The 57,671-nt window shown below is 68.3% G+C and carries 43 protein-coding genes and 2 pseudogenes (1 of these 45 running past the window's edge); 27 read left to right on the forward strand and 18 right to left on the reverse strand.

Annotated elements, in window-relative coordinates:
• Nucleotides 1–141: 141 nt before the first annotated feature.
• The 5 genes from AB0E63_RS28530 to AB0E63_RS28550 form a co-directional block, all read right to left on the reverse strand.
• Nucleotides 142–1,077, reverse strand: coding sequence for a sugar ABC transporter permease (locus AB0E63_RS28530; protein WP_360372800.1), 936 nt, complete (start codon nucleotides 1,075–1,077; stop codon nucleotides 142–144).
• Complete coding sequence (locus AB0E63_RS28535; RefSeq protein ID WP_360372803.1) at nucleotides 1,077–2,504, reverse strand: extracellular solute-binding protein; 1,428 nt, start codon at nucleotides 2,502–2,504, stop codon at nucleotides 1,077–1,079. Before AB0E63_RS28535 ends, AB0E63_RS28530 begins: the two co-directional genes overlap by 1 nt.
• A gap of 604 nt (nucleotides 2,505–3,108) precedes the next feature.
• Nucleotides 3,109–3,876, reverse strand: a complete 768-nt coding sequence (locus tag AB0E63_RS28540; protein WP_360372806.1) for a hypothetical protein — start codon at nucleotides 3,874–3,876, stop codon at nucleotides 3,109–3,111.
• 416 nt (nucleotides 3,877–4,292) lie between these two features.
• On the reverse strand, nucleotides 4,293–4,703 hold the full coding sequence (locus AB0E63_RS28545; protein WP_360372808.1) for a hypothetical protein: 411 nt from the start codon (nucleotides 4,701–4,703) through the stop codon (nucleotides 4,293–4,295).
• A gap of 38 nt (nucleotides 4,704–4,741) precedes the next feature.
• A complete protein-coding gene (locus tag AB0E63_RS28550) occupies nucleotides 4,742–7,051 on the reverse strand; it encodes a DEAD/DEAH box helicase (RefSeq protein ID WP_360372810.1) in 2,310 nt (769 codons plus the stop codon).
• A 190-nt stretch (nucleotides 7,052–7,241) separates the two neighbouring features.
• Between AB0E63_RS28550 and AB0E63_RS28555 the strand changes: the two genes are divergently transcribed.
• The 8 genes from AB0E63_RS28555 (at nucleotide 7,242) to AB0E63_RS28590 (ending at nucleotide 18,445) form a co-directional block, all read left to right on the forward strand.
• On the forward strand, nucleotides 7,242–7,571 hold the full coding sequence (locus AB0E63_RS28555; protein ID WP_360372966.1) for an STAS domain-containing protein: 330 nt from the start codon (nucleotides 7,242–7,244) through the stop codon (nucleotides 7,569–7,571).
• A 238-nt stretch (nucleotides 7,572–7,809) separates the two neighbouring features.
• The gene (locus AB0E63_RS28560) at nucleotides 7,810–10,113 is read left to right on the forward strand and encodes a sodium-translocating pyrophosphatase (protein ID WP_360372813.1); all 2,304 of its coding nucleotides are present in this window, start codon (nucleotides 7,810–7,812) and stop codon (nucleotides 10,111–10,113) included.
• A 318-nt stretch (nucleotides 10,114–10,431) separates the two neighbouring features.
• The gene (locus tag AB0E63_RS28565) at nucleotides 10,432–11,424 is read left to right on the forward strand and encodes an ATP-binding cassette domain-containing protein (protein WP_360372816.1); all 993 of its coding nucleotides are present in this window, start codon (nucleotides 10,432–10,434) and stop codon (nucleotides 11,422–11,424) included.
• 1 nt (nucleotide 11,425) lies between these two features.
• Entirely contained in the window at nucleotides 11,426–12,190 is a 765-nt protein-coding gene (locus AB0E63_RS28570) for an ABC transporter permease (RefSeq protein WP_360372819.1), read from the forward strand.
• Nucleotides 12,191–12,372: 182 nt separating this feature from the next.
• A complete protein-coding gene (locus AB0E63_RS28575) occupies nucleotides 12,373–13,170 on the forward strand; it encodes a DUF2785 domain-containing protein (protein WP_360372822.1) in 798 nt (265 codons plus the stop codon).
• 365 nt (nucleotides 13,171–13,535) lie between these two features.
• Nucleotides 13,536–14,840 (forward strand): cytochrome P450, encoded by a 1,305-nt coding sequence (locus tag AB0E63_RS28580; RefSeq protein WP_360372969.1) that lies wholly within the window; start codon nucleotides 13,536–13,538, stop codon nucleotides 14,838–14,840.
• 447 nt (nucleotides 14,841–15,287) lie between these two features.
• On the forward strand, nucleotides 15,288–16,844 hold the full coding sequence (locus AB0E63_RS28585) for a GGDEF domain-containing protein (RefSeq protein ID WP_360372825.1): 1,557 nt from the start codon (nucleotides 15,288–15,290) through the stop codon (nucleotides 16,842–16,844).
• Nucleotides 16,845–16,879: 35 nt separating this feature from the next.
• Nucleotides 16,880–18,445 (forward strand): GGDEF domain-containing protein, encoded by a 1,566-nt coding sequence (locus AB0E63_RS28590; protein WP_360372828.1) that lies wholly within the window; start codon nucleotides 16,880–16,882, stop codon nucleotides 18,443–18,445.
• On the opposite strand, the gene AB0E63_RS28595 is transcribed toward AB0E63_RS28590, so the two are convergent.
• Nucleotides 18,439–19,881, reverse strand: a complete 1,443-nt coding sequence (locus AB0E63_RS28595) for a class I SAM-dependent methyltransferase (RefSeq protein ID WP_360372831.1) — start codon at nucleotides 19,879–19,881, stop codon at nucleotides 18,439–18,441. The two genes, AB0E63_RS28590 and AB0E63_RS28595, sit on opposite strands and share 7 nt — an antisense overlap.
• Before the next feature lie 151 nt (nucleotides 19,882–20,032).
• Complete coding sequence (locus AB0E63_RS28600) at nucleotides 20,033–23,686, reverse strand: NPCBM/NEW2 domain-containing protein (protein WP_360372834.1); 3,654 nt, start codon at nucleotides 23,684–23,686, stop codon at nucleotides 20,033–20,035.
• A gap of 211 nt (nucleotides 23,687–23,897) precedes the next feature.
• Here AB0E63_RS28600 and AB0E63_RS28605 point away from each other — a divergent pair, with 211 nt between their 5' ends.
• The 5 genes from AB0E63_RS28605 (at nucleotide 23,898) to AB0E63_RS28625 (ending at nucleotide 33,408) form a co-directional block, all read left to right on the forward strand.
• Nucleotides 23,898–25,163, forward strand: a complete 1,266-nt coding sequence (locus AB0E63_RS28605; RefSeq protein WP_360372836.1) for a hypothetical protein — start codon at nucleotides 23,898–23,900, stop codon at nucleotides 25,161–25,163.
• 257 nt (nucleotides 25,164–25,420) lie between these two features.
• The gene (gene topA, locus AB0E63_RS28610) at nucleotides 25,421–28,168 is read left to right on the forward strand and encodes a type I DNA topoisomerase (protein ID WP_360372839.1); all 2,748 of its coding nucleotides are present in this window, start codon (nucleotides 25,421–25,423) and stop codon (nucleotides 28,166–28,168) included.
• A gap of 14 nt (nucleotides 28,169–28,182) precedes the next feature.
• Complete coding sequence (locus AB0E63_RS28615; protein ID WP_360372842.1) at nucleotides 28,183–28,620, forward strand: Fur family transcriptional regulator; 438 nt, start codon at nucleotides 28,183–28,185, stop codon at nucleotides 28,618–28,620.
• 226 nt (nucleotides 28,621–28,846) lie between these two features.
• On the forward strand, nucleotides 28,847–30,529 hold the full coding sequence (locus AB0E63_RS28620) for a sialidase family protein (RefSeq protein ID WP_360372845.1): 1,683 nt from the start codon (nucleotides 28,847–28,849) through the stop codon (nucleotides 30,527–30,529).
• A gap of 92 nt (nucleotides 30,530–30,621) precedes the next feature.
• The gene (locus AB0E63_RS28625; protein ID WP_360372847.1) at nucleotides 30,622–33,408 is read left to right on the forward strand and encodes a glycoside hydrolase family 2 TIM barrel-domain containing protein; all 2,787 of its coding nucleotides are present in this window, start codon (nucleotides 30,622–30,624) and stop codon (nucleotides 33,406–33,408) included.
• Between the two features lie 51 nt (nucleotides 33,409–33,459).
• Here AB0E63_RS28625 and AB0E63_RS28630 read toward each other — a convergent pair whose 3' ends face one another.
• The 3 genes from AB0E63_RS28630 to AB0E63_RS28640 are packed head-to-tail and all read right to left on the reverse strand — an operon-like array spanning nucleotide 33,460 to nucleotide 35,606.
• Nucleotides 33,460–33,867, reverse strand: a complete 408-nt coding sequence (locus AB0E63_RS28630; protein ID WP_360372850.1) for a type II toxin-antitoxin system VapC family toxin — start codon at nucleotides 33,865–33,867, stop codon at nucleotides 33,460–33,462.
• Nucleotides 33,864–34,139 (reverse strand): type II toxin-antitoxin system prevent-host-death family antitoxin, encoded by a 276-nt coding sequence (locus AB0E63_RS28635; RefSeq protein ID WP_360372852.1) that lies wholly within the window; start codon nucleotides 34,137–34,139, stop codon nucleotides 33,864–33,866. Before AB0E63_RS28635 ends, AB0E63_RS28630 begins: the two co-directional genes overlap by 4 nt.
• Before the next feature lie 42 nt (nucleotides 34,140–34,181).
• Complete coding sequence (locus AB0E63_RS28640) at nucleotides 34,182–35,606, reverse strand: PLP-dependent aminotransferase family protein (protein ID WP_360372855.1); 1,425 nt, start codon at nucleotides 35,604–35,606, stop codon at nucleotides 34,182–34,184.
• Between the two features lie 63 nt (nucleotides 35,607–35,669).
• Here AB0E63_RS28640 and AB0E63_RS28645 point away from each other — a divergent pair, with 63 nt between their 5' ends.
• The 8 genes and pseudogenes from AB0E63_RS28645 to AB0E63_RS28680 all read left to right on the forward strand — a co-directional run bounded on the left by AB0E63_RS28645 (nucleotide 35,670) and on the right by AB0E63_RS28680 (nucleotide 45,390).
• Nucleotides 35,670–36,770, forward strand: a complete 1,101-nt coding sequence (locus tag AB0E63_RS28645) for a pyridoxal phosphate-dependent aminotransferase (protein WP_360372858.1) — start codon at nucleotides 35,670–35,672, stop codon at nucleotides 36,768–36,770.
• A gap of 9 nt (nucleotides 36,771–36,779) precedes the next feature.
• Nucleotides 36,780–38,762 (forward strand): dTMP kinase, encoded by a 1,983-nt coding sequence (gene tmk / locus AB0E63_RS28650; RefSeq protein WP_360372861.1) that lies wholly within the window; start codon nucleotides 36,780–36,782, stop codon nucleotides 38,760–38,762.
• On the forward strand, nucleotides 38,762–39,970 hold the full coding sequence (locus AB0E63_RS28655) for a DNA polymerase III subunit delta' (RefSeq protein WP_360372864.1): 1,209 nt from the start codon (nucleotides 38,762–38,764) through the stop codon (nucleotides 39,968–39,970). The genes tmk and AB0E63_RS28655 overlap by 1 nt, the downstream gene beginning before the upstream one ends.
• 128 nt (nucleotides 39,971–40,098) lie before the next feature.
• Complete coding sequence (locus tag AB0E63_RS28660; protein ID WP_360372867.1) at nucleotides 40,099–40,767, forward strand: DUF4190 domain-containing protein; 669 nt, start codon at nucleotides 40,099–40,101, stop codon at nucleotides 40,765–40,767.
• Between the two features lie 16 nt (nucleotides 40,768–40,783).
• Nucleotides 40,784–41,749 (forward strand): DUF4190 domain-containing protein, encoded by a 966-nt coding sequence (locus AB0E63_RS28665; protein WP_360372870.1) that lies wholly within the window; start codon nucleotides 40,784–40,786, stop codon nucleotides 41,747–41,749.
• Nucleotides 41,750–42,129, forward strand: a pseudogene (locus tag AB0E63_RS28670) (RidA family protein).
• 658 nt (nucleotides 42,130–42,787) lie between these two features.
• Nucleotides 42,788–43,852 carry a regulatory iron-sulfur-containing complex subunit RicT gene (ricT, locus tag AB0E63_RS28675; RefSeq protein ID WP_360372972.1) on the forward strand — a complete coding sequence of 355 codons (1,065 nt, stop codon included), beginning with the start codon at nucleotides 42,788–42,790 and terminating at the stop codon, nucleotides 43,850–43,852.
• The gene (locus AB0E63_RS28680) at nucleotides 43,849–45,390 is read left to right on the forward strand and encodes an alpha/beta hydrolase (protein WP_360372873.1); all 1,542 of its coding nucleotides are present in this window, start codon (nucleotides 43,849–43,851) and stop codon (nucleotides 45,388–45,390) included. Before ricT ends, AB0E63_RS28680 begins: the two co-directional genes overlap by 4 nt.
• On the opposite strand, the gene AB0E63_RS28685 is transcribed toward AB0E63_RS28680, so the two are convergent.
• Nucleotides 45,391–46,020 (reverse strand): hypothetical protein, encoded by a 630-nt coding sequence (locus AB0E63_RS28685; RefSeq protein WP_360372876.1) that lies wholly within the window; start codon nucleotides 46,018–46,020, stop codon nucleotides 45,391–45,393. It abuts the gene before it with no gap.
• An 84-nt stretch (nucleotides 46,021–46,104) separates the two neighbouring features.
• Here AB0E63_RS28685 and AB0E63_RS28690 point away from each other — a divergent pair, with 84 nt between their 5' ends.
• From AB0E63_RS28690 to AB0E63_RS28700, 3 genes are all read left to right on the forward strand, one after another.
• Nucleotides 46,105–46,449: a sterol carrier family protein gene (locus AB0E63_RS28690; protein ID WP_360372879.1), complete on the forward strand. Its 345-nt coding sequence runs from the start codon at nucleotides 46,105–46,107 to the stop codon at nucleotides 46,447–46,449.
• A 270-nt stretch (nucleotides 46,450–46,719) separates the two neighbouring features.
• Complete coding sequence (locus tag AB0E63_RS28695) at nucleotides 46,720–48,006, forward strand: MFS transporter (protein WP_360372882.1); 1,287 nt, start codon at nucleotides 46,720–46,722, stop codon at nucleotides 48,004–48,006.
• An 11-nt stretch (nucleotides 48,007–48,017) separates the two neighbouring features.
• A complete protein-coding gene (locus AB0E63_RS28700; RefSeq protein WP_360372884.1) occupies nucleotides 48,018–48,989 on the forward strand; it encodes a hypothetical protein in 972 nt (323 codons plus the stop codon).
• 15 nt (nucleotides 48,990–49,004) lie between these two features.
• Here AB0E63_RS28700 and AB0E63_RS28705 read toward each other — a convergent pair whose 3' ends face one another.
• Nucleotides 49,005–49,823, reverse strand: a complete 819-nt coding sequence (locus AB0E63_RS28705) for a PLP-dependent aminotransferase family protein (RefSeq protein ID WP_360372887.1) — start codon at nucleotides 49,821–49,823, stop codon at nucleotides 49,005–49,007.
• Nucleotides 49,824–50,275: 452 nt separating this feature from the next.
• Nucleotides 50,276–50,506 (reverse strand): annotated as a pseudogene (locus AB0E63_RS28710) (GntR family transcriptional regulator); the annotation flags it as partial.
• A 28-nt stretch (nucleotides 50,507–50,534) separates the two neighbouring features.
• Here AB0E63_RS28710 and AB0E63_RS28715 point away from each other — a divergent pair.
• From AB0E63_RS28715 to AB0E63_RS28725, 3 genes are read left to right on the forward strand one after another with little or no spacing between them, the layout of a single operon-like run.
• Nucleotides 50,535–51,335 (forward strand): methyltransferase, encoded by an 801-nt coding sequence (locus AB0E63_RS28715; RefSeq protein ID WP_360372889.1) that lies wholly within the window; start codon nucleotides 50,535–50,537, stop codon nucleotides 51,333–51,335.
• Nucleotides 51,332–51,475, forward strand: coding sequence for a hypothetical protein (locus AB0E63_RS28720; protein ID WP_360372892.1), 144 nt, complete (start codon nucleotides 51,332–51,334; stop codon nucleotides 51,473–51,475). The genes AB0E63_RS28715 and AB0E63_RS28720 overlap by 4 nt, the downstream gene beginning before the upstream one ends.
• A gap of 30 nt (nucleotides 51,476–51,505) precedes the next feature.
• Nucleotides 51,506–52,993: a CYTH and CHAD domain-containing protein gene (locus tag AB0E63_RS28725; protein ID WP_360372895.1), complete on the forward strand. Its 1,488-nt coding sequence runs from the start codon at nucleotides 51,506–51,508 to the stop codon at nucleotides 52,991–52,993.
• A 98-nt stretch (nucleotides 52,994–53,091) separates the two neighbouring features.
• On the opposite strand, the gene AB0E63_RS28730 is transcribed toward AB0E63_RS28725, so the two are convergent.
• From AB0E63_RS28730 to AB0E63_RS28750, 5 genes are all read right to left on the reverse strand, one after another.
• Nucleotides 53,092–54,723: a cation acetate symporter gene (locus tag AB0E63_RS28730; RefSeq protein WP_360372975.1), complete on the reverse strand. Its 1,632-nt coding sequence runs from the start codon at nucleotides 54,721–54,723 to the stop codon at nucleotides 53,092–53,094.
• Between the two features lie 11 nt (nucleotides 54,724–54,734).
• Nucleotides 54,735–55,067, reverse strand: coding sequence for a DUF485 domain-containing protein (locus AB0E63_RS28735; RefSeq protein WP_360372898.1), 333 nt, complete (start codon nucleotides 55,065–55,067; stop codon nucleotides 54,735–54,737).
• A gap of 187 nt (nucleotides 55,068–55,254) precedes the next feature.
• Nucleotides 55,255–56,781, reverse strand: coding sequence for a cation acetate symporter (locus AB0E63_RS28740; protein ID WP_360372901.1), 1,527 nt, complete (start codon nucleotides 56,779–56,781; stop codon nucleotides 55,255–55,257).
• A gap of 12 nt (nucleotides 56,782–56,793) precedes the next feature.
• Nucleotides 56,794–57,174, reverse strand: coding sequence for a hypothetical protein (locus tag AB0E63_RS28745; RefSeq protein ID WP_360372904.1), 381 nt, complete (start codon nucleotides 57,172–57,174; stop codon nucleotides 56,794–56,796).
• A gap of 1 nt (nucleotide 57,175) precedes the next feature.
• Nucleotides 57,176–57,671 carry the 3' portion of a LytTR family DNA-binding domain-containing protein gene (locus AB0E63_RS28750; RefSeq protein ID WP_360372907.1) on the reverse strand. Its footprint extends 251 nt past the window's final position, so 496 of the gene's 747 nt are visible here — the last part of the coding sequence; its start codon lies beyond the right edge, outside the window; its stop codon occupies nucleotides 57,176–57,178.

Genomic DNA, 57,671 nt, shown 5'->3' on the forward strand with positions numbered 1-57,671 from the left:
ACGACGAAGGCCGGCGTCATGGGGCCTCCCGGCCTGGACTGAGGAGTGGAGGGAGCGAAGCGACTGGAGCGACGAGGGAAGGCCGGGAGTTAAAGCCCCATGACCCCGCCGGCGCCGGAGGCCCGGCCAAAAGCACTGTCCTCATGCGCGCCTCCGGAGCAGCCGCAGGTAGATCAGTGAGACCAGCAGGTTCGCGATCAGCAGCAGGAACGAGATGGCCGAGGAGTACCCGAGCTCACCGCCCTGCAGAGCCACGTTGTAGATGTAGACCGGCACCGTCTCGGACTCGTGGTTGGGGCCGCCCTTGGTGAGCAGGAACGGCGAGAAGTCGTTCGCCGTCCACAGCGAGATCAGCAGCGTGTTCGTGAGCACGTGACCGCGGATGTGCGGGAACACCACGTCCCGCAGCGTCTGCCAGCCCGACGCCCCGACCATCCGCGCCGACTCGAGCTGCGACGGTGGCACGGCCTGCAACGCGGACGAGTACAACATCATCGAGAACGCCGTACCGCGCCAGGTGTTGAACACCACCAGGCAGATCATCGGGTAGTCGATCAGCCACGCGGTCCCCGGTGTACCCAGAATGCTGTTGAGCGTCCCACCGTCCCGGTCGTAGAACGCGACCCACAGGTACGCGACCACGGTCGACGGCAGGATCCACGCCAGCAGTACGAACGCTTCGACGGTCCGGCGTACGGCGGGACGCGTACGGCGCATCACCCACGCGAGTGTGAAGCCGAGGATGTTCTGGCCGATGATCGCCGAGCCGAGGACGAACAGCATCGTCAGCCACAGCGCGTTGTGGAAGACGGCGTCATTGAGCGCCTTGGTGTAGTTGGACAGCCCCACGATCGACGGCGAGACGGCCTCGACACCGGTCAACCGGTAGTTGGTGATCCCGATGTAGATCGTCCAGACCGCCGGGAAGATCAGGAACGCGCCGATCAGCAGCATGGCCGGGGCGACGAAGCCGAACGCCCGGGAGACGCCGAGCCCGGCGACGTCCAGGGCCGGCCCACGGGCCTGCCGCGCCGGCTCAGGTGCCTGAGCCGGCGCGGGTGCGGAAGCGGAAGTCATCAGTTGCCGGCGACCTTGTCCTTGCCGCCGGCCGCGGCCTCGACCGCCTTCTGGTAGGCCTGCGCGGCAGCGTCGGTGCTCTTGCCGCCGACCACGTCCGCGGTCGCCTGCTGCAGTGCGGCCGAGATCTTCGGGTACTCCGCCAGTCCGGGGCGGTACTGCGTGAGCGGCAGGACCTTCTCGGCGATGAAGCTCAGCATCGGGTCACTGGCGAGCACCTCGCTGTTCACGTCGCTGCGCTGGGTGATCTTGGCGGCGCCGTCCAGCGAGGCCTTCACCATGTCCGCGGAGTTCATGAACTGCAGCAGCTCCCAGGCCTGCTGCGGGAACTTGGTGTTCGGGTTGATCACCGTCGCGCCGCCGCCCGACATCGAGACGAAGTCCTGGCCCTTCACGCCTGCGCCCGGCAGGGCGGCCGGGATCAGCGCGTAGCCGACGGCCGAGTCGCGGTCGGCCATCTTGGCGACGCCCGCCTTCGGCTCCACCACGCTGCGCCAGAAGTAGTCGCTCTCCAGCAGGATGCCGATCTTGTTCGCGGCGAACTCGGCGAAGGACTTGTCCCGGCCCTTGGCCTCGCGCTGCAGCACCGGGTCACCGAGTCCGGTGCTGTAGATCTTGTGGTAGAAGTCCAGCACCTGGCGCAGCTTCGGGGTGTCGCCCAGCCACTTGCCGTCGGTGTTGACGGTGGCGCCGGTGCCGACCAGCAGCGGCAGCACACCCTGCATCGTGGTCGCCTCGCCCATCGCCGTACCGGCGTTGATCTGGATCGGGGTGACGCCGGACAGCTTCTTCAGCGCCTGGCCGGCGGTGATGATGTCGTCCCAGGACTTCGGCTGCCAGTCGGCGGGCAGGCCGGCCTGCTGGAACAGCTTCTTGTTGAAGTACAGCACCCGGCCGTCGGTCCCACCGGGGACGCCGTACCGCTTGCCCTCGAAGCTGCCGAGCTGCTGGACCGACTCCGGGATCTGCTTCCAGCCGTCCCAGTCGTTCACCTTGGCCTCGTCGCCGACGGTGTCGGTGAGCGGCTTGATGTAGCCGGCCTGGGCGAACTCGCCGACCCAGATGCCGTCGATCTGGAACAGGTCCGGTCCGGACTTGTTCGACAGGTCGAGCGACAGCTTCTGCTTGTAGACCTCGTCGTCGGAGCCGTCACCCTGGAACTTGACGGTGACGTCGACGCCCTTGCCCTTCTGCTCGGCGACGAACTTCGGGATCAGGACGTCCTCGAGGAAGGTGGCGCCGGCGCTGCTCTTGCCGCCCTTGACCGAGTTCGAGCCGATCGTCAGCTCGACCTTCTTGGCGTCGGAGTTGCGGTTGGCGTCCTGGTCGCCGCTGCCGGAGTCGGACGAGCCGAGGCAGCCGGTGAGCAGGGCGAGCGCCGCCGCGCCGAGAACGCCGGCGGTGGACGGCCGGGTGAGAGATCGCATCAAGGCTCCTTGCGAAAAGTGGTCCAGCGAGAGTGCCGGTCAAACATTGGCACTCCTGAGCGACTATGTGAAGACTTTTTTCCAACCCTGGGACGAACGTTTGTCCGGGGCTATAGGCAACCAACGACGGAGTGTCAAGCCCGGGCCAGGCGGGATGCATTGCGGAAGAGTTAAAGGATGCTCAAGGTTGTGTGGCAACAGGTAGTTGAGTAGATACATACCGTGACCAGCGGCGGTACGGTCTTGCCGACCGGTTCAGTGGATCGGAGGTGAACGACATGGGACTGCTGTACGGAGTTTCTTGCCTGGTGGATGACCTGCTCAGCCACTGCCACCACTGGTGGCACCACTGCTGGTGGTGACCCGACTGGCCGGCTGGTGACGGCCGCGACCGGGCTGGTGGGCCGGTGACGATCCCACCGGGCTCCCGCTGACGCGCAAGCAGCGGGGATTCCGGAATCTCCCCGAGCGCCGCTCCACCCACCCACCGAGGATCACCAGGACAACTGAACGAGAAGTGTCGATCCGAAGGAGTGAGAACAACGGCCGGCCCCGACATCGTCGGGGCCGGCCGTCCTCTGTCCGGCTGAGGATCCTCCAGGACTCAGCGTTGGGCCAACTGCATCATCTGCTTCGGCAGCGCCGTCATCTGTGCCGGGATGGGCAGCTGCGGCCGAACCAGCTGGAGCAGGCTGGAGGCCGCGTTCGCGATCGGCAGCGGCAGGGCCAGGCCCAGCGATGCCAGCAGCGCGTTCACGAGCGCCAGAACCGCGCCCAGGATGTCCAGGCCCGGCAGCGGCAGTGCGCTCCAGCCCTGGACCGGTGTACCGGCTGTCGACATGCTGCCGGTCGGTTGTGCCTGCTTGGCCTTCCCCTTGCCGAGCAGGGACGTCAGGGCGAGACCGCTGGCGGCGTTCACGAACGTGCCGGCGCCCTCGTCGTAGGTCCACTTCTGGCCGTCGCCGCTACGGCAGGGCAGCACCAGCAGTGGCGCGGAGGCCGGAACCTTCGCCAGGTCCGCACCGCTGTCCAGGCACGCGCCGGTCTTGGCAAGGGCGCCACCGACGCTCTTGCTCATCGCGACCTGCAGCTGGCCGGACTCGGTGTAGATCCACTCCTGGGTCTTGCCCTCCTTGCCCGGTGCACACGCCATCATGAGCGCCATCGGGACCTTGGCGGCCGCGACGAAGGTGAGGCAGTACCGCGTGTCGGCGCGGGTGGCGATCTGTTTCGCCACGCCCACCTCGACGCCGGGGGCGGTCGAACCGCCGGCGACCGGGTTCGCGGCCTGAGCCGGTACGGCGGTGGCCAGCGCGACGCTGACCGCGAGTACTGCCACGCCGGTGCGGCTGAACAGTTTACGGATGATCAAGACAACCTCCAGAGGTCGTGCCATCTCGAAGCGTCAGGTCGTCGGGACCCCGTGACGTGAGCCGATCCGGGTTCCGGGAACCGCGACGGACACCCCAAGCGCTGTGGGGTGGGCTGCGGGTCGATCCCCCGTGAGGAGGCGGTGTGGCCCGGAAAGCCGAAAGTGACTCAACGCGACGTTGACGCCACAACCAGTAAGGCACAGGTGTGTCGGCGGTGGTGATGGCGAGACCCCGGAACTTGATGCCAATGGCAACTAACTGCCAGGCAACAGTCGTTGCGCAGGGCATCGAAATCCGGCTGAAGACCGGCCGTGTGGCCGCCGAGTGGAGGCTGTGTTTCGATCGAGATCTTACAGCGATCTCGGGATATTCCAGTAGCTCTCTGGGTTAGTTGATGCCTTCGGCAACAGAGTTGTCAGTGCGGCTGTTTGGTGTCCTTGGGGTCCGGAGCGAGCTCCTGCTCGACCGCGAGCCGCTCGTCGGCCGGGGCTTCCCGGGTGCTTTCCAGGGCTGCGGGAGTGTCGGCGGTGGCGCCACTTTCCGTGATCTCGCCTCCGACGGTGTCACTGGGCGCGGTCGAGGCTTGGGCGCGGAGCTCGCGCATCTCCTTGCGGCGGCGGTAGCCGCGGCCGAGTCCCTTCTTCGTCAGCCAGAGACCGGCCAGCAGGGCCACCCCGGTCACCGCGCCGAGGAAGAACACGGTCGGTACGGCGACGCCGAAGTCGACGCCGAAAACCTCCAGCTTGGTCGAGGCGGTGGAGGACACCGAGACCCCTAGCCCGAACAACACGGCCAACGCGATCAGAACGATTCCGAGGACGACCATGGCAAGCTGCCTCTCCGTCCGGAGACTGCCGGACTCTTTCAGGCCTCACTGCTCAGTAGTGCGGTGAGCAGCGCGACCGCGCCGCTCTTGTCGAGTGGGTTGTTCTGGTTCCCACACTTGGGCGACTGTACGCACGACGGGCATCCATCCGTACATTCACAGTGTGCAATCGCCTCGCGTGTCGCAGTCAACCATTCGCGCGCCGAGGCGTACCCGTGTTCGGCGAATCCGGCTCCGCCCGGGTGGCCGTCGTACACGAAAACGGTGAGGCAGCCGGTGTCGGCGTGGCGCGCGGTGGAGACGCCACCGATGTCCCACCGGTCGCAGGTGGCGAAGAGTGGAAGCAGGCCGATCGACGCGTGCTCGGCCGCATGCGCCGCCCCGGGGACGTCGGCCAGCCCGAGTCCCTCGATGACGGCGTCCGGCACGGTCCACCAGACCGCCTTGGTCCGCAGCGTGCGCTCCGGCAGGTCGAGCGGCTGCTCATCGAGTACGTCGCCAGTCGCGAGCAGCTTGCGCTGGTACGAGACCACCTGGCTCTTCACCTGGACCCAGCCGCGCGACAACTCCGCCGTACCCCAGGTGCAGGTCTCCTCGGTCGCCAGGATGCTGATCTCGGTCAGATCCCGGGCGAAGGTGGTGTAGTCGGGTGAGGCCGGCTCGACGACGGCTGCGTGCTCCTCGAGGTCCAGGGTCCGGACCAGGTACGACTCACCCGCATGCACGTAGACCGCGCCCTCGTGAACCGAGGCATGCGCCGAGCCGCCGTCGACTGTGCCGAGCAGACGACCGGTCTGGTCTTCCACGATCTGCACTGTCTTCCCACCGGCTGACCTGATGTCGATGGCGTCCACAGCCCGCTCGCGGCGGGTCCAGAACCAGCCATGCGGCCGCTCGCGCAGGAGCCCTTGCCGAACCAGCTGAGCGATCACGGTTGGCGTCGTACTGCCGAAGATCTCGTTGTCGGCGGTGGTGAGAGGTAACTCCTGTGCTGCGGCGCAGAGCTGCGGACCCAGGACATACGGGTTCTCCGGGTTGAAGACTGTCGCTTCGACCGGGCGTCCGAAGATGGCGGCCGGGTGACGGACCAGATAGGTGTCCAGCGGATCATCGCGTGCGACCAGTAGGGCCAGAGCGTCGCCCCCGGCCCGGCCGGCGCGTCCGGCCTGTTGCCAGAGGGATGCGCGCGTACCAGGCCAGCCGGAGAGCAGTACGGCGTCCAGTCCGGCAATGTCGATGCCCAACTCGAGCGCATTGGTCGCAGCGACCCCGGTCAGCTCACCGCTCTGCAGCATGCTCTCGAGTCGTCGACGTTCTTCGGGCAGATAGCCCGCCCGGTACGCCGATACCTGGTCTGACAACGAAGGATCGACCTCGACGAGGTTCTCCCGCGCTGTCATCGCGACTGTCTCCGCACCACGCCGAGATCGGACGAACGCCACGGTCCGCACGCCTGACACGACCAGATCGGTCAGGAGGTCGGCCACCTCGGCTGTGGCGGAACGCCGTACCGGAGCGCCGTTCTCGCCGCGCAGTGAGGTCAGCGGCGGCTCCCACAGGCCGAAGGAGATGCCACCGCGAGGAGAGCCGTCCTCCACCACCTCCGCCATCGGCAGACCGGTCAGTCGCTCGCCGGACACCGCCGGCTCGGCCACCGTCGCCGAAGCGCAGATGAAGATCGGATGGGCGCCGTACTGCGCACAGACCCGACGCAATCGGCGCAGTACGCCCGCAACGTGCGCACCGAAGACACCGCGATAGTGGTGACACTCGTCGACCACGACGTACTGCAGGCAGCCCAGGAAGCGTGCCCAGCGCTGGTGGTTCGGCAGGACCGAGCGGTGCAGCATGTCGGGATTGCTGAGCACGTACGTCGCGTGGTCGCGAGCCCAGTCGCGTTCGGTGCGCTCCGAGTCGCCGTCCAGCGTCGTCGCCCGCAGACCAGGCACCGTGTACGACGAGACCGCCCGGAGTTGGTCATGCGCCAGAGCCTTGGTGGGGGACAAGTACAGAACAGAGGCGATCCGGCGATGCGGCGACGCGGCCTGCGCGATGCTCAAGGTGGCGAACGCGGGCAGGAGATAGCCGAGCGACTTGCCCGATGCAGTGCCGGTCGCGACCACGACATGCTTCCCGCTGTACGCCGCTTCCGCGGTGGCGACCTGATGAGTCCACGGTGCGGTGATCCCGGCATCGGCGAGCTGGCCGAGCACGTCGTCCGGGACCCAGCGCGGCCAAGCACACGTTTGTCCCAGCCGCGGCGGCACGGACTCGACATGCGTGAGCCGATCGTCGCGGCCGTTCGCCAACCGCTTGAGCACAGCCGCCGCCTCACCTCCCGCACGCATACCGCGAGCCTAGTCCTGACTGCGGACAGTTGCTTCAGGCGTGCACGGGCGTGTGCACGCGCCGGATGCACGGCTCATTTCGCCGACAAGAATCGACTTCGGACGGGCGAGATGAAAGAGTTTTGAGCAACGGCCCTACTCACGGTCCGTACATGGTTGAATGCAGCAGTTCACGGGATCGGAGGCCGAAGTGGATCTGTCGCTGACCGCGCGCGCCGAGGGCGGGCGCACCGTCATCGAGGTGGCGGGGGAGATCGACGTCTACACCGCACCGAAGCTCCGGGAGAAGATCGCGACCCTCGTCGACGACGGTGAACACCACCTGGTGATCGACCTGGAACGCGTGGACTTCCTGGACTCCACCGGCCTCGGTGTGCTCGTCGGCGGACTGAAACGCGTCCGCACTCACGACGGATCCCTGTCCCTGGTCTGCACCCAGGAACGGCTGCTCAAGATCTTCCGGATCACCGGCCTGACCAAGGTCTTCGACATCCACCCGGACGTCGCCTCGGCGATCTGACCGAAGCGAAAAGGTGTCCACAGCACTACGAAGCGTGAGGAGGCGAGCGGGGGCGAGGGGGAGATCTTGCCCCGCCGCTCGGGTATGGCGTAGACCACCCTGTCGTCAGGTCTGGTCGGATACCCGTTAGAGTGACCCACCGCGCCAGTTCCTTGGTGCTGTGTCGTATTTTCCCAACCCTTCGGTTGCGGCAGACGGGGGCCGTCAAGCCTGCATGGGTTGCCTACAAGGAGGACGGATGTCCGCGCTGCTTGCTCCACAAGCGGTGGATCTTTCGTCGAGCAACACCACACTGGTGATCGTCGTCGGAGTGATCGCGATCCTCGCGGTCGCCATTGCGATGGTCTTCCGGGGCCAGGTGCTTGCCGCGAACGATGGCACCGAGAACATGAAGACGATCGCCGCAGCGGTCCAGGAAGGCGCATCGGCCTTTCTGAGCCGGCAGTTCCGGACGTTGTCGATCTTCGCCGTGGTCGCGTTTCTGTTGCTGTTCCTGTTGCCCGCGCACACTGACGGCGACAACGAGACGACGCTGAAGATCTTCCGATCCGTCTTCTTCCTGGTCGGTGCGGGCTTCTCCGCCCTGATCGGCTACCTGGGCATGTGGCTCGCGACGCGCGCCAACGTCCGGGTCGCCGCGGCCGCCCGGGACGAGGGCCGCGAGCCCGCCATGCGGGTGGCCTTCCGCACCGGTGGCACCGTCGGCATGGCGACTGTGGGCTTCGGCCTGTTCGGCGCCGCGCTCGTCGTACTGCTGTTCAAGGGTGACGCCCCGACCGTGCTCGAGGGCTTCGGTTTCGGTGCCGCGATGCTGGCCATGTTCATGCGGGTCGGCGGCGGTATCTTCACCAAGGCCGCCGACGTCGGCGCCGACCTGGTCGGCAAGGTCGAGCAGAACATCCCGGAGGACGACCCCCGCAACGCGGCGACCATCGCCGACAACGTGGGCGACAACGTCGGTGACTGCGCCGGTATGGCGGCCGACCTGTTCGAGTCGTACGCCGTGATGCTGGTGGCCTCGCTGATCCTGGGCAAGGCCGCGTTCGGCGAGCAGGGCCTGATCTTCCCGCTGATCGTGCCGGCCATCGGTGCCGTCACCGCGGTCATCGGTGTCTTCCTGACCCGCCCGCGGACCGGCGAGAACGGCCTGCGCACGATCAACCGCGCGTTCTACATCTCCGCGCTGGTCTCCGCGATCCTCTGTACGGTGGCCGCGTTCGTCTACCTGCCGAGCAGCTTCAAGGACCTGACCGGGGCGACCGATGTAATCGCCGCCCACGACGGCGACCCGCGGCTGATCGCCACCGTCTCCGTCATCATCGGCATCGTGCTGGCGGCCATCATCCTGGCCCTGACCGGTTACTTCACCGGCACCGAGGACAAGCCGGTCCAGGACGTCGGCAAGACGTCGCTGACCGGTGCCGCCACCGTGATCCTGTCCGGTATCTCGGTCGGCTTCGAGTCCGCCGTCTACACCGCCGTGGTGATCGCGGCGGCCGTGTACGGCGCCTTCCTGGTCGGCGGCTCGGGTGTGGTCGCGCTGTTCGCGATCGCGCTGGCCGGTTGTGGTCTGCTCACCACCGTCGGCGTCATCGTCGCGATGGACACCTTCGGCCCGGTCTCCGACAACGCGCAGGGCATCGCCGAGATGTCCGGTGACGTGGACGGCGAGGCGGCCCAGATCCTGACCGAGCTGGACGCCGTCGGCAACACCACCAAGGCCATCACCAAGGGCATCGCGATCGCGACCGCCGTACTGGCCGCGACCGCCCTGTTCGGTTCCTACACCGACTCGATCCGGTCCTCGCTGGGCGAGAACTACGCGAAGTTCGAGGCGGACGCACTGGTGTTCAACCCGGCCACTCTGGTCGGCCTGATCCTCGGCGCCGCAGTGGTGTTCATGTTCTCCGGTCTGGCCATCAACGCCGTCGGCCGCGCCGCCGGCGCGGTGGTCTACGAAGTCCGTCGCCAGTTCCGCGACATCCCCGGGATCATGGATGGCACCGGTAAGCCGGAGTACGGCAAGGTCGTGGACATCTGCACCCGCGACTCGCTGCGGGAGCTGGCGACCCCGGGTCTGCTCGCGCTGACCGCGCCGATCGCCGTCGGCTTCGGCCTCGGCGCCGCACCGCTGGCCGGCTACCTGGCCGGTGCGATCGGTGCCGGCACCCTGATGGCGGTCTTCCTGGCCAACTCCGGTGGTGCCTGGGACAACGCCAAGAAGCTGGTCGAGGACGGCAATCACGGCGGCAAGGGTTCGCCCGCGCACGAGGCCACCGTCATCGGTGACACCGTCGGTGACCCGTTCAAGGACACCGCCGGCCCGGCCATCAACCCGCTGATCAAGGTGATGAACCTGGTCTCGGTGCTGATCGCCCCGGCCGTCGTCGGCCTGTCGTCGATCGGTGACGACACCAATACCGGCCTGCGGATCGGCATCGCCCTGGTCGCAGTGGCGATCCTGGTCGCGGCCGTGATTGTCTCCAAGCGTCGCGAGTCGGTCATCTCCGAGACTCCGGCCGAGGTGAACGCAGCCGCGTAAAGCAGCAGGAGAACGGCCCGTCGTTTGTCTACGACGGGCCGTTCTTTTTTTGGCAGTGTCTTCCAGCTTCGCTCCCTGACAGACCGAAGTACGTCGTTCGTCGACTTTCGGCTGATGCGCGCCGGTGCGTGGATAGGGGATCGTCGGGGTCGTGGTCAGGGCTTTAACCGATGGCAGCCCGATCCGGACGGACGGCAGAATCAACCCACGGGTGGACACACCGGCTCCGCCCCGGGTCCGATGATCTGGACCGGTCAGACCTCGATACTGAGATACGACACAGGACTACCGACGCGCCACCGAACGAGGAGTACGGCGATGATCGAGGCAAAGGGCCTCACCAAGCGATACGGCGCAACCGTTGCCGTTGACAACCTGTCTTTCGAGGTGAAACCCGGCAAGGTGACCGGCTTCCTCGGCCCGAACGGGGCCGGCAAGTCGACCACCATGCGGATGATCCTCGGTCTGGACACCCCGACCGGTGGCACCGTCACGATCGACGGCCAGCGCTACCGGGACCTGCATCGGCCGCTGACCAAGGTCGGCGCGCTGCTGGACGCCAAGTGGGTGCACCCGAACCGATCGGCTAGGTCCCACCTGGCCTGGATGGCGGCGTCCAACAAGCTGCCGAAGGATTCCGTCGACAAGGTGCTGGAAATGGTCGGCCTGACCACGGTCGCGAACAAGCGGGCCGGCGCCTACTCGCTGGGTATGTCGCAGCGGCTCGGCATTGCCGGCGCCCTGCTCGGCGACCCGGAGGTGCTGCTGTTCGACGAGCCGGTGAACGGCCTCGACCCCGAGGGCATCGTCTGGATCCGTACCTTCATGCACCGGCTGGCCGGCGAGGGCCGGACCGTGCTGGTGTCCAGCCACCTGCTGTCCGAGATGGCGCTCACCGCCGAGGAACTGATCGTCATCGGCCGCGGCAAGCTGATCGCGCAGAGCACCACCCAGGAGTTCGTCGACCGCGCCAGCGGTACGACGGTCAAGGTGCGGACCCCGCAGCTCGACCAACTGGCCGGCGTACTGCACGGGCAGCAGCTGGTGACCCGGATCGAGGACGTCGAGGACCAGGGCAAGGTCCTGTTCGTCGAGGGTGACCTGACCACCGACGAGGTCGGTGAGACAGCCGCCGCGCATGGCATCGTGCTGCACGAGCTGACGCTGCAGCGCGGCTCGCTGGAGCAGGCGTTCATGCAGATGACCGGCGACTCGGTCCAGTACCACGCGCACGACGAGGTCGCCGCGGTGACCCAGCTCGACGCGCCCACCGACGCTGAGGTGGCCGCGGGTCCGAAGGAGGACAACTGACATGTCGGTGATCACAGTCGAGCGGATCAAGCTCTTCTCCACCCGCTCGCCGTGGTGGTGCATGGTCATCGCGGCCTTCCTGACCGTCGGGTTCGCGGCGCTGACGACCGGCTTCCTCAAGGGCGACGAGGAACAGCAGGCGACGATCTTCATCACCCAGCCGGGCGCCCAGCTCAGCCAGATGGTGATGATGGTGATGGCCGCGCTGGCCGTCACGACGGAGTACCGGTTCGGCACCATCCGGACCAGCTTCCAGGCCGTTCCGCAGCGTGCCGCGCTGCTGCTCGGCAAGACCGCGGTGGTCGCGTTCCTGGCCGCGGTGGTCGGTCTGATCGCGTCCTTCGGCGCCTGGGGCATCGGCAGCCTGTTCGCGAGCAACGCGGACCTGTCGATCAACACCGGTGCCGAGTGGCGGCTGCTGGCCGGGCAGGGCCTGGTCTTCGCGATCTCCGCGGTGATCGCGGTGGCGGTCGGCATCCTGATCCGGCAGAGCGCCGGTGCGATCGCGATCCTGATCCTCTGGCCGCTGCTGGTCGAGAACCTGGTCAACCTGATCCCGAAGGTCGGCGACGACCTGGCCAAGTGGGCGCCGTTCGCGAACGGCAGCTCGTTCCTCAACCAGGGGCAGGACTTCGGTCTGGCCGGACAGGGCGCGGGCGGCAGCGACTTCGCGCTCAGCCCCTGGTGGGCCCTGCTGTACTTCGCCGGCTGGGCGGCCGCGCTGATGCTCATCGCGCTGTTCACGGCGAGCAAGCGGGACGCCTGACACACCAAGACGACCCCGGCCGAGTTGAGGGGCCCGGCCGGGGGCGCGTGGCCCGGCCGGGCTGAGGGGTCCTGGCCGCTGCGGCCCGTGGAACATCTGGGAGACCGGATGTGCCACGGGCCGTTCCTTTGTCGGCGGCCAGGGGTGGCGAGGTGGACTGCGGAGCGTCTAGCGTGCCGCGCATGACCGACTGGGCGCGGCTGCGCGATGACGGGTACGTGGTTCCGGAAGATCGTTCGGTGGACGAGCTGGTCGCGGAACTGGCCGGAATGCTGCGGTCACCGGATCCGACGGTGCGGGACCGGCAGGCGTACGCGATCCTCGCCACCTGGATCGGCCGCGGTGTGTTCTCGGACCACCAGCTGCGCGCCCTCGGCGACGCGATGGTCCCGCGGTTCGGCGACAGCGAGGTCCAGGTCCGTACGTTCGCTCCGTTGATCCTGGACGCGATCGTCTCCGCCGGTGTCTTCGAGGCGAGCTGGGTGCCGCCGTTCGAACGCTGGTACGTCGCTGAGGAGGACCTGCGCGGGTACGACGCCAAGCTCGGCTGGCTGCACGCCGTCGCCCACGGTGCGGACCTGCTCGGCACCCTGGGGCTGCACTCCGCGGTCGAGCCCGTCCAGATGCTCCGCCTGGGGATTGGCCGCCTGCTGACGCCGACCGGGCACGTCCTGCGCGACATGGAAGACGATCGCCTCGGGTATGCCCTGGCGGCCACCCTCACCCGCACCGAGCTCACCGACGCCGACGCCACCGAGTGGCTCGATCCGGCGTTGCGTGCGTTCTCCAACCCACCCGCGGAAGGCATTGCGCCGGAGGTCACCAACACCATCCGGACTCTGCGAGCGCTCTACGTTCTCGTCGACCACGGCATCCGGGTGCCGACCGGCGCGGGGATCCTCACGCGCATTCCCCAACGCGACGCGGTGAAAGCCAAGATCACCGAGGTCATTCGCGTGGTTACGCCGTACTACCTGTGAGATCGAGCTCTCGTCCGGCGTGCGCTCGGGGTAAGGCTACCCTGAATTAGTGTGTGCACGGTTCGCTGTTCATAGCAGCAGACCGCGGGTGGGCGGCGCATCCTACTTTCGGCTGTGATTTCCCTGAAGTACCCCTGAGGTAGGGCGCGCCGCACGCCCGGGCGAGGTACAGGTGGATACCGGTGGAAGCTTGGATCTCGTCTGTGACAAGGTCTGTGCTGGCACGACCATGGACCCCTCCCATGGTGGTGCCAACGCCACTACCCGAGTAGTGCCAACACCATCAGATCTGGTCCTTGGCGACGCTAGTTTTTAGGTGACAAAGCCGTTGGGGGCAAGCGGTTCAGAGAGGGCGCGTGGAAGTCATGGTTGTGACATACCTGAAGAAATGGGTGGGCAACCGCATTCTCAGTAGGACCACCCGAAAGGGTGGTCTCGACCTGTCGAAGATGCGGATGATCCCGAGTTCGGTCTCGATGCCGCTGCGCCGTACCGGCGTTGACCCGGTGCCGGCGCTGGCCGAGGTGCGCGAGACCGAGCCGGTGCACAAACTGGCCCACCTGTTCGGGATGAACGTGTGGGTGGTGAGCGGCCACGCCGAGGCGAAGGCCGTGCTCGCCGACACCACGAACTTCAGCAACGACATCCGGCCGCTGGTCGGCTCGGACCCGAACAAGCCGTCGGAGGGGATCGGCGGTCTCGGATTCACGGACCCGCCGGACCACACCCGGCTGCGCAAGCTGCTGACACCCGAGTTCACCAAGCGCCGGCTGGCCCGGCTGGAGCCGGCGATCGAGAAGATCGTCAACGACCAGCTGGACCTGATGGAGGCCAAGGGACCGGTCGCCGACATCGTCTCGGACTTCGCCTTCAACGTGCCGTTCCTGCTGATCGCGGACCTGCTCGGGGTCGAGGAGTCCGACCGCGATCGGTTCCGCGCGCTCGGACCGGCCCGGTTCGACCTGTCCGGTGGCGGGATCGGGGTGTTCGGGTCGGCTTCGGAGTCGCGGGACTTCCTGTTCGAGATCGTGCGCAAGCAGCGGGCGAACCCCGGTGACGGGCTGATCGGGTCGATCATCCGCGAGCAGGGTGACGACATCGACGACATCGAGCTCGGTGGGCTCGCGGACGGGGTGTTCCTCGGCGGGTACGAGACGTCGGCGAGCATGCTCGCGCTCGGCACGCTGGTGCTGCTGCGCGACCCGGAGAACTTCGAACGGATCCGGAACGAGCCCGGCGCGGTCGACGGGATCGTCGAGGAGCTGCTGCGCTACCTGACCGTCGTCCAGGTCGCGTTCCCGCGGTTCGCACGGCACGACCAGGAGCTGTTCGGCCAGCAGGTCAAGAAGGGCGACCTGGTCGCGGTGTCGCTGTCCGGCGCCGACCGGGACAAGCAGGTTTTCGGCGACGACGCCGAGGACTTCTACCCACGCCGTACGGTGTCGTCCGCGCACCTGGCCTTCGGCCACGGCATGCACCGCTGCGTCGGCGCCGAACTCGCCCGGATGGAACTCCGCGCCGCCTTCACGGCGCTCGCCCACCGCTTCCCCGACCTCTCCCTCGCCGTCCCCGAAGAACAACTCCGCTTCCGCGACTTCTCCATCGTCTACGGCGTAGAAACCCTCCCCGTCCAACTCCACGCCACCACCACCCAACAAGCCGCCGGCTAACACCCCAACCACCGCTAACCCAACCACCGCAACCCCAGCCGCCGCGAAGCAGACCGCTCCGCGGCGGCTGTTCCGTTGGCCGGTTCGCGGGGCTGGGGACACCTGCTGGTGGGCTTAGACAAGCAATAACCTGTCCAAGCCCACCGCCAGGTGTCCCCACCTACCGGTACCTGTTCCAGCCCACCACCAGGTGTGTCACCCCACCGGTGCCTGTCCCACCCCACCAGTGCCTGTCTGACGCCCCACGTGCCTGTCCCAACCCCCTCCAGGGCCGGTTCTTACGGAACTGGGGGTTCTTGTGGGTAGTGAATTGATGGCACTAGGTGGTCGGTGGCCGGTTCGGGTCGTGACAGGAGTGGGGGTGGGTGGTCACAATGGGCGGTCCGGCCCGAGGTGCGGGTGGGGGAGACAGGGAAGGCCGTCGGCGGGGTTATGGGTAGTGGCGAGATGGCGACGGATGACGCGCTGACCGCCCGGATCGCCGCCGCGATGACATCGGCCCAGTCGGGTGGGCATGCGATCGCGGCAGTCGAGATCCAGGTGATCCGGGCCGAGCTCGGTGGTGTGCCGAGCTACCACCTCGCGGCCGCGGAGTACGTGCGTGGCGTCACGGCGCACCACGCGAGCGATGCCGACGAGGCACTCCGGGCGGTCGACGACTGCATCGCGGTCGGGAAGGCGATCGACGAGCCGGGCTGGGAAGCGAACGCGCTGCCGATCCGGATCATCAACCTGGCCCGCAGCGGCCGTGGCGGCGACACGGTCAACGACCTGGTCACGGCCGAGCACGCCCTCAGCCGGACCAAGGACGCCGGACTGACCGCGTGGGCGCACACCGGCCTCGGCTACGCGTACGACGTCCTGAGACTTTTCGAACTGTGCATCCCGCATTACGAGCGGGCCACTCAGCTCGACGACGACGTGTTCGACCTGGCCGAGTCCGAGGCGATCGACCGGCTGAACCTGGCCGAGACGTACCTGCGATGGGCCCACGAACTCGAGCGGCTCGGCGACCCGTCGTACGGCCAGGAGATCCAGGAGCGCCTCGCCTCGGCGGCGTACTGGTCGCGCGAGGCGCAGCGGGTGATCGTCGAGGACGAGAGCCAGGAGTTCTGGCGGCTGTCGGCCCAACTGTGGCTCGCGGCGGCCGCCACCCGAGCCGATCCGGCCGACGCGGTCACCGAATTGACCGCGTGCCGCGACGAGATCAGCAAGCTGGGTGAGACCGAGCGGCTTTCGATCGCCGGCGCGTACCTGGCCAGAGCGTTGCAGGCCGATGGCAAACCGGACGAAGCCAGGGCGGCGGCGGATCGGGCCGCGGACGACCTGATTCCGTTGGCCGACCCATCGACTCACCTGCTCGTGCTGCACACCAGGGCGGAGATCGCCGCGGCCGGCGGTGAGCCGGGAGCCGTGATCGGCTTGGAGTACGCGCGCTCGGAGGCCCGGGGCTGGTGGGAGGAGCGGCAGCGGGCGCTGAACGCCGTACGGCATGCGCTTGCCACCCGCGACCTGTCCGCACGGCACGACGCCGAGTGGCACGCGGCGCGGCATGATCCGCTGACCGGCGTGGGGAATCGGCGCGCCCTCGACGAGCGGCTGACCGCCGCGCGGGACTCGGGCCGCGCGGTGACGTTGCTGGCCCTCGATGTCGACGATCTCAAGCTGGTGAACGACACTTACGGGCACGCCTGCGGGGACGAATTGCTGCAGGTTGTTGCAAATCTCCTGGTAGAACAAGCGCGAGCGACCGATGCCGTGATTCGATCGGGGGGCGACGAGTTCTTCGTAGTGCTCGACCAGCCCGATGCCAAGGGTGGTGCGCAGTTGGCTGAGCGGATCCGGACTGCGGTCGCCGCGATCGCGGCCACGACGGGCAAGCCCTGGCTGGGGCGGCTCGGACTGAGCATCGGGTACGCCGCGACCGCGGAAGGCGCCGGTGTGGATCAGTTGGTCGCCACGGCGGATCGGCGTCTGTACGGCGACAAGCGCCGCAAGAGGTGAGGCCGGAGGAGTTCGGGGCACGCAGGGGAGGTGTGGTGCGCGAGACGTCGGGGGTGACGGCACGAATCGCTGAGGCGATGACGCGAGCCCAGTCGGGCCATCCGGCCGAGGCCGGGCTGGAGATCAGCGCGCTGCTGGCCGAGCTCGGCCCGGAGCCGAGCCACGAGCGGGCCGCGGCCGAGTACGTGCGGGCTGTCGCGGCCCATCACGCCACTGACGCGATTGAGGCGCTGGACGCGGTCGATGGCTGCATCCGGGTCGCCCGCGCGATCGACGAGCCGGGCTGGGAGGCGAACGCGATCGCGATCCGGATCGTCACGCTGATCCGCACCGGTGAGGGTGGTGACTCGGTCGCCGACCTGGTCGCCGCGGAGAACGCGCTGTCGCGGACCCGCGATCTCGGACTGGCCGGCTGGGCCCACACCGGCCTCGGTTACGCCTACGACCTGCTCCGGCTGTACGAGTTGTGCATCCCACACTTCGAGCTCGCCGCAGAAGGCGATCACGATCCGCTCGGACTGGCCGAGGCGCCGGCGATCAACCGGCTCAATCTGGCCGAGTCCAATCTCCGTTGGGCGCACGAGCTCGAGCGCCTCGGCGACACGACGTACGACGAGGAGATCAGGGAGCGGAAGCGGTCCGCGCACCGGTGGGCCGGTGAGGCGATCGACGTGATCGTGCGCGACGACCTGCTCGGTTACTGGCCGATCGCCGGGCGGATGTGGCTGGCCGCCAGCAATGACGAGACCGATGCCGCCGAGGCGGCGGTGATCCTCAAGGACTGCAGGGACCAGCTGGCCAAGCTGGGTGACCTGGAGCTGGCTGCGATCGCGGGAGCCTACCTGGCCAAGGCGTACGCCGCTACTGGGCGGCTGGACGACGCTATAGAGGCCGCGGCGCGGGCTGGGAGCGATCTGCCACCGACATCCGATCCGCCGGCGGAGGCACTGGTCCGCCACACGGCCGTGCAGATCGTGGCGCAGTCAGGTGATGCCGGAGCGTTGACCGGGCTGCAGTACGCGCGTGCGATCACCAGGGGTTGGTGGGCGGAGCGGTTACGCGGGCTGTACGCCGTACGCAGCGCACTGGCCAACCATGAGCTGTCGATCCGGCATGACGCGGAGTGGCGCGCCGCACGGGAGGATCCGCTCACCGGTGTGGGCAATCGCCGGGCCCTGGACGAGCGGATGTCCGTCGCGCACGACGCCGGCCGTTCGGTGGCAGTGGTCGCGATCGACGTGGACAACCTCAAGGTGATCAACGACAGCTACGGACATGCGTGCGGTGACGACGTACTCCGGCGGGTCGGCCACCTGTTGTCGGAGCAGTGCCGGGCCGAGGACGTGGTCGCGCGGGCCGGTGGGGACGAGTTCGTCGTCGTACTGGACAAGCCGGACGAGCGCGGTGCGCGGGAGATGGTGGAGCGGATCAAGGCCGCCGCGGAGCGGGAGGCTGCGCGGGCCGTCGAGCCGTGGTTCGCGCTGCTGCGGCTCAGCATCGGGCAGGCGAGCAGCACCGACGGTACGCCGGTGGCCGACTTGCTGACCGAGGCCGACCGGCGGATGTACGCCGAGAAGCGCCGGCGCCGGCGTACTCAGTAGTCCAGAAAGCCTTCTACGACAAGGCGTCCGACCTCCGGGAGGTAGTCCCGGTATACATCCTGCAATGGACGATCGAGCAGGTCGGCCAGCGCACCGAGGATCTGGCCAACGCTCAGATCGCCGTCACAGGCACCCACGAAGCCGGCCAGTACTGTGTCCGCCTGCTCGGCCCGCCGCATCCCGCGTTGCCTGCGCAGCACGATCGTCGCGGGGTCCTCGGCACCTGGCTGTCCACTGGTCTCCTGGACGACGTCGTCCGCCAGCACCAGGTGCAGCCCGGTCAGGTCCTTCGGGAGCCCTTCGGTTCGCTCGAATCGCCTGAGCACATGCGGTCCGATGGGACGCTCGATCTCATACGGCCACGCCTCGGCTTCGAGGGAGCCTTCCACGTTGTGCAAGGTGATCCAGCCCATGCCGATCGCCTCAACACTCTGCTCGTCCAGCCACCGTAGCCATGCGTCGTACCTGGCCGTGTATTCAGGCGACCCGTGCAGACCGGCGTCGCGCAGCCACAACTCGACGTACTCTGATGGGTCCAGTTGCTCGCGCTGCACTGCCCACGCGGACCGGTCTCCCGTCCAGCCGGCGATCCGGTCCTGCCAGTCCTCACCACGCACACAGGTCCAGTTGGCCAGCAGCTGACACCAGCCGCCTTCGGTCAAATGGTACGGCGCCTGTCGCACCAGTTGCTCGACCACGGCGTCACCTGCGAACCCGGTCTCGCGGTAAGTCAGCCCCTCGCCCGGTGGCGAGATCACGTACGGCGGATTGCTCACGATCAAGTCGAACCGCTCGTCGTGGACCGGCTCGTACAGACTGCCCGCGCGAACGTCGAGGTCGATCCGGTTCAGCGCGGCCGTCCACCGAGCGAGCTGGAGTGCGCGCGGGTTGACGTCGGTGGCGACGAGCTGGTTGACCCGGTCGGCCAGGTGTAGCGACTGGATCCCACAGCCGGTGCCGATGTCGAGGGCCCGCTCGGCCTTGATCGGCACGGTCAGGTGGATCAGGCTCAGGCTGGCCGGCGCGATCCCGAGCACGTAGTCCGGCCGCATCGGCTCCCGTCGCCCGTCGAGCCCGGGCGTCAGGTCGGCGATCACCCACCACTGCCGGTCGTCCTCCGCGAACGGCCGGATGTCGAGCACCGCCCGTACTCGCCCTTGGCTGATCGTGATGATGCCAAGAGCAACCAGATCAAGGCCGGGAAACGCCTGTGTAACAAGGGATTCCGGTACGTCGCGTTGCAGCAGGAACAACCGGATCATCGTGTCGAGGGCATCACCTGACGAGGTACGCCGACTCGCAAGAGTCGTCTCGTTGCGAGCCAGCGCACCATTCGCCTGCTCGCCAAGCCGCGCAGCAACTCCCTCGACCGTGTACCCGGCCCGCGCGAACGCCTGCCGCAGCGCATCCACGTCCATCCCCGTCAGTTCACTCACACCCCCCATCCTCCCACCACGCACCCCGGTCCGCCCCGTCCCCCACAGAACCGCAAACCCTCCAACTCGGGGGATAACCCCCGAGTTGGAGGGTTGCCCACTGAGAATCTGAGGGGGCAACCCTGCATCTCAGTGGGCAAGCAGGAGGGGGTCAGGGGTTGCAGGTCACCTTGGCTTCTGCCCAGTCGGCGTGGTCGCTGGTGACGCCGTCGCCGCCGTCGGTGACCTGGAGGGTGAGGGTTTGGCCGCCGGCCACGTTGACCGAGACGTCCGCGGTCGGCGACGTTCCGGTGAGCAGGTCGGAGGTGTACTTGGCGACTCCGTCGACCAGGACCTTGAAGCTGACCTTGCCGCGATCCTCCATCTCGTCGTCCACGCCGACCTTGGCGGTGAAGGTGTTGCAGTTGCCGCCGAGACGCACGCTGACCGACGACGGCGCGTGCGTACCGAGGCCCTTCGCGTACTGCGCACCGTCGAGGGTGATCGGGCCACCGTCACCGGCGCCGTCCTCGCCGTTGCTGTGATCCCGCTCCACCGGTCCCCAGCCGTTCGTGGAGTCGAGGAACTCCAGATCACTGACCCACTGAGAGCCAGTAGGTGCTGGTGGCAACGGTTTGTCGGCGATGGTGGCGGCGAAGAAGCCGAGTCCGCCACCGGGCAGCTTGATCGCCTTGACCGTCTTGCCCGGATCCAATGGTACGGCGGTGTAGAAGACCCGGTAGTCGGTCGTGGTGTTGGCGAGCCCTGCCGCCGTGTAGCGGCCCTTGACCGAGACCGCGAGTTTCGCGCCGCCGGTGGCCGGGTCCTGGCAGCACCAGTTGGGTAGCTGGAACGTGCCCTCGGACTCGGTGCCGTCGGTGTAGATGATCGTGACGGTGCCGCGGGCGTTGAGGCTGGCACCCGCGCCCAGCAAGGCGAGATGCGAACCAGTGCCGGACACCAGGATCGGAGCCGGCTGGTTCTTCACCAGGTTGGGTGTTCCGGGTACGCCGGTCGGCCAGGTGAACTGCGCGTCCTGAACGGTCACGGTCGCTCCCGGCGTGTATCCGGCCGTGGCGAGAGCCTCACCGTTGAAGCTGTTGCCGGATCCGTCGAAGTTGCCCTGTGCATAGGTCGCCGCATCGCTGATGCCGACCACGTTCGCTGCCTGCGACAACGATGCGTACGGCAACTGGGCCGTGGCAGCCGCGCTATTGCTGTAGCCCTTGCCTTGGGCAACATAACTGGCCTTCAGTTCCAGTGTGAAGCTTGCGGGCTTCACGTCGGCACCCGGCGTGACCTGCAGCTTGGTCGTGATGGTCTGGCCGGGACGCACAGACGGGAAAGTGCTCGCGCCGGTGACCGACCAACCGCTGGGGATCTGCACGTTCAGCTGAACGTTCTGCATGGTGGTGCGGCTGTCGTTGCGGAACGTGCCCGTGACCTCAGTGGCCTGGCCGGGTGCATTCCACAGCGACGGGGTGGTGAGTTCGGGCGTGCCGAAGGTGTTCGCGACATCCGGGCCGCCGACAGACGAGGTGCCGGTGAGCCGGACGACTGCGGTGTGTGAGGTGGAGATCGGCGCGGTGCTGATCCGGACGACGCCATTCTGGTAGGTCCAACTGGTCTTGCGGCCGTCGACGGTGACCTCGCGGGGTGCGGTGCCGGTGTGGACGGTGAGCTCGTACGGGCGGGTGCTCGGCTTGCCGGCGTACGTACCGACGCTGGCACCGATATTCACGGTCACGTCACCGCGGGACTGCGTCGGTGCGTCGACCGAGAAGACCTGTGACGCCGACTTGGACGAGCGGGTGACACGGTCGTCCTCGTACAACGTGAACGACGACTTGCCCTGCGGGTAGATGTCGACCGTGAGCCGATCGCCGAAGCCCTGCTCGGCCGCGTTGTTGATCCCTTCCTTCCACATCGGCACGACCGCACCGGCCTTCACGAACAGCGGCAGGGTGTCGAGCGCGGCGTGGTAGCCGTTCACCGTCGTCGGGCCTTGGTAGACGCGGCCGGTCCAGTAGTCGACCCACTGGCCCTTGGGCAGGTAGATACCGTTCTTGACCTCATCGGCACCCCACATCGGTGCGACCAGGAACTCCTTGCCGGCCAGGAACTCGTACTTGGTGGTGTCGTCCCAGGTCTTCGGGTCGTCCGGGTACTCGAGTACCAGTGAGCGGTTGAGGGGTGCTCCGGTCCGGTGCGCCTCAGCGGCGTACGTGTAGAAGTACGGGAGCAGGCGCTCACGCAGCTTGAGGTACTTGCGGTTGATCGAGGTGGACGGATCGCCGTACGCCCACGGCTGCTTGTAGGCCGGGGTGGACCAGCCGGACATGGTCATGAAGGCCGGGTTGAACACCTTCCACTGCATGTCCCGGACGTACGACGTCGCCGAGCCGCCGAAGATGCCGTCGACGTCACCCGCGCTGTAGGCGATACCGGAGTTGCCGGAGCCGGTGATGGCCGGGATCTGCCACTTGATCGCGTCCAGTGAGCCGCTGTGGTCGCCGGTCCACTGCACCGCACAGCGCTGTGCACCAGCCCAGCCCTCCACCATCCAGGCGAAGCCGCGGGCGTCGCTGTACTGCTCGATGCCGTCGTGTGCGGTGTCGCACGCGCTCAGCGCGTAGCGATAGCCCGGACCGACCCAGGCGACGTCCAGCTTGCGTACCCGGACCCCTGCGTCGCCGACCTCGGCCGGCTGCCGGTCCAGCGAGGACTGCGTCCACAGACCCATCTGGATGTTGCGCTGCCGCAGCTCGTCACCGGTCTCCTTGAGCGCGGGGATGTCCCGCTTGCCCCACCAGGTGCCGTCGACCTGCTCGGAGTCGGTGTTGGCGGAGTAACCACAGCCGTAGTCGTCGTTGACGAGCATCCAGCCGCCGGGCATGTCCTCGTCCTGGAACTTCTGCGCGACCTTCACGGCGTCCAGCGTGGTCACCTTGTCCGGGTTGACCTTCCAGTCGTTGCTGGGGTCCGGGTCGGTGGCGTAGTGGCCGCGGTTGTAGCAGTCCGAGTCGCCGTACTCGAGTCCGTAGATCGGCGGCATGAACGGACGGCCGGTCAGCTCGGTGTAGCGGTCCAGCGAGGTCTTGAGGTCGCCGACGAAGTAGTACGCGTCGAACCGCTTCTCGTCGTGCGTGGTGACCACGGGACTGGTGAAGCTGTAGCTGCCCGGGCTGAACGTGTTGCGGAGTACGCCGTACCCCGCGGTGCTCATGTAATAGGGCGAGGCGTTCGGGTTGCCGCCGTCTTCCCAGTTGAAGTCGCGGGAGATCTTGATGGTCTCGTCGCGGTGTGAGAAGCGGCCGTTCTGCATGCCGCCGCCGAAGAACTGCTCGTTCGCGCCGCGGCCGAGGGTCTGCGTGGTCGAGGTGTCGGTCCACGACAGTGGCGCGCTCTCGGCCCAGACCAGTTGGCCGTTCGCCCGGTAGAGCGAGAACCGCAGCGGGGACTTCTGCGCGCGGACCTCGACCTTGCCGGTCGTGAGCGAGTAGTAGGAGCCACGGTCCCGCCACGAGGTCTTCGGGATGCCGTAGTCGGTCTTGGTGACGATGTTGGACGCCGGGCCGCCCGGGTCGGTGGGCGCGCTGTTGGCCGGGTCGGTGAAGTTCCCGTCCGGCGCCAGCCAGAGCCGGAAGACATCGTCCTTCAAGAAGACCACGCGTACCTTCGCCGGCCCGGCGCTGAGGGTGTACGTCGCCTTGTCGGCGGAGAACCCGGTGACGTCACCGAGCGTGGTGCCGTCGGCCCGGGCCGGACCACTGGCAGCCACGAGAGCACCGGTGATCAGGGCTAGCGCGATTACTGAACGTTTCATGCGGACAAAGATGCTCACGACTGCCTCACTTCACGCATCAATAAACAAGATTCGGTCATTGAAGCGCACAGTAGCCGGGTTGTCACCAGGTCGGCCGTCATCAAGTTGAGACGGTGTCTCCATCACGGGGTGAAATGTGGCCATGACGATGAGTCGCATGGCGAATCGTCGTCCCATCAGCATCAGCAGTCACAGAGTCACCAGACGCCGCATGCTGACTGCCGGGCTGGCCACAGGTCTCGCGCTGACCGTTCCCGGCCTTGCCCGAGCTGTCCCGTACGACCCTGAGAACGACGACCCGGACTTCCACCCGGTGAAGTTCCTGTTGCCGGCGCCGAGTGGACGCAAGGCGCTCGGGACGACCGCCATCCACCTGATCGACCAGTCGAGGCCGGATCCGACCATGCCCAGCGGCCGCCGGGAGCTGATGATCAGCCTCTGGTACCCGGCCTCGGTGGCGGGGTCCGCTCCGGTCGCCAAGTACATGCCGGCCCGGACCGCGGTCGAGGTGGACGATGCCTGGACCGGTGAGTGGGGACTCGCGCTGCCAAGTGGGTCGTTCGACTTCGCGAACACCCTGACGCATGCCCGCGTCGACGTACCGATGCAGCCGATCCGGCATCCCGTCGTACTGTTCTCGCCCGGCTGTCAGTACAGCCGATTCGTGAACACCGCACAGGTCGAGGACCTGGCCAGCCGCGGGTACGTCGTGGTGACGATGGACCACACGCACGAGACGCCGGTCGTGTTCCCCGGCGGGCGGTTCCTGCCCGGCGTACCGGCCTCGCAGCTGCCCGATCCGGACTTCACCCGGAAGGCCGTCGAGACCCGGACGGCGGACGCGCGGTTCGTCCTGGACCAGCTCGAGCGGATCGCCGGCGGCGCGAATCCCGATGCCGAGGGCAACGATCTTCCGGAGGGGCTGCGCGATGGACTGGACCTGCGCAAGATCGGCATGTTCGGCTTCTCGCTCGGTGGCTACGCGACCGCGAACACGCTGCTCGAGGACGAGCGGGTGTCGGCCGGTATAGACCTGGACGGCACACTGCGGGACGACCCGGCGAAGGGGCCGCTCGGCGAGGCGGCGCTCAAGGGGCTCGATCAGCCGTTCCTGCTGTTCGGCTCGGGCGACACCCAGCGGACCGATCCGGACAAGGAGTACTACGACACGTCGTGGGCCGGCTTCTGGGCCGCCCAGCGCGGCTGGAAGCTGAACCTGGGCCTGGCCGGGAGCAAGCAGAAGGCGTTCACGGACTACCAGTTCATCTTCGATCAGCTCTTCCGTGCGATCTACGGCGACGACCCGATCATCACCTCGGTGATGAAGGCCCTCGTCGGCGGTGCGCAACCGGACCGCAGCGTCTGGGCGCAGCGCGAGTACATCGCCGCTTTCTTCGACCAGACCCTGCGCCGCCGGCCCTCGCTGCTGCTGCGCGGAGACTCCCCGAAGTTCCCCGAGATCCGTTTCGCCCGCTGAGACGGCGTACGCTCGTAACGGTCCTCGGAGCCGGCAGTGGCGCCGGTACGACGCGCGGTGAGGATGGGTTGTTCGCCACTTTCTGAAACCCTGAGGGGCGTACTGGGGGCGGGACCGGTTACCGTGCGTTGAAGAAGCGCATGGAAGAAATGCGTTGCCGTCGGCCGTACCCTGTCCTCGGATGGGGTCGGTCTGTGTTCGGGGGAACAGACGCCCGCTCAGGGACGTTGTCGGCAGGACGAGAGCGAAGGAGCGCAGTGGCAGGGGCAGCAGGGACGAAGACAGCGGCAGGCAGCCGCCTGGTGATCGTCGAGTCGCCGAAGAAGGCGCGGATGATCGCCGGCTTCCTGGGGTCCGGGTACGTGGTGGAGTCCAGCTTCGGCCACATCCGCGACCTGCCGAGCGGGGCGGACGAGATCCCGGCGAAGTACAAGGGCCTGCCGTGGGCACGGCTCGGCGTCAACGTCGAGGACCACTTCGACCCGCTGTACGTCGTCCCGGCCGACAAGCGGGCGCAGATCCGCAAGTTGAAGGACCTGCTCAAGGGCGCCGACGAACTCTTCCTGGCCACCGATGAGGACCGCGAGGGCGAGGCGATCGCCTGGCACCTGCTGGACGAGCTCAAGCCGAAGGTCCCGGTCAAGCGGATGGTCTTCCACGAGATCACGCCGAAGGCGATCCAGGACGCGGTCGGCAACGCCCGCGACATCAACGAGTCCCTGGTCGACGCCCAGGAGGCGCGCCGGATCCTGGACCGGCTGTACGGCTACGAGGTCTCGCCGGTGCTGTGGAAGAAGGTCATGCCGAAGCTGTCGGCGGGCCGGGTGCAGTCGGTCGCGATCCGGATGGTGGTCGACCGCGAACGCGAGCGGATCGCTTTCCGGAGTGCGTCGTACTGGGACCTGGACGCCACGCTGGACGCCGGTGAGGACCGGACGCCGCGGCAGTTCCCCTCCCGCCTGGTCTCGGTGGACAGCAAGCGGGTGGCGCAGGGCCGCGACTTCAGCTCGATCGGTGAGCTCAAGGGCGCGAACACGGTCCACCTGAACGAGCAGACGGCTACCGCGCTGGCCGGTGCGCTGCGCGAGTCGCAGTTCACCGTCCGGTCGATCGAGTCCAAGCCGTACACCCGCAAGCCGTACGCGCCGTTCCGGACCACCACGCTGCAGCAGGAGGCCGGCCGCAAGCTCGGCATGTCCGCCTCGCAGACCATGCAGATCGCCCAGCGGCTGTACGAGAACGGAAACATCACCTATATGCGTACCGACAGCGTCACGCTGTCGGACACCGCGATCACCGCGGCCCGGGCGCAAGTCCGCGAGCTGTACGGCGCGTCGTACCTGCCGGACAAGCCGCGGGTCTACACCTCCAAGGTGAAGAACGCGCAGGAAGCGCACGAGGCGATCCGGCCGGCCGGTGAGGTCTTCCAGACTCCGGCGCAGACCGGTCTGTCCGGTGCCGAGTTCCGGCTGTACGAGCTGATCTGGATGCGCACGATCGCGTCCCAGATGAAGGACGCGGCCGGCAACAGCGTGTCGATCAAGATCGACGCGACCGCCTCCACCGGTGAGAAGTGCGAGTTCACCTCGTCCGGCCGCGTGATCACCTTCCACGGCTTCCTCAAGGCGTACGTCGAGGGCGCGGACGACCCGTCCACGGGGACGGACGACCAGGAGACCCGGTTGCCGGACGTGGCCGAGGGCGACGTACTGCCCGCGGTCGAGGTGCTGGCCTCGGGACACGAGACCAAGCCGCCGGCGCGCTACACCGAGGCCACGCTGATCCGTGAGATGGAAGAGCGGGAGATCGGCCGGCCGTCGACGTACGCGACGATCCTCGGGACGAACGTGGCCCGCGGGTACATCTACAAGAAGGGCCAGGCGCTGGTGCCGGCCTGGCTGGCGTTCGCGGTGGTGCGGCTGCTGGAGGAGCACTTCACCCGGCTGGTCGACTATCAGTTCACCGCGTCGATGGAAGACGTCCTCGACGAGGTCGCGGCCGGCGACCTGCAGCGCGAGGGGGTGCTGTCCCGGTTCTACTTCGGTGACGCCGACCTCGAGGGCCTGCACTCGATGGTGAGCGACCTGGGCGACATCGACGCCCGGGAGATGTCGACGTTCCCGGTGGGCGGTGACGACAGCGGTATCGTGCTGCGGGTCGGCCGCTACGGACCGTACGTCGAGGACAAGGACGAGCGGCGCGCGAACGTGCCGGAGGACCTGCCGCCGGACGAGCTGACCGTCGAGAAGGCCCAGGAGCTGCTGGAGCAGCCGTCGGGCGTCGAGCACGACCTCGGTACGGCGCCGGACACCGGTCTCAAGGTGGTCGCGAAGGCCGGGCGGTTCGGGCCGTACGTGACCGAGGTACTGCCGGAGGACGCGCCGAAGAGCGCGAAGCCGCGGACCGGGTCGCTGCTGAAGTCGATGGCGCTGGACAGCATCGGCCTCGACGACGCGATGAAGCTGCTGTCGCTGCCGCGGGTGGTCGGCAAGGACCCGGCCACGGACGAGGAGATCACCGCGCAGAACGGGCGCTACGGGCCGTACCTGAAGAAGGGCACGGACTCGCGGTCGCTGCAGACCGAGGACCAGATGTTCGACATCACCCTCGAGGAAGCGCTGAAGATCTACTCCGAGCCGAAGCAGCGTGGGCGCCGGGCCGCCGCGCCGCCGCTGAAGGAGCTGGGCGAGGACCCGGAGTCCGGTCAGCCGGTGGTGGTGAAGGAGGGCCGTTTCGGTCCGTACGTCACCGATGGCGAGACGAACGCGACGCTGCGCAAGGACGACTCGGTCGAGACGATCTCGCTGCTGCGCGCCGCCGAGCTGCTCGCCGACAAGCGGGCGCGCGGTCCGGTCAAGAAGACGGCCAAGAAGACGACGAAGAAAACGGCTGCCAAGAAGACCACCGCGGCGAAGAAGACGGCTGCCAAGAAGACCACCGCGGCGAAGAAGACGGCTGCCAAGAAGACCACCGCGGCGAAGAAGACAGCGGCGAAGAAGTCCTGAGAGAGGGTGCGCCGGTGACGAGTCCGGTCGAGGTCAGCGCGCAGCGGCTGCGGGAGCGGGGCGAGCGGGTCACGCCGGCCCGCCTCGCGGTCGTCGAGGTGCTCGCGGGGACCGAGGAGCACCTGAGCGCCGAGCAGATCGGGGAGCGGGCCGAGCAGCTGCGTCCGGGCATCCACCGCGCGACCGTCTACCGAGCGCTCGACGCGCTCGGCGAGTTCGGGCTCGTCACCCATGTCCACCTCGGCCGCGCGGGGACGACGTACCACCTGGCGGGCGACCTCGCGCCGCGGCACCTGCACCTGCGCTGCTCCGAGTGCGGGAAGGTGTACGACGCTCCCGGCGACATCCTCGAGTCGGCCCGGAAGAAGGTCCAGCGCGAGCTCGGCTTCCAGTTGGCTCCCGAACAAGTAGCCCTCGTCGGCATCTGCAAGAACTGCGCCACGAGCACCTGACACGAGCTCTGGGCGCCTGGCCCGGCGAGACTTACGCTGACGCCGGACACGTTTGTCACGGCCCAGGCCATTCCTGTGGTGAACGCTCCGCTTGCCCGGACCTGGGCCGCGCGGAGAGGAGTTCCCCGTGCGTTCCTTGCGACGATGTCTGATTCTGGTGGCTGCCCTCGCGCTCGGCGCGATAGGACTTCCAGCAGCTCATTCCGCCCCGACTGTCGACGCTCTCGTGACTGTCGCCAGCCCCCCGACCACGCACCCCCAGAACGCGCAGAACGAGCCTGCTCTGGCGGTCAGCGCCATCCGGCCGGATGTGCTCGCCGCCGGCGCCAACGACCTGGTGGACATGCAACCGTGCTCACGACTCGCATCCACCGAGCACGCCGCGTGTTCGTTCCCACTCGGCACCTTCAACCTGGGTGTGGGACTCACCGGTGTGTACTTCTCGTTCGACCGCGGCCACAGCTGGATCCAGCCGACGTACTCCGGGCTCACCGCGGCCGACTGCAGCCCGACCGTGGAGCCGTGCGTCCCACACGTCGGCCAGATCCACACCGTGCCGAACTACTACGAGAACGGTCTGCGCTCGCGCAGCGACCCGGGTGTCGCCTTCGGGCCCGCGCCGGGGCCGGGCGGATTCTCCTGGGCCAACGGTGACCGGCTGTACTTCTCCAGCCTGTCGACCAACCTCACCGACACCGTGATGCGCAACACCGGCGCCAGCCAGAACGGCTTCTTCGGCGTGAACGTGTCGAGCATCGACAACCCGACACCGGCCCGGATCGCGAACCAGGCGAACTGGTCGCGGCCGTACTTCGCGGCACCGCACGCGGCGTTCAGTTCCGGACTGGACAAGGAGCAGATCTGGGCGGACAACGCCGAGAGCAGCCCGTTCTTCGGCAACGTGTACGTCTGCTACGCGGACTTCCACAGCTTCAGCGGTGGCAACGCCTTCCCACTCAAGCCAATGGTGTCCACGTCGCGTGACGGCGGGGTCACCTGGAAGCAGCACCAGGTCGCACCGCCGATCTTCAATGTCCAGCAGGGCTACTACCAAGGCTGCACGGTGCGAACTGACAGCCACGGCGTGGTCTATGTGTTCCTCACGCACCTCGGCTTGACCGGCCTGGCCGGTTCCCACACCGTGATCAAGTCGCTGGACGGTGGCCAGACCTGGCGGTCGCCGCAGGACGTCGTGGCGATCACGGATCCCTGCTTCCACACCGACACGGTGACCGGGCGGTGCATCATCGACGGCATTGCCGGCGCCCGGACCGACCTCGCCGCCATGCCGAGCGTGGACATCGCCAACGGCGCGCCGACCGGCGCGGACGCGACCAATGAGATCGTCAACGCCTGGGTCGACGGCCGGGACGGCCCCGACCACGAGAAGGTGTTCTTCGCCTACTCGACCAACGGGGCGGCCTCGTTCAGCACACCGACGCCGATCTCCCCGGCCGGCGACATCTCGGCGTACGCCGCACCGGCCATCAGCCCGGACGGCAAACGGGTGTACGTGACGTCACAGTCGTTCACGCAGCCCTTCCAGACAACCACGGCCAATCCACGGCCCGAACACGGCGTACTGCAGACTGCCGCGATCGGGGCAGGTGGTGCGCCAGGCGCCTGGACGACGGAGTACACCGGACCGCTCGGTGATGCGCGCGGTTCGTCGCAGGGCCGGATCCTGTACAACGAGTTCCTCGGCGACTACGTCTACAGCATCGCCACCCGCGACTACGGCGCCGGTGTGTGGACGGACGTCCGCCGTACCGCCGACTGCCCGGCGTTCGACGCCTGGCGTCAGCAGTCGTCGGCCGCGGGGACTGTGGTCCTGCCCGCGCCCTGGCCGCTAGGTGACTGCCCGGCCGCCTTCGGCAACAACGACATCTTCAGCGCCACCACCGGATAGGAGACCGCACGGACAGCCCTGACCGGATGAGGTCAGGGCTGTCCATATCTGTTGATCAGTGTGGATTCGTGAACAACTTGGGCTTAGGCTCGATGGCTGTGACCCAAGACCTGAGCTACGTCGAGGACTTTGCTCCCGGCGCCAACGTGCTTCCCCCGCGGGCCTGGCTGGACGACGACTCGGCGAAGCTGCCGCTGACCGGTGACTGGAGTTTCCGGCTGTCACCGAGCGTGGCCGACGCCCCGGACGACCTGAAGGACCCGGACACCTCCGGGTGGGACACGCTCGCGGTCCCGGGTCACTGGCAGCTCAGTGGGTACGGCGCTCCGGCGTACACGAACGTGGTCTACCCGTTCCCGCTCGAGCCGCCGTACGTGCCGACCGACAACCCGACCGGTGACTACGTCCGGACCGTGACGGTGCCGGCGGACTGGGCCGGCGCCCGGGTGGTGCTGCGGTTCGAGGGCGTCGACTCGCGGTTCGCGGTGCACGTGAACGGCGAGCTGGTCGGCTGGTCGTCCGGTTCCCGGCTGCCGTCCGAGTTCGACCTCACCGAGCTGGTTGCCCCAGGCAAGGAAGCGCGGATCGCGGTGCGCGTGCACCAGTGGTCGGCGGGCAGCTACGTCGAGGACCAGGACATGTGGTGGCTGTCCGGGATCTTCCGCGAGGTGAACCTGCTCGCGCTGCGCCCGGGCGCCCCGACCGACGTTTTCGTCAAGGCGGCGTACGACCACCTCGACGGTGCCGGCACGCTGCTGGTGGAGTCCGACTTACCCGGCACTGTTTCAGTGCCTGAGTTGGGCCTGGAGCTGCCGACCGGCGAGCACACCCGGATCGACAGCGTGGAGCCGTGGAGTGCCGAGGCGCCCCGGCTGTACGACGGCGTACTGCGGACCGACGGTGGTGAGGTGCGGCTGCGGATCGGCTTCCGTACGGTCGCGATCGTCGACGGCGTCTTGACCGTCAACTCGAATCGGGTGCTGTTCAATGGAGTCAACCGGCACGAGTTCCACCCCGACCGCGGTCGCGCGCTGACCGAGCAGGACATGCTGGACGACGTACTGCTGATGAAGCGGGCCGGGATCAACGCGGTCCGGACCAGCCACTACCCGCCGCACCCGCACTTCCTGTCGCTGTGCGACGAGTACGGGCTGTACGTGATCGACGAGTGTGACCTGGAGACGCACGGGTTCGGGTACGAACCGCAGCCGCCGAAGCTGCCGAACCCGGTGATGGACGCGCGGTTCCGCGACGACCTGGTGTCACGGATGGCGCGCACTGTGCACCGGGACAAGAACCACCCGTCGATCATCATCTGGTCGCTCGGCAACGAGTGCGGGATGGGCGAGAACCTCAAGGCCATGTACGACCTCGCGAAGGAGCTCGACCCGTCGCGGCCGGTGCACTACGAGCGCGACACCGAGGCCGAGTTCGTCGACATCTACTCGCGGATGTACACCTCGCCGGAGGGCTGCGCGGAGATCGGCGCGGACACCTCGCTGTACCGGAACCTGCCGTTCATCCTGTGCGAGTACGGGCACGCGATGGGCAACGGGCCGGGCGGGCTGCTCGACTACCGCGAGGTGTTCGAGAAGTACCCGCGCTGCCAGGGCGGGTTCATCTGGGAGTGGGTCGACCACGGCCTCCGCACCACGATCGACGGCCGCGAGGTCTACGCGTACGGCGGCGACTTCGGCGAGACGATCCACGACGGGAACTTCGTCTGCGACGGACTGCTGCTGCCGGACCGGACGCCGTCACCCGGCATGCTCGAGTACACGAAGGTGATCGAGCCGCTGCGGATCGTTGCTGACGGCAACGGTGCGGTGTCGATCACGAACCGCTACGAGGTGCTGGACACCAGCCACCTGACGTTCAAGTACGTCGTCGCGGTCGAGGGTGAACAGGTCGACGCGGGTGAGCTGTCGGTTCCGGTAGTCGCTGCCGGTGAGTCCGTCACGGTGGAACTGCCGTCGGTGGACGCGTCGAAGCCCGAGACCTGGGTGACTGTCACCGCCGAGCTCACGTCGTCGACCTCCTGGGCTGAGGCCGGTCACCGGATCGCCTGGGGCCAGATCCGGTTGGATGAGCCGGTTGACGTTCCTGCTGTCGCTGGTGGATCACCGGCTGAGGGTGAAGTGGGCGTTCAGGGGATCAGTGTCGCCGGTGTGCAGAACGCTCGCTTGGACGTTTGGCGGGCGCCGATCGACAACGATGCGATTCCGGGTGTCGCGGATGCCTGGCGGGAGGAGGGTCTGCACCGGGTGCAGCACCGGATCGTCTCCCAGGGTGAGCGTGACGGCGCCTGGGAGATCGTCACCCGGACCGCGCCGCCTCAGCTGCAGTGGGGTCTCGTCAGCACCTGGCGCTGGACCGCTGTGGACGGTGGAGTCGTCCTCGACCTGAGCGTCGTACCCGAAGGCCTGTTCCCGGAGGTGCTGCCGCGGCTGGGCATCACCTTCGAGCTCCCGAAGGTGGACCGCGTCGAGTGGTTCGGCACCGGCCCGAACGAGGCGTACGTCGACACCCGCGAGGCTGCCGCGGTCGGCAAGTACTCGGCTACGGTCGCCGAACTGCAGACGCCGTACGTCCGCCCCCAGGAGAACGGCCACCGCATCGACACCCGCTGGGCCACCCTCGACGGCCTCCGCATCGAAGCGCTCGGCACCCTCTTCGGCCTGACCGTCCGCGACTGGACCACCCACGACCTGGAATCCGCCAAACACACCGCGGACCTGGTCCCCGGCGACACCACCTATGTAACCCTCGACCTAGCCCAAACCGGCGTAGGCACAGCCGCCTGCGGCCCAGCCCTCCCCGACCGAGACAAACTAAAGACCGCCCCGTCCCACCTAACCATCCGCTTCACCACCGCATAGCCCGACCCGCGCCCGACGTGCTTCCCTCAGCACGTCGGGCGCGCGGCTTGTCTAGTCAGCGCCCGGTGCTGCGGTCGCCAGTCCGGCCTCGGCGGCCGCGGTGAGCAGACGCTTGTCGTAGGTCACGAGGGCAGTCAGCTCCAATCCCTCGAGGACCAGCGTCTGTGCGCTCGCGAGGTGGATCGCGTCGAGGGTCCGCAGCATGGCATCCGGGTAGGCCGCCGCCGTCGCGAGGACAGTCTCGTCGATCGGGATTCGGTTGAGCTTGGCCAACACCGTCGGCACCGCGACCAGTCTGCCCGGATCCGTTCGCCGTAAGGCCCGGGGAACCTCCGTTGCAACAAGGGCAGAGGCTACGAGGGTCTTGTCGGCCTCGGCTGTCAGCCACGCGTGCAGAGCCTTGGTCTCCTTCTCCGGCCGGATCAGTTTCACGATCGCGGCAGAGTCGAGATAGATCACAGGCGCTCCTCGCGGAGATCGGAGATGACTTCGGTGGAGTCGATCGACAGATCGGGTTCGCCTGGCGGCAGCGCGGGTGGTGTGGGATCGCTCGCGGGGATCAGCCGACCGCGACGGACGAGATCCGCCAGGCCGCTCTCGGCGTCGTCGATCGGGATCAGCCGTGCTGCCGGGCGGCCGCTGACGGTGATTTCAAGGGTCTCGCCGCCGGCCACACGTGCCAGCACCGCGCTGGTGTGCTGGTTGAGCTCGCGTACTGGGATGCTGTCCACGATGCCAGTGTAGAACGCAATGTTCTACACCCGCCAGTCGGATCAGATTGCGAGGGCTGGGCGGGATGGGACGCGGTTGGTGGGCGGGTGGTAGGTGCGCCAGGCGGTGGTTAGGCGGGTTGTTGCTTCGGTGAGTTCGGTGGGGCGGGCTCGGAAGTGGAGGCGGACGTAGGGGTCGCCGGCGCCGGTGACGTCCAGGCCTGAGCCGGGGAGGATCGCTAGGCCGTGGCGGAGGGCGGTTTGGGCGAAGGAGTTGCCGTCGCCGTGGGGGAGGCGGACCCAGAGGCATTGGCCGCCGGTGATCTGGGGGACTTCCCAGGTCGGTAGGTGCTGGGTGAGGAGCGCGCGGAGGTGGTCGTGGCGGGCCTTCAGTTCTTCCGCCAGGCCGAGGTCGTCGAGCTGGGAGACCAAATGGGCGGCGGCTAGCTGGGCGGGGACGTTGCCGCCGAGGTCGTGGACGGCGCGGAGGCGGGCCAGGCGGTTCACCAGAGGAGCAGGCGCGCGGACCCAACCGATGCGAAGCCCACCCCAGATGCTCTTGCTCAGGGATCCGACCGTGATGACCGCGTCGCTGTAGGCGGCAAGTGGCGCCGGCCGCGGCTCACCCGGGAAGCCCAAATCTGCCGGAACCTCGTCCTCGATCAGCGGTACGTCGACAGCCGCGGCAGCCCGAGCGAGTCGCTCACGAGCCAACCTCGGCAGCACCGAGCCGGTCGGGTTCTGGTACGTCGGGATCACATAAGCGACCGCCGGACGCAGGTCCCGCGCAGCCGCCTCGAAGCCCTCCAGCCCGACCGGCAGACCGCGCAACACCGCACCCTCCTCCCGGAACGCCTCCAAAGCACCCGGGTACGTCGGTGCCTCGACGAGCACCCGGTCTCCGGGCGACACCAGCGCATGGGCCAGCAACGACAGGGCTTGCTGACCGCCATTCGTCACCAGGACGTGTTCCGGCGCGGTCGGGACGCCCAGCCCGGTATAGCGAGCGGCAATCGCCTCACGCAGTACCGGATGGCCGTAGGGGTAGTAGCCGATGTCGCCCGAGATCCGGCTGAGCTCCGGCACGATCCGCGCGTACGCCTCGGCGACCTGCGGCGGCGGATCGCCGGGAGCGGCGCAGATGGCGAGCAGTACGCCGTCATCGCGGGACTCCAGTGAGTCGAGAAAGATCGGGTCGACCGGAGCGTCCTCGGTCGCCGCCGAGGTCGGCGTACCCGCCACTCGCGTCCCACTGCCCTGGTGGCGGGTGATGCGGCCCTCTGCCCGCAGCAGGTCGTACGCCGCGACCACTGTGGTCCGGCCGACCGCCAGTGCGCCGGCCAACGCGCGGTCGGCCGGCAGCAGTGCGCCCGGCGGCAGTTCTCCGTCGTCGATCAGCCGCCGCAGCCGGGTCGCGAGCAGCACGTACAGCGGGCCGCGGCCGGACGACCAGCGACCCAACCGCTCCACCGCTTCGATTGGCCTCATTCGCAAACCAATTCTGCCGGATTGGCTCTGGGGCCGCCAGCCCCGGTCCCGAACCATGGCTATATGGCCACCTTTCCTCGCAACGACATCGTGTCCCTGACCGACGACCATCCCCGTCACGACCTGGGCGAGAGCTACGGTCCGGATCTCCGGCTGTCGGACCTGCTGACTCCGGAGCTCGGCGACCTCGAGCTCGGCTACGGCACCGCGGCGGGCGACCTCCGGTTGCGGACTGCGATCGCCGACCGGCACGGCGTCCGTCCGGATCAGGTCGTTGTCACGGTCGGCGGGATGCATGCGATCTTCCTGCTCGCCTATCTGCTCGCGGATCACGGCGGCCAGGTCGTCACGACCGCGCCGCTGTTCCCGTTGACCCGCAACGCGTACGAATCGGTCGCTGCCGACGTCCGCGTGGTCCCGCTGACCTTCGACGACGGCTACCGGCTGACCGCCGACGCCGTTCGGGAGCAGCTCACGGCGGACACGAAGCTGGTCAGCCTGACGACACCGCAGAACCCGTCCGGGGTCGCCGTACCCTCACAGACCCTGCAGGAGATCGTCGCCGCGATGGCGGAGGTCTGCCCGGACGCGTATCTGATGGTCGACGAGACCTACCGGACCGCGACGTACGGCGATGATCCGGTCGCCGAGACGGCCGTGGGGCTGGGCCCGAAGGTGGTGACCGTGGCGTCGCTGTCGAAGTGCCACGGCGCGGCCGGCCTGCGGATCGGCTGGATCGTCAGCACGGATGCGGACCTGGTGGGCCAGCTCGTGACGGCGAAGTTCAACACGGTCGTCTCCGCCTCGCCGGTCACCGAGGCCCTCGCCCTGCGCGTCTTCGAGCGTGAGGACGAGATTTTCGCCGTACGACGTCCCTTGCTCGAGGAAGGACTGGCAATCACCGGGGAGTGGGTGCGGGCCAACGACGATGCGGTCGAGTGGATCCGGCCGGATGCTGGGGCCTTGTGCGTGGTCAGGCTCAAGCCGCACCTCGATCTGGAGCGGTTCCGCCGGGCGGCGGCGAACCTGGGAGTGCGGCTGGCCGACGGGGACTGGTTCGGCGACGAGCCCCGGGTGTTCCGGCTCGGGTTCGGATTCCCGCCGCCGGTCGAGCTGAAGGCCGCGCTGGATGCGCTGCGTCAGGCTGTCGATGCTGCCCACTAGGCTTTGGGTGTGCCGGAGGTATATGACCCGCTGACCGATCCTGCACCGGCGCACGATGTGCGCGCGGTGTTGCGGATCCGGGCGTTCCGGCGGCTGTGGATCGCGTTCGGGCTGTCCAGTCTGGGCGACTGGATCGGTCTGCTGGCGTTGACCGCGATGGCGAAGTCGTTCGCGGGTGACGACTACCAGGCGGCGAACTTCGCGATCGGCGGCGTGCTCTTCCTGCGCGTGCTGCCCGCGCTGGTGATGGGCCCGGTGGCCGGCTGGATCGCGGACCGGCTCGACCGGCGCTGGACGATGATCCTCGGCGACCTGATCCGGGCCGCGTTCTTCGTCAGCATCCCGCTCGTCGGCACGCTGACCTGGGTGCTGGTGGCCACGGTGCTGATCGAGATCGTCAGCCTGATCTGGGGTCCGGCCAAGGATGCGAGCGTGCCGAACCTGGTGCCCCGGCACCGGCTGGAGGCGGCCAACCAGCTCAGCCTGATCACGACGTACGGAACGGCGCTGCCGGCCGCGGTCATCTTCACCGCGATCACCCTGGTTTCCCGCTGGGCCGGCGACTTCGCCATCGACCTGGCTGTGTACGTGAACGCCGCGACCTTCGTCATCTCGGCCTTCGCGATCGTGTCGGTCGCCGAGATCGGCCGCGCCATCCACGAGCACGAGGACCACCCGACCGTGTGGCGGACCATGGTCGAGGGCTGGTCCTACGTCACCGGTACGCCGGTGGTCCGCGGTCTCGTGGTCGGGATCTCCGGAGCGTTCGCGGCCGGCGCGGTCGTGATCGGCCTCGGCCGCACGTATGTCGAGGGTCTCGGGGCCGGCGATCCCGGGTACGGCGTGCTGTTCGGCGCTGTCTTCGGTGGTCTCGCGCTCGGCATGGGGTTCGCGCCGCGGCTCTTCTCCGGCCTGTCCCGGCGCCGGCTGTTCGCCGCCGGCCTGGTAGGTTCCGGCATCTGCCTGGCCGGGTTGGCTCTGATCCAGCAGATCGAGATCGCCACGATGATCGCGATCCTGCTCGGATTCTGCGCCGGCGCCTCCTGGGTCTCCGGCTACACGCTGCTCGGCCTCGAGGTCCCGGACGCGGTTCGCGGGCGGACGTTCGCCTTCGTCCAGTCCGCCGTACGCACGGTCCTTGCGGTCACGCTGGCGATCGCGCCGTTCGCCGCGGGCGCGATCGGCCGGCACACGTACACGGTCGGCGGCAGGTCGGTCACCTACAACGGCGCCTCGATGACGATGCTGATCGCCGCGATCCTGGCCGGCGTGATCGGCCTGGTCGCCTGGCGGCAGATGGACGATCGACCGGGAGTCCCGTTCTGGCGCGACGTACGCCGTAGTTTCGGTAAGACTCCAGGTGTGTACCCGACCACGGGACTGTTCATCGCTCTCGAAGGTGGCGAGGGGGCCGGCAAGTCGACCCAGTCCGCGCTGCTGGTGGAGTGGCTGAAGGAGCAGGGGCAGCAGGTTCTGCTGACGCGTGAGCCCGGCGCGACCGACCTCGGCAAGACGCTGCGGCAGATCGTTCTCGACCCGGCCACCGGTGACATCTCGCACCGCGCCGAGGCGCTGATCTACGCCGCCGACAAGGCCGAGCACGTGGACTCGGTGATCAAACCCGCGCTCAAAGCCGGTGCGGTCGTCATCACGGACCGGTACGTCGACTCCGCGCTGGCGTACCAGGGCTCCGGGCGGGACCTGGACCTGACCGACGTGGAGCGGGTGAACCGCTGGGCGACCGACGATCTCCGGCCGAACCTCACCATCCTGCTCGACCTTCCCCCGAAACACGGCCTCGGCCGGTTCGCCGAACGGGACCGCATCGAGGCGCAGTCCCACGACTTCCACGAGCGGGTCCGGAACGCCTTCCTCGAGCTCGCTGCCGCCGAACCCCAGCACTACCTGGTCCTGGACGCCTCCCAAGACCGCGACGACATCGCCAAACAGATCCGCGCCCGACTCCAACCCATTCTCCCGAAGGTGACCTGATGAGTGTCTGGGACGACTTGGTCGGGCAGGAGCCGGCGGTCGCCGTACTGAAGAGGGCGGTGGCTGGGGCCGAGGCCGGGATGCGGGGCGAGACCGGTGCCGCCGTGGCCGGGATGACGCATGCGTGGTTGATCACCGGGCCGCCTGGATCGGGCCGGTCGAATGCCGGCCGGGCGTTCGCGGCTGCTCTGCAGTGCCACAACCAAAGCTGCGGCGAGTGCAACGAGTGCCGTACGGCGCTCAGCGGTGCGCACCCGGATGTGTCGTTGATCCGGACCGAACTGCTCTCGATCCGGGTCAGCGAGGTCCGCGAGCTGGTCCGCCGGGCCGCGATGAGCCCGACCCAGGGCCGGTGGCAGGTGATGGTGGTCGAGGACGCGGATCGATTGACCGAGCAGGCCGCCGACGCGCTGCTGAAGAGCATCGAGGAGCCCGCGCCCCGGACGGTTTGGGTGCTGTGCGCGCCGACGGTGGAGGACGTCGTACCGACGATCCGGTCGCGCTGCCGGCTGCTGGTGCTGCGGACACCGCCGGCAGCGGCGGTCGCGGAGATGCTGACCAACAAGCTGGGTGTGGATTCGGAGCTGGCCGGGTTCGCGGCGCGGGCGGCGCAGGGTCACATCGGCCGGGCGCGGGCGCTGGCACGGGACGAGGAGGTGCGCGACCGGCGGAACAAGGTGCTGGAGGTTCCGTTCGCGTTGCGTGATCTCGGGGCCTGCCTGAAGGCTGCGCAGCAGTTGGTCGATGCGGCCAAGGTGGAGGCCAAGGCCAGCGCCGAGAAGGTCGACGAGAAAGAGCGGGCCGCGCTCGAGCAGGCGCTCGGCGTCGGGACCAAGGGCGCCAAGCCGCGCGAGGCGAACGCCGCGCTGAAGGAGCTCGAGGATCAGCAGAAGGCACGCGCCAAGCGCTGGGAACGGGACGTGCTCGACCGGTCACTCGTCGATCTGATGGCGCTCTACCGGGACGTGCTGGTGGTGCAGACCACCGCCGGCACCGAGCTGATCAACGCCGAACTGCGCCGCGACATCGAGCAGTTCGGTGGCCGAACCACGCCTGAACAAACGATTCGCAGGATTGACGCGATCGCCGCCTGCCGGGAGGCCATCGAGGCCAACGTCGCACCGCTGCTCGCGCTCGAGGCGATGACCGTTTCGCTGTTCGAGGGACGGAACGACGGCCCGCATGTGCCGCGCCGTGTCCTGCGATAAACGCTGCGTTACGCGCTGAGACAGGCGTCCGATTACTGGGCAGCGGGTGTAACACCGAGACCGGCCGGTCCGATGACTTGGTGTCCGGGCAAAACAGAACGCTCGGCCCATTTGCCGAACGGACCCGCATGAGCCAGCCGCCCCCACCGACCCAGCCTGCGAGGCCCTCGCTGCCGCCGGCTGAGTCTTGGCTGGACGGCGTACCGACTCCGGCGCAGCAGCGGCAGGACCGGTATGCCCTTGCCGCGTTCGTGACCAGCCTGCCCGGACTGGTGCCGATCGCAGTGGTGCTGGCCGGGGTCGCGTTACGCCGGATCAAGCGGACCGGTGGCCGCGGCAAGCGGCTGGCGTACGGCGCTCTGGTAGTCAGCCTGTGCTGGGTGATCGCGATCGGTGTGGCGGTCGCCCTCGGCCTGGACGGCGAGCGCCGGGCGGGCATCGGCCGGACCGTGTCGATCTCGCAGGTCGAGGTCGGGCGGTGCTTCGACGCGGACCTGGAGGCCGAGGCCTTGCGGGTGGTGCGGATCGCGGACTGCGCGGTCGCGCACACCGGGGAGGCGTACGCGACGGTCCGGGCGAACCTCGCCGGGCTCTCCGCGGAGCAGACCGGGACGGTCGCGACGCAGCAGTGCGCGACCGCCTTCAACGCGTTCGTCGGCAAGCCGTACGAACGGTCCGAGCTGGACATGTACTACGTCGTCCTGGAAGATCGTGCTGTTGCTGACGGCAACGTCCTGTGCCTGCTGGGCATGCCGGGACTGCGGCTGAGCGGTAGCATGCGCGGATCGCAGCGGTAGTACCCGCGGGGGGAATGTGACTCAGCCACCATCCGAACCGGACCCGAACCGGCCACAAGACACACCCAGGTCCTTCCCGACCTATGGCCGCCCGAACCAGCCGCAGGACCCGCAGTCCGGAACCCAGTGGGCGGCACCAGGTCAACCACAACCGCAGTCACAACCTCAACCAGCGCAGCAGCAGCCAGCGCAGTCGCCGTATGGGCAGCCGCCGTACGGGCAACAGGCGGGTGGACAGCAGCAAGGCGGGCAGGCGGCGTATGGGGCGGGGTATGGGCCGGCGCAGTATCCGGCGGCGTACGGGCAACCGCCGGCGGCCTATGGCTACGGATACGGGTATGCGGGGCAGACGGGCGGTACGAACGGGCTGGCGACCGCGGCCCTGGCGACCGGGATCGGTGGCATCTTCGTCGGATTCGCCGCACCGGTGGCGGTCGGCCTCGGGATCGCTGCGCTGGTGCAGCTCAAGAAGCGCCCGGAAGCAGGCCGAGGCATGGCGATCGCGGGCCTGGTGATCGGCTCGCTGACAACACTCGGATACCTCATCCTCTTCGGCGTCCTGATCGCCATCGGCGCCACCGCCGACGACGACTACGGCGCCTCCGGCTCAGGCTCAGGCTCGGGCCCGACGACGTACGTCGACGAGCTGGCCGTCGGCGAGTGTTTCGACGACGGCGACGAAGAGGACGAGGCAATCCGCCGCCCCTGCGCGCAAGCCCACGACGGCGAGATCATCTCGAACATCACCCTCCCCGACGGCCCGTACCCAGGCGACAAGGGCGTCGTCAAAGCCGCGAAGTCCGGCTGTGCAACAGATTTCGCCTCATACATCGGCAACACCGTCGACAAATCCGAGCTGGACCTCGGCTGGTGGACCCCCGACGAAGACCTCTGGAACGACGAAGACCGCCTAGTAGTCTGCGCCGCCTACGGCCCACCCGGCGAAGACCTCACAGGAACCGTCAAAGGCACCAAACGCTAGATCAACCCGGTGACGTGGTCGGTGGAGCTGGGATTCAATCAGGGCGAGATCGTGTCCGGGCAGACTCGGACCCTCTACTGCTCCGGGCAGACCGCGATGGACGGCGACGGCAAGCCCCAGCACGACGGTGAATGGCAGGACAGTTGGCGCTGAGCCTCGACAACTTGGAGGCTGTACTCGGCGAGGCCGGCATGTCACTCGCGGACCTTGTCCGGCTCAACGTCTACACCACCGACGTCGACCTGCTCTTTCAGCAGTACGGCGTACTGGCGTCGCGGATGGGCGCCGCCGGGGTCGCCCCGACCACCACAATGCCCGGAGTGACACGGCTGGCGATCCCCGGCCAGCTGGTCGAACTCGAAGGAACCGCCGTCGCGTGACGTCAACTCGCCGAGCAGCTGGGTGATATCCGGTGCTCAGAATGGTGACGATCGGCGTCTATGGCTTCGACGGTGAGTCCTTCCTGCAGCGACTGCGGGACGCAGACGTCCGCCTGGTGCTCGACGTACGTCAGTGCCGACCTTGCACCGATCGCTGCGGCGCTGCCGGTTGGCGGGGCCGCAGCCCTGTTCTGCGTCGAGCGCGACCCGGAAGCCTGTCACCGCTCCCTGATCGCCCAACGCTTGGCCGACCATCACGACCTCTCCATCGAGCACTTGCGCCCGCCTTCGGCTCCCCACCGGCATTGAGTCGTGGGTTGGGGTCGGCGGAAATCGATCTGCGAGCGCACCTGTTCACGACTCGGCGAATCGCGTGATCGCCAATCGCCACGACTGGACGAAACCGGTGTGCATGGGCGGCTGCTGCGCGAGCGCTCACCTGGTGAGGTTGAGCCAACCACCAGCCCGGGAGCTCGGTGTGGTTGATGAAGCGCGGTAGCGCGCGAGGGCCGGCGGTAGCCGGACATGGATGCGCCGGCGGTGAGCCGGAGGGTGGGTGGGAAGCGCGCGTAGCGGGCGCGACGAGGAGCGGAATGACGAGGAGTGGCTGCGTAGCACGCGGGGGACGACCTCAGGCCAGTACGCTGGCGGCGTGGGCATGGTTATGGCTGTGTCGTTCGAGCGGTATGGGCGGCTCTACTACCTGGACCCCGGCTCGCATCGTCCGCGGGTCGGGGACAAAGTGCTGGTCCCGACCGAGGACGGGCCGGAGGTGGCGGAGTGCGTGTGGGCGCCGCAGTACGTCACCGAGGAGATCGGTGGGCTGCCGCTGTGTGAAGGCATTGCCACCACAGCGGACCTGGATCGCGACGAGCAGAACCGGCAGCGCCGGGCCGACGCGCGGGTGATCGCCAAGCGGACGATCCGGCAGCACGGGCTGCCGATGAAGGTGGTCGGGATCGACTTTGTCGACCGCCGGCCGGACGTGGATCAGCTCGTCATCGTGTACTTCTCCGCCCCGCACCGGGTGGATTTCCGCGAACTCGTGCGGGATCTGGCCCGTGGGCTGCGGGCGCGGATCGAGCTGCGCCAAGTGGGGGCGAGGGACGAGGCCCGGTTGCAGGGCGGGATCGGACCGTGCGGGCGGGATCTGTGTTGCGCGACGTTCCTGAAGGACTTCGAGCCGGTCAGTGTGCGGATGGCGAAGGACCAGGACCTGCCGCTGAACCCGCTGAAGATCTCCGGCGCGTGCGGGCGGCTGATGTGCTGCCTGAAGTACGAGCACCCGCTCTACCAGGAGTTCAACGCAAAGGCGCCGGCGACCGGGACGCAGGTGGAGACCCCCGCGGGTGATGGAGTGGTGGTCGGGCACAACGTTCCGAGCGACACCGTGGTGGTCAGGCTGGCGGCATCCGGCCGGCGCTGCGCGTGCAGCCGGGCAGACGTGTGCTCACCGCGGCAACAGTACGAAGCGTCCAGTACGACGACCCCCGACGCGCCACTGCCAGAGGACCTGGTCGACGTCGTCGTACCGGACGAGCCAGAGACCACAGCACCAGAGACCACAGCACTTGAGACGACAAGGCCCGAGACCACAGAGCCAGTGGCCACGGAGCCCGAGGTGACGCAGGCCGCCGCGGCCGAGACGCCCGAGGAACGGCGTCGCCGCAAGCCGCGCCGGCGCCGCCGCCTGCACCACGACGAGGGAGAAAGCCCGCAGTGAGATTCCGCAGGACGACCGTACTGGTGGCAGCCCTGGCGGTGTTCGCGAGCGGGTGTGGAGTGGCGAGCCGTGCGCAGGACGCGGACGGCGGCGCTCCGACGAGTGGGCCGGCCGGCAACCCGACGAAGGGACCGGCGGGGCCAATTCCGGCCGGGCTGGAGAAGTTCTACCAGCAGCAGCCGGACTGGGAGCGCTGCGGTAACAACCAGCAGTGCGCGACCATCACCGTGCCGCTGGACTACAGCAACCCGACCGGTCAGACCATTGAGTTGCGGGCGCGGAAGGTGCTGGCGCGGGACCGGGCCGGGAAGATCGGCACGCTGTTCATCAACCCGGGCGGGCCCGGCGCCTCCGGGCAGGAGTTCGCCGCCGCGGCCGGGTTCGTGCTCGGCTCGTCGCTGCTGCGCAAGTTCGACGTGATCGGCTGGGATCCGCGCGGCGTCGGGGAGTCCACGCCGGTGCGCTGCCTGGACACCGCCCAGTTGGACAAGTACATCGCCACCGACGGCAGCCCGGACAACGCCGCCGAGATCGCCGACCTGGACAACCAGACGAAGCTCTTCGCGGCCGGGTGCGAGCAGCGCTCCGCCCAGTTGCTGCCGCACGTCTCGACCAAGGACGCCGCCCGCGACATCGACGTACTGCGCGGGATCGTCGGCGATCCGCAGCTGTACTACCTGGGCTTCTCCTACGGCACCTACCTGGGCGCGACGTACGCCGAACTGTTCCCGAAGAACGTCGGCCGGCTGGTGCTGGACGGCGCGGTGGATCCCTCGAAGACCTCCGAGCAGAACAACATCGCCCAGGCGAAGGGCTTCGACGTCGCGCTGGACGCGTTCGCCGAGGACTGCGCGCGGCGGTCCTGCCGGCTGGGCAGCAGCAAGGAAGAGGTACTCGCGAAGGTCGACAAGCTGATCAACGACAGCGACGCGACCCCGCTGCCCGGCGACGGGAAACGGGAGGTGACGCAGGCGCTGGTCGTGCTGGGAATCATCTCCACGCTGTACCGGCAGGACTTCTGGCCGCGCCTCGAGGACGCGGTCCTGGACGGACTGGCAGGGAACGGCGCACGCCTGCTAGCGCTCGCCGACGAGTACACCGACCGCGGTCCGAGCGGGTACGGCGACAACTCGAACGAGGCGATCGTCGCGGTGAACTGTGTGGACCGGCCGGACATCACGTCGGTCGCGCAGGCGCAGGCCGAGGAGCCGGAGTACAAGGCGGCCTCACCGCGGTTCGGGTCGTTCCTGCTCTGGAGCTCACTGTCCTGCGCGAACTGGCCGGTCAAGCCGGAGGGCAAGCCGCACCCGATCAAGGCGGCCGGTGCGAAGCCGATCGTGGTCGTCGGCACCACCCGCGACCCGGCGACGCCGTACGAATGGGCCGTCGGGCTCGCGCACCAGCTGGAGAGCGGCATACTGATTACCCGCGACGGCGACGGTCACACCGGCTACAAGTCCGGCAACGCCTGCGTCGACAGCGCCGTCGAGACCTACCTACTGGAGGGCACGGCCCCGACCGCCGACATCAAGTGTTAGTCAGTTCGGCCGGTTGTCGTTGTCCGTGTCGGACAGGCGGAGGGTGTCGGTGGCGTGCTGGAGGATGGCGCGCAGGCCGGCCTCGTCCTGCGGGCGGCCGCCGACGGTGATCTCGACCGCGGAGCTCTGCCCGCCGTCGGTGGATACCCACCGCGACAGGCCCATCCGCGGCCCGCGCGTCTGGTCGACGTAGGTGTAGATCAGCGTGCCGTTGTCGCGGCTGATCACCTTGAGGTCTCGCTCGTCGATGCTGCGGAGCCGGTTGTCGACCAGCTTGTCCGGGGACTGCTTGCTGCCGCGTGTGTCGAACCGGATCTGCCAGACCCCGGTCGGGTCCAGGAAGCGCGGCCGGGTGCCGTCGTCGGAGCTCTTCCACCCGGTCGGGACTTCGGCCGTCACCGGTGCGCTCGTGCTGCCGAAGGACTGCAGGGAGTACTGCACGGAGTCGGGCTGGAGACCATTGGTCCGGGACGGCGTACTGGGCGCGGGCTGGCTGTTCACGATCCCGGCCGGGGTGTCGTCGCCCGCCAGTGGATTGCCGTTGACGGCGAGCACCGCACCGAAAACGGCGACGCCGACGGTCATTCCCGCCAGCGTCATCACCAGCGCCTGGTGCCTGGGCGTGAGCATCCCCGACCTCGCTTCCCTCTCTCCGGGCCGATTATCCCCGACGAGAGGGGCGTCTCCGCAAACTGCCGCGTACGCTGGCACCTCGTGGACACGCACGACCCCGTTTTCGACCAGGCCCTGCAGCGATATCTCGACGGTACGGCGGAACGCGCCGACCTGAAACTGCTCACCAAACAACTGCTGAAACTTCTTGTTGCGAAGGCCCCCGGACACGCGGTCGAGGTGCGTGTCCCGCCGTACGGCGCGGTGCAGTGCATCGAAGGCCCGCGGCATACCCGGGGTACGCCGGGCGCGGTGGTCGAGCTCCCGCCCGAGCTCTGGATCGACCTGGCCCTCGGCCGCATCCCCTGGTCCGACGCCCGCGCCACCGGGAAACTCCGCGCCAGCGGCGAACGCACCGACCTGAGCTCGTACCTCCCCCTGGTCTGACCACAGCTGAGCCCGCGCCACCCCTGTGGTAGGCGCGGGCTCAGCGATCCGGGGGGTCAGCGGCCGGTCCGGTTCCGGTCCCGGGAAGATTGACGCCTTTGGCAACCAATCGGATCCAGCGTAGGGGCGGCCAGGGGGCGCTCGGTGGGCCTTTCGATCCTGGTGGAAAGGCCGCCGAGCCGCGACGCCCCCAGGACGCCGCGGCTCACTTCGTCTCACGGTAAGGAAAAATAGGTTCATCCCGGTGTTCTGAGGTGTCACTATGTGCCAGTGGCAGCAAGTGTCCGCGCAGGGCTGGCCCGGCTCCGTGTCGATCTGACCCCGTGGCACGGTTCCCGCGACTTCCGCATCCTGCTGGTCTCGGGCTCGGTCTTCTTCCTCGGCGGCATGGTCGGGTACGTCGCTCTGCCGTACCAGCTGTACCAGTTGACCGGATCGAACTTCGCGGTCGGCGCGATGGGGCTGGTGACGATCGCGCCCCTCGTCGTGTTCGGCCTGTACGGCGGCGCCCTCGCGGACCATGTGGACCGGCGGAAGCTGCTGATCGGCACCGGGGTCGCGCAGGTCGCCATCTGCGCGGCACTCCTCGGCAACACGTTGCTCGCCAGCCCACGGGTGTGGCTCATCTACGTCTGTGGCGCCCTGAACGCGATCGCCTCGTCACTGCAGCGGCCTTCGCGGGAGGCCCTCATGCCGCGGGTGGTGCGGCATGAGGAGATCCCCGCCGCGGTCGCGCTCAGCTCGCTGACGATGCAGGTCGGCCAGCTCGCCGGCCCGGCGGTGGGCGGCGTACTGGTCGGATCGGTCGGGGTGACCTGGGCGTTCGCGGTCGAGCTCACCGGGCTGGTGGTCGCGACCGGACTCTATTTCGGGCTGCGTCCGTACAGGACGAGCGAGCACAGCACGCCGCCGAGTCTGCGCGCGATCGGCGGCGGGATCGTCTACGCGTACCGCCGTAAGGACCTGCTCGCCACCTACCTGGTCGACATGGTCGGCATGTTCCTGGCGATGCCGATCGTGCTGTTCCCGGCGTTCGCGACCGAAGTCCTGAAGGAACCGAAACTACTCGGTCTGCTCTACAGCGCGGAGGCTGTCGGGGCGATGTGCGCCAGTCTGACCAGTGGCTGGGCGAAACACATCCACCACCAGGGCCGGGCCGTCGTCCTCGCGACCATGTGCTGGGGTGCCGCGGTCGGAATCGCCGGACTGGCGCCGAATATCTGGTTCGCGATCGCGTTCTTCGCCGTCGCGGGAGCCGCGGACATGGTGTCGGTGCTGTTCCGGTCGGTGATCTGGAACCAGACGATCCCGGATGAGATGCGCGGGCGGCTGGCGGGGATCGAGATGCTCGGCTACTCCCTCGGCCCGCTCGGCGGGCAGGCCCGCTCCGGCCTCGTCGCGGACCTCACCGGTGTCCGGACGGCGATCGTCAGCGGTGGTGCTCTGTGTGTCGTCGGAGTCGTCGCAACCGCCGGCTGGCTGCGTGAGTTCTGGCGGTACGACGCCCGTACCGATGAACACGCGGTCCGGGAAAGGGAACTGCGCACCGCAAGTTAGAGTCGGTCATCATGCGTATCCGCCGGGTTGTGATCACTTGTTTGCTTGCCGTCTCACTGGCGGGCTGCAGTGGTCCAGGGCAGGAGGACGCGCCGAACGTGCCGCCGCTGGTCTCGGTCAGCACGCCTAGCGAGACCCCCTCGGAGACGCCGTCCGAGACCCCTAGCAGCCCGGCCACCTCCAAGGTTGCGGACACGGTGTGCGTGCGGATGGACCAGTCGCTGGTGCAGTCGACGCTCGCGGTGCCGGTGGTGCAGATCCAGCCCAAGCCGATCCCGGCCGAGTTCGGGTTGCCGACGTACGACGTCTGCCAGCTCGGCCTCAGCACCAGCCCGAGCGGGCCGGTCCTGCGGGTCGGGATTTCGGTGCTCCCGGCAACGAAGGCGACGCTGGCGGCGACCCAGAAGGCGTACGCGGCGACGAAGCGTGAGCCGGCCAAGCCCGCGGTCGTAGGCGAGGGTGGGTTCGGGACCAGCACGTTCGTGGTGTTCCTGCTGGGCGGGCGGTTGTACAAGGTCAGCGGACCGCCGGCCACCTTGGCGAAGTACGTCGTACTCGGTCAGGAAGTGGTCCGGCAGGCGCCCGGGTTGCCGGAGGCGCCGCCGCTGATCACGCGGCCGGACTGCGAGCGTGGCTCGTCGGCGGCGGAGAAGGTGATGGGCGCGCCGGCGATGGTCCGCCGGGACGGGCAGACGGCGCTCGGCGATCTGGTGTGCGGGTGGGTCAACCCGACCAGCGTGCTGTCCACGTCTGTACGGCGTAGTCCGAATGCGGAAGCCTTGATGGCGCCGATCCGGAAGGCCGCGACCTCACAGCCGATCCCGCTGGGCGACGAGGGCTACGTCGATATCGCCACCGGCCGAACCACGATCCGCGTCGGCGACGACAAACTCGTGGACCTCGTCCCCCTCCCGGCCCGCGCAGTCGACCCCGACCTGATGACCTCCTTCGCCCTGGCCATGTCCCCGCTCTACACGCGCTAGGTCGCCCGGTACACGTCAGCTGACTTCGGCGATGGTGGCGATGGCTTCGGTGATCTCGGTGGGGGTGCGGGCAGCGTACCCGAGGACGAGGCCGGGGGCGTGCGGGAGTTGGCAGTGCCAGGACAGCGGGTGGGTTTTGATGCCCTTCTGGAGGGCGGCTGCGGCCAGGGCGACGTCATCGGTGGTGTCGTCGAAGGTGATGGTGAGGTGCAGGCCGGCGGCCGCGCCGTGGACGGTTGCTGTGGGCAAGTAGTTGTGGATGGCCCGGACCATCGCGTCGCGGCGGGTTCGGTGGCGGCGGCGGAGGAAGCGGAGCTGGCGTTCGAGTTCGCCGGACTCCATCAGGTGGGCGAGGGTGAGCTGGGGGAGCGCCGCGTTGCCGAGGTCGGCCAGGCGCTTCATCCCGATCAGGGCTTCCTTGTACTGCGGGGGCGGGAGCATCCACCCGATCCGGAGCGAGGGTGCGAGCAGCTTCGACACGCTGCCGGCGTAGATGACCTGATCGGCCAGCATCGCGCGCAGTGCGGGAACCGGGGGACGGTCGTACCGGTGCTCGGCGTCGTAGTCGTCCTCCAGGATCAGCCCGCCCTCGGCGGCCCACTGGATCAGGTCTCGGCGCCGTTCTCCCTCCAGTACGACGCCAGTCGGGAAGTGGTGCGCCGGAGTCGCCATCACCACGTGGGCTGTGGAATCACGGAGTACGTCGACGCGGAGGCCGTTGGCGTCGACGGGGATGGGGACATTGTCGAGACCCCAGTTCTGCAGGTGCTGGCGGGAGCCGAGCGAGCCGGGGTCCTCGACCGCGATCTCGTTGATTCCTTGCTGTTTGAGCACCTGCGCGACGAGGCCGATCCTTGCGAAACCCCCGCCACGATGATCAGATCGTCCGGGTCCGCGCCGACTCCCCGGTTGCGCGCGAGCCAGTTGGCCACCGCTCGCCTCAACGCCGGCGTTCCCGCCGGGTCCCCATACCCGAACGCAGCCGCCTCCAGGTCGTTCAGCACAGCCCGCTCCGCCCGCAACCAAGCACTCCGCGGAAACGCCGCCAGATCAGGCACCCCCGGCGTCAGGTCAATCCGCGCAGGCGCAGCCCGCAGGCTGTCGAACACATCCAACCCAGGCCGCCCAACCACCGCCCCCTCACCATCCCGCCGCCCCCGAAGGCCGTCGGGGTTACCTGTCCTCGTGCGCGCACCCGGCGGTGCGGGTGCGGCAGATGCTGCTACGACCACCGTGCCTGCTCGGCCGCGGCCGGCGACGTGGCCGTCTTCGGTTAGGCGTTGGTAGGACTCGGTGACTACGCCTCGGGAGATGTGGAGTTCGGCGGCGAGGACTCGGGTGGCGGGGAGGCGGGTGCCGAGGGGGAGGCGGCCGTCGGAGATCGCGGCGCGGAGGCGGGCGGTGAGCCAGTCGGCGAGCCCGCCCGGGGGAGCCTCGGCGGGGTTGAGTTGCAGGAAGTCGGCGCCGGCGACCGGTCCATTGGACCTGCCACTTTGGCTTGGTTTGGACCTGTGCACTGGACCATTGTGACGGCACCGTGGAGGTATGGGAACCGACTACGTGCACGGCTACACCCCGGCGGAGACGCGCCGGCTGGCGGACCAGGCGCAGACCCTGGCCGATCTTCTTCACGACGGCACCAGCTACCCAGCAGGCAGCCGGGTCCTCGAAGCGGGCTGCGGAGTCGGCGCACAGACCATGCAACTCGTCACCCGCAGCCCCGGCATCGACCTCGTCTCCGTCGACATCTCCGAGGAATCACTTGCGCAGGCAAAAGCCCGCGTCGCGGCGACAGCCCCGGACGCCCGCGTCGACTGGCGGCACGCGGACCTGCACGACCTCGCCGACGAGCAGTTCGACCACGTCTTCCTCTGCTTCGTGCTCGAGCACCTGCCGAATCCGCACCACGCCCTCACCCGCCTACGCCGGCACCTGAAACCCGGCGGCACCATCACCGTCATCGAGGGCGATCACGGATCGGCGTTCTTCCACCCGCGCAGTACGGCGGCGCAGGCAGTGATCGACTGCCTCGTGAACCTCCAGGCCGAGGCCGGCGGCGACGCACTGATCGGCCGCCGACTGCAGCCGCTCCTCGAGAAGGCCGGGTACGACGACGCCCGCGCCCGACCGTGCACCGTGTACGCCGACGAGACCCTCCCGCACCTGGTCGACGGCTTCACTCGCAAGACGTTCATCGCGATGGTCGAGTCGGTCCGCGAACGCGCGGTCGCCGCCGGGATGCGTACGCCGGCCGAGTGGGCGGCCGGGATCCGCGACCTGGAGAAGTCCGCGGAATCCGGCGGCACCTTCCACTACACGTTCTTCAAAGCGACGGGACGGACATGATCACCTTGCTGGCGTTCGTCGTACTCATCTGCCGCGCGCTCAACCGCAACCAGCGGCGACAGCTCCGGACCATATCGGCCAACGGCGTACCCGATCGCGATCTGGAACGGCTGGTTGCCGACCTGCGTGCATTGAGCTGACCAGTTCATGAACACCTGGTAAACAAGAGTATGGCACCGACTGAGCAGCTCGAGATCGAGACGAAGTACGACGTCAGCGAGGACGCGAGTCTGCCGCCGCTGCACGAGCTGCCTGGGGTCGCGAGTATGGCGCAACCGGTCGAGCTCGACCTGGAGGCCGTGTACTACGACACCGCCGAGCTGGACCTGGCCGCCAACAAGGTGATCTTGCGCCGACGTACCGGCGGCGAGGACGACGGCTGGCATGTGAAGTTCCCGAAGTCGTCGGGTGAGCGGCTCGAGGTCCACCATCCGCTCGGCCGATCGGTGCGCAACGTGCCGATCGCGGTCGTCCGCACGGTGCGGGTGCACGTCCGCGACCAGGACCTGGCTCCGGTCGTAACGTTGAGCACCAAGCGCGTCGTGCATCGCCTCCTGGACAAGGACGGTGAGGTACTCGCGGAGCTCGCCGACGACCGCGTCACCGCCACGGCCGCGGACGGCGAGCCGCAGAGCTGGCGGGAGTGGGAGGTCGAGCTCGTCGGCGGGGACAAGTCGATCCTGGTCGCCGCTGACGAGCTGCTGCGGTCCGCCGGCGCCGAACCGGCCGCCGGCCCGAGCAAGCTGGCGCGAGCGCTGGGCGACCGCGTCCCGGCGACCGACGAGCTGGTCATGCCCAAGAAACCCAGGACCTCGGACGTGTTCCGTGCGTACGCCGGCGCCCAGGTGCAGGCGATCCGCGAGCGGGACCCCGAGGTACGGCGTGATGTCCCCGACTCGATCCACAAGTTCCGGGTGGCGACCCGGCGACTGCGGTCGGCACTGGCGACGTACCGGCCGGTCGTGGACCGCGAGGCCGGGGACGAGATCCGGGCCGAGCTCAAATGGCTGGCCGGCGAGCTCGGGGTCGCGCGCGACGCCGAGGTGCAGCGCGAGCACTTCGCGGCCGAGGTCGCGGAGCAGCCGGTCGAGCTCGTGATGGGCCGCGTCGCCGGCCGCATCGACGACCACCTTCGCGGCGTCTACAAGGAGGGCCGCGCGGGCGCGCTGGCCGCGCTGGAGAGCGAGCGCTACTTCCGGCTGCTGGACACGCTCGACGAGCTGATCGCCAAGCCTCCGCTGACCGGTGACGACCGCAAGGCCGCCAAGCAGCTCCCCGACCTCGTCGACCACGACTGGCGCCGGATGCGCAAGGCCGTCCGCCGCGCCCAGTCCGCCGAGACCACTTCCGAGCAGGACCACGAGTTCCACGAGGTCCGCAAGGCCGCCAAACGACTCCGGTACGCCGCGGAGTCCGCCGTACCGGTCCTGGATGACGCCGCCACCCTCGCCGCGCGCGCCGAGGAAGTCCAGGAGGTTCTGGGCGAACACCAGGACAGCGTGGTGTCCCGCGACCTGCTCCGCGAACTCGCCATACAGGTCCACCTCGGCGGCGGCAACGCCTTCACCTTCGGCCGCCTGCACGCCGCCGAAGAACTCCGCGGCACCCGCTCCCGAGACGCCTTCCTCGAACTCTGGCCCACCCTCAAGTTCCACTGACACGAAAGACGGGCCCGGCCGGGTGGCCGGGTCCGTCTATCGGGGTGGGGCTGTCAGGCAGGTTCGCGTCGGATCAGCAGGGCCTGCCTGACAGGTCTTCAGTGTTGAACGGCCTTCTCGGCGCCGGCGCCGGTGAGGGAGCGGACCTCCATCTCGGCGAACTTGTCGACGTCGACCGGCTCCTTGCTGGTGACCGTGCCGAGCCAGCCGAGCAGGAACGCCAGCGGGATCGAGATGATGCCGGGGTTGTCCAGCGGGAACCAGTGGAAGTCGATGCTCGTGTCGGTGATCATCGACAGGCTGGCACCGGTCTTGGCGTCGACCTTGCCGGAGACGACCGGGCTGAACGCGATCAGGATGATCGCCGAGCCCAGACCGCCGTAGATGCTCCACAGTGCCCCGCGGGTGTTGAACCGCCGCCAGAACAGCGAGTACAGGATGGTCGGCAGGTTCGCACTGGCCGCGACCGCGAACGCCAGTGCCACCAGGAAGGCGATGTTCTGGCCGTTGGCGAAGATGCCGCCGATGATCGCGACCAGACCGATCACGACCGCGGTGTACCGGGCCACCCGGACCTCGCCGTCGCCGCTGATCTGGCCCTTCTTGATGATCTGGCCGTAGACGTCGTGGGCGAACGACGTACTCGCGGTGATCGTCAGGCCGGCCACGACCGCCAGGATGGTGGCGAAGGCGACCGCGGAGATGACGCCGAGCAGGAGCTCACCGCCGAGCTCGAACGCCAGCAGCGGTGCGGCCGAGTTCGCCTTACCCGGGGCGGCCTTGATCCGGTCCGGGCCGACGATCGCGGCAGCGCCGTACCCGAGCACCAGGGTGAACAGGTAGAAGATGCCGATGATCCAGATCGCCCAGCTCACACTGCGCCGGGCCTCCTTGGAGTTCGGCACGGTGTAGAACCGCATCAGGACGTGCGGCAGACCCGCCGTACCCAGCACGAGTGCGAGGGCGAGCGAGATGAAGTCCAGCTTGCTGATCCCCGTTGCGCCGTACTGGAGACCCGGGTTGAGCAGCTTCTCGCCGGCTGCCGGGCTGTTGTCGACGGCTGCACCGAGCAGACTGGACAGGTTGAACGTGTACTTCGCCAGCACCCAGAGCGTCATGATGCCCGCCCCGATCACCAGCAGGACGGCCTTGATGATCTGCACCCAGGTGGTGCCCTTCATGCCGCCGACCAGTACGTAGGTGATCATGATCGCGCCGACCACGGCGATCACGATGCTCTGCCCGGTCCGGCCGGAGACACCGAGCAGCAGAGCGACCAGACCCCCGGCGCCGGCCATCTGCGCCAGCAGGTAGAAGAAGCAGACGCCGAGGGTCGAGATCGCGGCCGCCATCCGGACCGGCCGCTGCTTGAGCCGGAACGAGAGTACGTCGGCCATCGTGAAGCGGCCGGTGTTCCGGAGCAGCTCGGCGACCAGCAGCAGGGCGACCAGCCATGCCACCAGGAAGCCGATGGAGTAGAGGAAGCCGTCGTACCCGTTCAGGGCGATCGCACCCGCGATGCCCAGGAAGGATGCGGCGGACAGGTAGTCGCCGGCGATCGCGATGCCGTTCTGCGGGCCGGTGAAGGACCGTCCGCCGGCATAGAAGTCGGCCGCGGTCCGGTTGTTCCGCGAGGCCCGCAGGACGATCGCCAACGTGGCGACCACGAACAGCGCGAAGATGACGATGTTGACGGTCGGGTTGCCGATATCGGTTGCCAGCGGCAACATCAACGGGGCGGTCACTGCTCGTCTCCCTCGATCTGGTGGCGCAGCGTCTCGGCGTCCGGATCGAGTCGGCGGTCGGCCCAGCGCACGTAGCTCATCGTGATGGCGAACGTCGACACGAACTGGCCGAGCCCGAACAGCAGGGCCACGGTGATGTTTCCGCCGACCTTGTGCGACATGAAGTCGTGCGCGTAGGCGGCGAGCAGGACATAGACGAAGTACCACACCAGGAACAGCGCGGTCATCGGGAACACGAAGTTCCGGAACCTGCGACGCAACTCGGAGAAGTCCGGCGACAGCTGGACATCTCGGTACGTCGTCAGGTCCGGATCGCGCGTGTCAGACATCGCGTGACCTCCAGACGGGGGATCAGGCCGGGCGGTGGGCCGGCAGGGGCTGCTGCTGGTCCGTACTGTGGTCCGGGTCACGCTCGATCGACAGTACCCGCACGCAACGAGCGCTCAGCGGACCACACCAGTCGACCGGTGGATCACTGATCTGCGGCAAGCGGTAGGAAACAGACGATGAGCGGTCTCACCGTTGGGGAAGACCGCGATCCACGTCGACGGCCTCCGGGGTGTGGAGCCGGACCATGCTGCGGGCGGTGCCGGCCGGGATGCGGTCGGGGGTCAGCTTCGAGACCACGATCACGGTGAGAAACGCGAGTGGCATCGTCCACGCGGCCGGCTGGCCGACGAGCGCTCGCGGCCAACCGCCCGACGGCGCGCCGATCACGTTGACCAACGCGGCCGCGCTTGCCGCGATCCCGCCGACCACCAGCCCGGCGGCGGCCCCGGTCGTGGACATCCGACGCCACCAGATCCCCAGCACCAGCAGCGGGCAGAACGTCGACGCGGCCACCGCGAACGCGAGCCCCACGGTGTCCGCGAGACTCAGCGCACCGGTCACCGTGAACGCCAGGTACGGCACGGTCATCGAGAGCAGCGCCGCGATCCGGAAGCTGTTCACCGCCACGTAGTCACCGCCGGTCCACCGATGCAACCGGCTCCGCAACAGGTCCTGATCGATCACCCCGGCGATCGCGACCGTCAGCCCGGACGACGTCGACAGGAACGCCGCGAACGCGCCCGCAGCCACCAGCGCACCGAGCAAATCCCCTGCTGTACCAGGGAAAACCTCCCCGGGGAGCTTGAGTACGACGGTGTCCGCGCCACTGTTCACCAATTCAGGCGCGAAGGTCCGGCCGAGGACGGCGTACATGGGCGGGAACAAGTAGAAGAGGCCGAGCAACGCCAGTACGACGACCGTCGTACGACGTGCCGCCCGTCCGTCCGGGTTCGTGTAGAACCGGACCAGCACGTGGGGCAGGCCCATGGTTCCGAAACAAAGGGCCAAGAGCAACGAATACGTCGCGTACAGCGGGTGGTCACGGCCGCCGGCCCTGGACAGCGGCTCGGCCCACTCCGCCGCCGCGCCCTGGAGAGAATCGAGTACGCCGGCCGGATGGCGCCAGGTCATCAGGATGACGAAGATCGGTGTCGCCAGAGCGGTGAGCTTCAGCCAGTATTGGAAGGCTTGCACGAAGGTGATCGAGCGCATGCCACCCGCGGCGACGTTGATCACGACGATTACCGCGACGATCGCGGCTCCGACATATGTGGGTGCGCCGGTGACGGTCTGCACGGCCAGACCGGCGCCGTGCAACTGGGGAAGCAGATAGAGCGTTCCGATCCCGACGACCAGGCCGGAGCAGATGCGGCGAACTATCGGAGACTCGAAGCGGGTCTCGGCGAAGTCGGGCAAGGTATAGGCGCCTGACCTTCTGAGTGGGGCCGCAACGAGCACGAGCAGCATCAGGTAGCCGACGGTGTAGCCGACCGAGAACCACAGCATGTCAGCGCCGTTGACCAGCACCAGTCCGGCCACACCGAGGAACGACGCCGCCGACAAGTACTCGCCGCTGATCGCGGACGCGTTCCAGCGCGGGGTGACCGCGCGGCTCGCGACGTAGAAGTCGCTTGTGGTCCGGGAGATCCGCAGCCCGAACAGGCCGATCCCGATCGTTGCCACGATCACCAACCCGATCGCGGTCAAGCTCATCGCCGGCGACATCTACTGCCGCCCGACGAACTCGGTGAACTCGGTCTCGATCCGCTCGGCCTTGCGGACATAGATGCGCGCGGCAACATAAACCACGGGATAGACCGCGACGCCGAGCAGCAGCCAGGGCAGCGGCAGGCCGAGAACGGACAGCGTGCGGGTCGGCGGGACCAGGTAGAACAGCAACGGGATGCTGCCGAGGACGAGGAGAACGCCGCCGATCACGGCCAGCGTGAGCCGGAGCTGGGACTGGATCAGCGAGTGCATGTAGATCTCGCCGAGCCGGGTCTGCTCGTCGATCTCGCGCGTACCGGTGGGGATGATCGGTCGCCGGGCGGCGCTGGTCCGCGGGCTGGTGACCCGGACTCTCCGCGGGCCTTCCGGCGTACTCACGTCATCCGCGCAAGGAGGTCGAGCGGACCAGGAGGTCGCGCAGCTCGCGGGTGTGGCGCCGGCTGACCGGAAGCCAGTCGTCACCGACCCGGACCGCGCAGCGGCCGCCGTCGACGCGCATCTCGTCCACGTGGGCGAGTGCGACCAGTGTGCTGCGGTGGATCCGGGTGAAGCCCACGTCGCGCCAGCGCTCCTCGAGCGTGCTGAGCGGGATCCGGACCAGGTGCGAGTTCTGGCCGGTGTGCAGGCGGGCGTAGTCACCCTGGGCCTCGACGTACCGGACCGTCGACCGCTTGACCCAGCGGGTCACGCCGGCCAGTTCGACCGGGATCGTTTCGTCCTCGGTCTCCTCGGGAGTCTGCAGTGCGGCCGGTGCGCCCTGGGTGACCACCCGGCGGACCGCCTCGGCCAGGCGTTCGGCCCGGACCGGCTTCATCACGTAGTCGGTCGCTTCGAGGTCGAACGCCGCCACCGCGTGCTCGTCGTACGCGGTGACG

This window comes from Kribbella sp. NPDC026596, from assembly GCF_040638415.1.
In the GTDB taxonomy this organism is placed as follows: domain Bacteria; phylum Actinomycetota; class Actinomycetes; order Propionibacteriales; family Kribbellaceae; genus Kribbella.

Excerpts from the sequence above, each read along its gene's own strand:
- AB0E63_RS28530 (WP_360372800.1), bottom strand. The coding sequence starts at position 1,077 with ATGACTTCCGCTTCCGCACCCGCGCCGGCTCAGGCACCTGAGCCGGCG.
- AB0E63_RS28535 (WP_360372803.1), bottom strand. The coding sequence starts at position 2,504 with ATGCGATCTCTCACCCGGCCGTCCACCGCCGGCGTTCTCGGCGCGGCG.
- AB0E63_RS28545 (WP_360372808.1), bottom strand. The coding sequence starts at position 4,703 with ATGGTCGTCCTCGGAATCGTTCTGATCGCGTTGGCCGTGTTGTTCGGG.
- AB0E63_RS28550 (WP_360372810.1), bottom strand. The coding sequence starts at position 7,051 with ATGCGTGCGGGAGGTGAGGCGGCGGCTGTGCTCAAGCGGTTGGCGAAC.
- AB0E63_RS28560 (WP_360372813.1), top strand. The coding sequence starts at position 7,810 with ATGTCCGCGCTGCTTGCTCCACAAGCGGTGGATCTTTCGTCGAGCAAC.
- AB0E63_RS28565 (WP_360372816.1), top strand. The coding sequence starts at position 10,432 with ATGATCGAGGCAAAGGGCCTCACCAAGCGATACGGCGCAACCGTTGCC.
- AB0E63_RS28570 (WP_360372819.1), top strand. The coding sequence starts at position 11,426 with ATGTCGGTGATCACAGTCGAGCGGATCAAGCTCTTCTCCACCCGCTCG.
- AB0E63_RS28575 (WP_360372822.1), top strand. The coding sequence starts at position 12,373 with ATGACCGACTGGGCGCGGCTGCGCGATGACGGGTACGTGGTTCCGGAA.
- AB0E63_RS28580 (WP_360372969.1), top strand. The coding sequence starts at position 13,536 with ATGGTTGTGACATACCTGAAGAAATGGGTGGGCAACCGCATTCTCAGT.
- AB0E63_RS28585 (WP_360372825.1), top strand. The coding sequence starts at position 15,288 with ATGGCGACGGATGACGCGCTGACCGCCCGGATCGCCGCCGCGATGACA.
- AB0E63_RS28600 (WP_360372834.1), bottom strand. The coding sequence starts at position 23,686 with ATGAAACGTTCAGTAATCGCGCTAGCCCTGATCACCGGTGCTCTCGTG.
- AB0E63_RS28605 (WP_360372836.1), top strand. The coding sequence starts at position 23,898 with ATGCTGACTGCCGGGCTGGCCACAGGTCTCGCGCTGACCGTTCCCGGC.
- AB0E63_RS28625 (WP_360372847.1), top strand. The coding sequence starts at position 30,622 with ATGGCTGTGACCCAAGACCTGAGCTACGTCGAGGACTTTGCTCCCGGC.
- AB0E63_RS28640 (WP_360372855.1), bottom strand. The coding sequence starts at position 35,606 with ATGAGGCCAATCGAAGCGGTGGAGCGGTTGGGTCGCTGGTCGTCCGGC.
- AB0E63_RS28645 (WP_360372858.1), top strand. The coding sequence starts at position 35,670 with ATGGCCACCTTTCCTCGCAACGACATCGTGTCCCTGACCGACGACCAT.
- AB0E63_RS28655 (WP_360372864.1), top strand. The coding sequence starts at position 38,762 with ATGAGTGTCTGGGACGACTTGGTCGGGCAGGAGCCGGCGGTCGCCGTA.
- AB0E63_RS28660 (WP_360372867.1), top strand. The coding sequence starts at position 40,099 with ATGAGCCAGCCGCCCCCACCGACCCAGCCTGCGAGGCCCTCGCTGCCG.
- ricT (WP_360372972.1), top strand. The coding sequence starts at position 42,788 with ATGGTTATGGCTGTGTCGTTCGAGCGGTATGGGCGGCTCTACTACCTG.
- AB0E63_RS28685 (WP_360372876.1), bottom strand. The coding sequence starts at position 46,020 with ATGCTCACGCCCAGGCACCAGGCGCTGGTGATGACGCTGGCGGGAATG.
- AB0E63_RS28700 (WP_360372884.1), top strand. The coding sequence starts at position 48,018 with ATGCGTATCCGCCGGGTTGTGATCACTTGTTTGCTTGCCGTCTCACTG.
- AB0E63_RS28715 (WP_360372889.1), top strand. The coding sequence starts at position 50,535 with ATGGGAACCGACTACGTGCACGGCTACACCCCGGCGGAGACGCGCCGG.
- AB0E63_RS28720 (WP_360372892.1), top strand. The coding sequence starts at position 51,332 with ATGATCACCTTGCTGGCGTTCGTCGTACTCATCTGCCGCGCGCTCAAC.
- AB0E63_RS28725 (WP_360372895.1), top strand. The coding sequence starts at position 51,506 with ATGGCACCGACTGAGCAGCTCGAGATCGAGACGAAGTACGACGTCAGC.
- AB0E63_RS28730 (WP_360372975.1), bottom strand. The coding sequence starts at position 54,723 with ATGTTGCCGCTGGCAACCGATATCGGCAACCCGACCGTCAACATCGTC.
- AB0E63_RS28735 (WP_360372898.1), bottom strand. The coding sequence starts at position 55,067 with ATGTCTGACACGCGCGATCCGGACCTGACGACGTACCGAGATGTCCAG.
- AB0E63_RS28740 (WP_360372901.1), bottom strand. The coding sequence starts at position 56,781 with ATGAGCTTGACCGCGATCGGGTTGGTGATCGTGGCAACGATCGGGATC.